The organism is Frankia torreyi (assembly GCF_000948395.1).
GTDB lineage: Bacteria > Actinomycetota > Actinomycetes > Frankiales > Frankiaceae > Frankia > Frankia torreyi.
The window spans coordinates 1-57,671 of the sequence record NZ_JYFN01000004.1 but is presented as its reverse complement, the minus strand read 5'-3'; the positions used below and the strand labels follow the sequence as shown (position 1 = coordinate 57,671).

General features: G+C 73.3%; 45 protein-coding genes, 4 tRNA genes and 5 pseudogenes (1 of these 54 running past the window's edge). 20 read left to right on the top strand and 34 right to left on the bottom strand.

The features are described 5' to 3' along the window. The 16 genes and pseudogenes from secF to pgsA all read right to left on the bottom strand — a co-directional run. Positions 1–33, bottom strand: part of the annotated coding region (secF, locus tag FF36_RS37015; protein WP_242422274.1) for a protein translocase subunit SecF (this coding region is incomplete at its 3' end). Its footprint begins 642 nt before the window's first position; 33 of its 675 annotated nt are in view. Positions 34–36: 3 nt separating this feature from the next. Next, positions 37–1,056: pseudogene (gene secD, locus FF36_RS37010) on the bottom strand (protein translocase subunit SecD); the annotation flags it as partial. Position 1,057: 1 nt separating this feature from the next. After that, positions 1,058–1,977, bottom strand: a pseudogene (locus tag FF36_RS37005) (protein translocase subunit SecD); the annotation flags it as partial. Positions 1,978–2,124: 147 nt separating this feature from the next. Continuing rightward, positions 2,125–2,628 carry a preprotein translocase subunit YajC gene (yajC, locus tag FF36_RS03790; RefSeq protein ID WP_044883566.1) on the bottom strand — a complete coding sequence of 168 codons (504 nt, stop codon included), beginning with the start codon at positions 2,626–2,628 and terminating at the stop codon, positions 2,125–2,127. 138 nt (positions 2,629–2,766) lie between these two features. Further along, positions 2,767–3,921, bottom strand: coding sequence for a Holliday junction branch migration DNA helicase RuvB (gene ruvB, locus FF36_RS03785; RefSeq protein ID WP_044883565.1), 1,155 nt, complete (start codon positions 3,919–3,921; stop codon positions 2,767–2,769). Between the two features lie 52 nt (positions 3,922–3,973). Next, positions 3,974–4,521, bottom strand: a pseudogene (gene ruvA, locus FF36_RS03780) (Holliday junction branch migration protein RuvA); the annotation flags it as partial. Position 4,522: 1 nt separating this feature from the next. Beyond that, positions 4,523–4,672: OB-fold domain-containing protein (locus tag FF36_RS37000; RefSeq protein ID WP_277912822.1), on the bottom strand; the 150-nt coding region annotated here is incomplete at its 3' end. Beyond that, positions 4,669–5,205 (bottom strand): crossover junction endodeoxyribonuclease RuvC, encoded by a 537-nt coding sequence (gene ruvC / locus FF36_RS03775; RefSeq protein WP_044883564.1) that lies wholly within the window; start codon positions 5,203–5,205, stop codon positions 4,669–4,671. The genes ruvC and FF36_RS37000, both read right to left, overlap by 4 nt. Positions 5,206–5,330: 125 nt before the next feature. After that, the gene (locus tag FF36_RS03770) at positions 5,331–6,086 is read right to left on the bottom strand and encodes a YebC/PmpR family DNA-binding transcriptional regulator (protein WP_044883563.1); all 756 of its coding nucleotides are present in this window, start codon (positions 6,084–6,086) and stop codon (positions 5,331–5,333) included. Between the two features lie 22 nt (positions 6,087–6,108). Further along, positions 6,109–6,708, bottom strand: coding sequence for a pyridoxal 5'-phosphate synthase glutaminase subunit PdxT (gene pdxT / locus FF36_RS03765; RefSeq protein ID WP_044883562.1), 600 nt, complete (start codon positions 6,706–6,708; stop codon positions 6,109–6,111). Next, positions 6,705–7,637, bottom strand: a complete 933-nt coding sequence (gene pdxS, locus FF36_RS03760; RefSeq protein ID WP_044883671.1) for a pyridoxal 5'-phosphate synthase lyase subunit PdxS — start codon at positions 7,635–7,637, stop codon at positions 6,705–6,707. The genes pdxT and pdxS overlap by 4 nt, the downstream gene beginning before the upstream one ends. Positions 7,638–7,789: 152 nt before the next feature. Further along, positions 7,790–8,437, bottom strand: coding sequence for a hypothetical protein (locus FF36_RS03755; protein ID WP_044883561.1), 648 nt, complete (start codon positions 8,435–8,437; stop codon positions 7,790–7,792). A 75-nt stretch (positions 8,438–8,512) separates the two neighbouring features. After that, complete coding sequence (locus tag FF36_RS03750; RefSeq protein ID WP_044883560.1) at positions 8,513–9,640, bottom strand: glycosyltransferase family 4 protein; 1,128 nt, start codon at positions 9,638–9,640, stop codon at positions 8,513–8,515. A 28-nt stretch (positions 9,641–9,668) separates the two neighbouring features. Next, a pseudogene (locus FF36_RS03745) lies at positions 9,669–10,424 on the bottom strand (phosphatidylinositol mannoside acyltransferase); the annotation flags it as partial. 1 nt (position 10,425) lies between these two features. Next, positions 10,426–10,526, bottom strand: a pseudogene (locus FF36_RS36995) (phosphatidylinositol mannoside acyltransferase); the annotation flags it as partial. Positions 10,527–10,638: 112 nt separating this feature from the next. Beyond that, positions 10,639–11,280: phosphatidylinositol phosphate synthase (pgsA, locus tag FF36_RS03740; RefSeq protein WP_242422272.1), on the bottom strand; the 642-nt coding region annotated here is incomplete at its 3' end. 168 nt (positions 11,281–11,448) lie between these two features. Here pgsA and FF36_RS03735 point away from each other — a divergent pair. Further along, positions 11,449–13,662: an elongation factor G-like protein EF-G2 gene (locus FF36_RS03735; RefSeq protein ID WP_044883557.1), complete on the top strand. Its 2,214-nt coding sequence runs from the start codon at positions 11,449–11,451 to the stop codon at positions 13,660–13,662. Between the two features lie 16 nt (positions 13,663–13,678). Here FF36_RS03735 and FF36_RS03730 read toward each other — a convergent pair whose 3' ends face one another. Further along, positions 13,679–14,242, bottom strand: coding sequence for an HIT family protein (locus tag FF36_RS03730; RefSeq protein WP_044883556.1), 564 nt, complete (start codon positions 14,240–14,242; stop codon positions 13,679–13,681). Positions 14,243–15,876: 1,634 nt separating this feature from the next. Continuing rightward, positions 15,877–15,948, bottom strand: a tRNA-Val gene (locus tag FF36_RS03725). Positions 15,949–16,384: 436 nt separating this feature from the next. Between FF36_RS03725 and FF36_RS03720 the strand changes: the two genes are divergently transcribed. After that, positions 16,385–16,816, top strand: a complete 432-nt coding sequence (locus tag FF36_RS03720) for an SsgA family sporulation/cell division regulator (RefSeq protein WP_009739629.1) — start codon at positions 16,385–16,387, stop codon at positions 16,814–16,816. 211 nt (positions 16,817–17,027) lie between these two features. Here the strand turns inward: FF36_RS03720 and FF36_RS03715 are convergent, their stop codons facing one another. Then, on the bottom strand, positions 17,028–18,128 hold the full coding sequence (locus FF36_RS03715; RefSeq protein WP_044883555.1) for a chorismate-binding protein: 1,101 nt from the start codon (positions 18,126–18,128) through the stop codon (positions 17,028–17,030). Between the two features lie 409 nt (positions 18,129–18,537). On the opposite strand from FF36_RS03715, the gene FF36_RS03710 reads away from it, so the two are divergent. From FF36_RS03710 to FF36_RS03700, 3 genes are all read left to right on the top strand, one after another. After that, positions 18,538–18,610, top strand: a tRNA-Gly gene (locus tag FF36_RS03710). Between the two features lie 42 nt (positions 18,611–18,652). Continuing rightward, positions 18,653–18,724: transfer RNA gene (locus tag FF36_RS03705), tRNA-Cys, on the top strand. A gap of 13 nt (positions 18,725–18,737) precedes the next feature. Then, positions 18,738–18,809 (top strand) — tRNA-Val (locus FF36_RS03700). A gap of 162 nt (positions 18,810–18,971) precedes the next feature. On the opposite strand, the gene FF36_RS03695 is transcribed toward FF36_RS03700, so the two are convergent. Together FF36_RS03695 and FF36_RS03690 are read right to left on the bottom strand one after the other, a co-directional pair. Then, on the bottom strand, positions 18,972–19,838 hold the full coding sequence (locus tag FF36_RS03695) for an N-acetylmuramoyl-L-alanine amidase (protein ID WP_044883554.1): 867 nt from the start codon (positions 19,836–19,838) through the stop codon (positions 18,972–18,974). A gap of 121 nt (positions 19,839–19,959) precedes the next feature. Continuing rightward, positions 19,960–20,769, bottom strand: coding sequence for a DUF3097 domain-containing protein (locus FF36_RS03690; RefSeq protein WP_044883553.1), 810 nt, complete (start codon positions 20,767–20,769; stop codon positions 19,960–19,962). A gap of 113 nt (positions 20,770–20,882) precedes the next feature. Here FF36_RS03690 and FF36_RS03685 point away from each other — a divergent pair, with 113 nt between their 5' ends. Beyond that, positions 20,883–21,470: an isochorismatase family protein gene (locus tag FF36_RS03685; protein WP_044883552.1), complete on the top strand. Its 588-nt coding sequence runs from the start codon at positions 20,883–20,885 to the stop codon at positions 21,468–21,470. Positions 21,471–21,653: 183 nt separating this feature from the next. Here the strand turns inward: FF36_RS03685 and FF36_RS03680 are convergent, their stop codons facing one another. From FF36_RS03680 to FF36_RS03665, 4 genes are all read right to left on the bottom strand, one after another. Continuing rightward, the gene (locus FF36_RS03680; RefSeq protein WP_044883551.1) at positions 21,654–21,947 is read right to left on the bottom strand and encodes a DUF4193 family protein; all 294 of its coding nucleotides are present in this window, start codon (positions 21,945–21,947) and stop codon (positions 21,654–21,656) included. Between the two features lie 214 nt (positions 21,948–22,161). Further along, positions 22,162–22,695 carry a DUF3145 domain-containing protein gene (locus tag FF36_RS03675; RefSeq protein ID WP_044883550.1) on the bottom strand — a complete coding sequence of 178 codons (534 nt, stop codon included), beginning with the start codon at positions 22,693–22,695 and terminating at the stop codon, positions 22,162–22,164. A gap of 200 nt (positions 22,696–22,895) precedes the next feature. Next, positions 22,896–23,846, bottom strand: coding sequence for an SPFH domain-containing protein (locus FF36_RS03670; protein WP_044883549.1), 951 nt, complete (start codon positions 23,844–23,846; stop codon positions 22,896–22,898). A 73-nt stretch (positions 23,847–23,919) separates the two neighbouring features. Further along, positions 23,920–24,354, bottom strand: a complete 435-nt coding sequence (locus tag FF36_RS03665; RefSeq protein WP_044883548.1) for an NfeD family protein — start codon at positions 24,352–24,354, stop codon at positions 23,920–23,922. Between the two features lie 125 nt (positions 24,355–24,479). Here FF36_RS03665 and glgX point away from each other — a divergent pair, with 125 nt between their 5' ends. The 3 genes from glgX to treZ all read left to right on the top strand — a co-directional run bounded on the left by glgX (position 24,480) and on the right by treZ (position 31,209). Continuing rightward, positions 24,480–26,699 carry a glycogen debranching protein GlgX gene (gene glgX / locus FF36_RS03660; RefSeq protein ID WP_044883547.1) on the top strand — a complete coding sequence of 740 codons (2,220 nt, stop codon included), beginning with the start codon at positions 24,480–24,482 and terminating at the stop codon, positions 26,697–26,699. 40 nt (positions 26,700–26,739) lie between these two features. After that, on the top strand, positions 26,740–29,187 hold the full coding sequence (gene treY, locus FF36_RS03655) for a malto-oligosyltrehalose synthase (RefSeq protein ID WP_044883670.1): 2,448 nt from the start codon (positions 26,740–26,742) through the stop codon (positions 29,185–29,187). 258 nt (positions 29,188–29,445) lie between these two features. After that, positions 29,446–31,209 (top strand): malto-oligosyltrehalose trehalohydrolase, encoded by a 1,764-nt coding sequence (gene treZ / locus FF36_RS03650; RefSeq protein ID WP_044883546.1) that lies wholly within the window; start codon positions 29,446–29,448, stop codon positions 31,207–31,209. A 334-nt stretch (positions 31,210–31,543) separates the two neighbouring features. Here the strand turns inward: treZ and zapE are convergent, their stop codons facing one another. Continuing rightward, positions 31,544–32,635 (bottom strand): cell division protein ZapE, encoded by a 1,092-nt coding sequence (gene zapE, locus FF36_RS03645; protein ID WP_044883669.1) that lies wholly within the window; start codon positions 32,633–32,635, stop codon positions 31,544–31,546. A gap of 259 nt (positions 32,636–32,894) precedes the next feature. Between zapE and FF36_RS03640 the strand changes: the two genes are divergently transcribed. The 3 genes from FF36_RS03640 (at position 32,895) to FF36_RS03630 (ending at position 36,648) form a co-directional block, all read left to right on the top strand. Further along, complete coding sequence (locus FF36_RS03640; RefSeq protein ID WP_044883545.1) at positions 32,895–33,740, top strand: pyrimidine reductase family protein; 846 nt, start codon at positions 32,895–32,897, stop codon at positions 33,738–33,740. Between the two features lie 186 nt (positions 33,741–33,926). Then, the gene (locus tag FF36_RS03635; protein WP_044883544.1) at positions 33,927–34,196 is read left to right on the top strand and encodes a hypothetical protein; all 270 of its coding nucleotides are present in this window, start codon (positions 33,927–33,929) and stop codon (positions 34,194–34,196) included. Between the two features lie 4 nt (positions 34,197–34,200). Then, on the top strand, positions 34,201–36,648 hold the full coding sequence (locus FF36_RS03630; protein WP_052680932.1) for a hypothetical protein: 2,448 nt from the start codon (positions 34,201–34,203) through the stop codon (positions 36,646–36,648). Positions 36,649–36,702: 54 nt separating this feature from the next. Here the strand turns inward: FF36_RS03630 and FF36_RS03625 are convergent, their stop codons facing one another. The 3 genes from FF36_RS03625 to FF36_RS03615 form a co-directional block, all read right to left on the bottom strand. Continuing rightward, complete coding sequence (locus FF36_RS03625) at positions 36,703–37,947, bottom strand: sulfate adenylyltransferase subunit 1 (protein WP_044883543.1); 1,245 nt, start codon at positions 37,945–37,947, stop codon at positions 36,703–36,705. Beyond that, positions 37,947–38,861: a sulfate adenylyltransferase subunit CysD gene (cysD, locus tag FF36_RS03620; RefSeq protein ID WP_011603273.1), complete on the bottom strand. Its 915-nt coding sequence runs from the start codon at positions 38,859–38,861 to the stop codon at positions 37,947–37,949. Before cysD ends, FF36_RS03625 begins: the two co-directional genes overlap by 1 nt. Positions 38,862–39,061: 200 nt before the next feature. Next, positions 39,062–39,877, bottom strand: a complete 816-nt coding sequence (locus tag FF36_RS03615; protein WP_044883542.1) for a 3'(2'),5'-bisphosphate nucleotidase CysQ — start codon at positions 39,875–39,877, stop codon at positions 39,062–39,064. 35 nt (positions 39,878–39,912) lie between these two features. Here FF36_RS03615 and cysC point away from each other — a divergent pair, with 35 nt between their 5' ends. Beyond that, positions 39,913–41,781: an adenylyl-sulfate kinase gene (gene cysC / locus FF36_RS03610; protein ID WP_044883541.1), complete on the top strand. Its 1,869-nt coding sequence runs from the start codon at positions 39,913–39,915 to the stop codon at positions 41,779–41,781. Between the two features lie 32 nt (positions 41,782–41,813). Here the strand turns inward: cysC and FF36_RS03605 are convergent, their stop codons facing one another. From FF36_RS03605 to hemE, 4 genes are all read right to left on the bottom strand, one after another. Next, positions 41,814–43,475: a sugar transferase gene (locus tag FF36_RS03605; RefSeq protein WP_199865325.1), complete on the bottom strand. Its 1,662-nt coding sequence runs from the start codon at positions 43,473–43,475 to the stop codon at positions 41,814–41,816. A 1,167-nt stretch (positions 43,476–44,642) separates the two neighbouring features. Next, positions 44,643–45,338, bottom strand: a complete 696-nt coding sequence (hemQ, locus tag FF36_RS03600) for a hydrogen peroxide-dependent heme synthase (protein WP_044883666.1) — start codon at positions 45,336–45,338, stop codon at positions 44,643–44,645. 53 nt (positions 45,339–45,391) lie between these two features. Further along, a complete protein-coding gene (gene hemG, locus FF36_RS03595) occupies positions 45,392–46,843 on the bottom strand; it encodes a protoporphyrinogen oxidase (RefSeq protein ID WP_044883665.1) in 1,452 nt (483 codons plus the stop codon). Between the two features lie 163 nt (positions 46,844–47,006). Further along, entirely contained in the window at positions 47,007–48,248 is a 1,242-nt protein-coding gene (gene hemE / locus FF36_RS03590) for a uroporphyrinogen decarboxylase (RefSeq protein ID WP_044883540.1), read from the bottom strand. A gap of 432 nt (positions 48,249–48,680) precedes the next feature. Here hemE and FF36_RS03585 point away from each other — a divergent pair, with 432 nt between their 5' ends. The 6 genes from FF36_RS03585 to FF36_RS03560 all read left to right on the top strand — a co-directional run bounded on the left by FF36_RS03585 (position 48,681) and on the right by FF36_RS03560 (position 56,076). After that, complete coding sequence (locus tag FF36_RS03585; protein WP_044883539.1) at positions 48,681–49,067, top strand: DUF3817 domain-containing protein; 387 nt, start codon at positions 48,681–48,683, stop codon at positions 49,065–49,067. A 363-nt stretch (positions 49,068–49,430) separates the two neighbouring features. Further along, positions 49,431–49,721, top strand: coding sequence for a hypothetical protein (locus FF36_RS03580; RefSeq protein WP_044883538.1), 291 nt, complete (start codon positions 49,431–49,433; stop codon positions 49,719–49,721). A gap of 242 nt (positions 49,722–49,963) precedes the next feature. After that, on the top strand, positions 49,964–50,623 hold the full coding sequence (locus tag FF36_RS03575; protein ID WP_044883537.1) for a DUF3000 domain-containing protein: 660 nt from the start codon (positions 49,964–49,966) through the stop codon (positions 50,621–50,623). A 229-nt stretch (positions 50,624–50,852) separates the two neighbouring features. Further along, positions 50,853–52,436: a ribonuclease D gene (locus tag FF36_RS03570; RefSeq protein WP_044883536.1), complete on the top strand. Its 1,584-nt coding sequence runs from the start codon at positions 50,853–50,855 to the stop codon at positions 52,434–52,436. Positions 52,437–52,628: 192 nt separating this feature from the next. After that, complete coding sequence (locus FF36_RS03565) at positions 52,629–53,849, top strand: thiolase family protein (protein WP_044883535.1); 1,221 nt, start codon at positions 52,629–52,631, stop codon at positions 53,847–53,849. A 40-nt stretch (positions 53,850–53,889) separates the two neighbouring features. Next, on the top strand, positions 53,890–56,076 hold the full coding sequence (locus tag FF36_RS03560; protein WP_044883534.1) for a 3-hydroxyacyl-CoA dehydrogenase NAD-binding domain-containing protein: 2,187 nt from the start codon (positions 53,890–53,892) through the stop codon (positions 56,074–56,076). A gap of 9 nt (positions 56,077–56,085) precedes the next feature. On the opposite strand, the gene FF36_RS03555 is transcribed toward FF36_RS03560, so the two are convergent. Further along, positions 56,086–57,339: a type II toxin-antitoxin system HipA family toxin gene (locus tag FF36_RS03555; RefSeq protein ID WP_044883664.1), complete on the bottom strand. Its 1,254-nt coding sequence runs from the start codon at positions 57,337–57,339 to the stop codon at positions 56,086–56,088. 112 nt (positions 57,340–57,451) lie between these two features. On the opposite strand from FF36_RS03555, the gene FF36_RS03550 reads away from it, so the two are divergent. Continuing rightward, a partial coding sequence (locus FF36_RS03550; protein WP_199865322.1) for a transposase occupies positions 57,452–57,671 on the top strand: 220 nt, incomplete at its 3' end.

Sequence of the window (57,671 nt, the reverse complement as noted above, 5' to 3'; positions counted from 1 at the left end):
GTCGCTGCGGTAGATCCGCCCGAGCAGTGCCATCTGTCAGCTCTCCCGCTTCTGCCCGGCCGGCGCCGGCCGCTTGGCCAGCCGCGGCCTGCTGGGGGCCGCGGCCGGTGGCCCGGCCGCGGCCCGGCCACCGATCGTCTTCGGACTCAGACCGGAGAACCGGCTGACGGAGAACAGTCTGCGCCGCACCAGCAGGGCCACCATCGGGCGGGTGAAGATGAACATGATCAGCACGTCGCTCAACGTCGACAACCCGAGGGTGAACGCGAACCCGCGCACCGAGCCGATCGAGAGGATGTAAAGCACGGCGGCGGCGAGGAACGAGACCGTGTCCGCCGAGAGCATCGTGCGCCGCGCGGCCGGCCAGGCCCGGTCGGCGGAGGCACGCACCGTCCGACCGGCCTGCACCTCGTCCTTGATCCGTTCGAAGTAGACGACGAACGAGTCCGCGGTGACGCCGATCGACACGATCAGACCGGCGATGCCGGCGAGGGTCAGCGTGAAGCCGATCGCGGCGCCCAGCAGCACCACTGAGGCATAGATGATCGCCCCGCTGACCGCCAGCGAAGCGACCACCACGATGCCCAACGCCCGGTAGTACAGGAACGAGTAGGCGACGACCAGCACCAGCCCGATGGCCCCGGCGAGCAGCCCGCCGTGCAGCGAGTCGCGGCCCAGGGTCGGCGAGATCGACTCGGCCTGGGAACGCTCGAACGCCAGCGGCAGTGCGCCGTAACGCAGAACGTTGGCGAGGTCCTCCGCCTCGGACTGGCCGAAGGACCCGGAGATCTGCGCGGTCCCGGCGATGCGCTCGTTGGTCTGCGGCGCCGACTGCACCACGCCGTCGAGCACGATCGCGACCTGCTTGCCGATCGTGTTCTCGGTGAGCTTGGTGAACTTGTTCTGGCCGGAGCCGGTGAAGTCGACGTTGACCACCCACTGGCCGGTGGTGACGCCGGTGGTGCCGCCGCCGCCCTGCAGGCCGGCGGAGGCCGTCTTCACATCGGTGCCGACGACGGAGGCCGGCTTGAGCAGGTACTTGGTCGCCCCGTCCCGNTCGCAGGCGGCGGTCCAGTCCTGGGGCCGGTCGGTGCTGACCGCCGCCTTGCGCACGTCGGTGACCGCACAGGTCAGCGCGTCGTACTGGGCGACCGCGGCGGCGGGCGGCGTGTCCGCGGAGGAGGCGGCGCCCGCCGCGGGCGCCGTCGGCGCCGGCGCCGGGGACGCCGACGCGGCCGGAGCCGCGGAGGCCGCCGTGGCGGGAGAGGCCGAGACTGCGGGGGCCGCCGAGGCGGCGGTGAGGGCACCGGCGGCGGTGACCGCCTTACCCGTGCTCGCGGCAAGCGCCACCGGCTGCGCGACCAGCCCGGAGCCGTCCCCGAGCGCCACCGGCTTCGCAGCCGGCCGCGAGCCGTCGCCGAGGGCGGCCGGCCGGTTCGAAGCCGACGGGGTCGGCGCCGCAGAGGGGGCCGCCGACGGCGCCGCGGACGGCACGCTCCCGGCCGCCGGTGACGGCGTCGCGCCGGGCGCGGGGGTCGGCGCGGCCGTGCTGCCGGGGGCGGGCGAGGGGACCGTCTTCGCCGGGGTCGCCGCGGCGGCCTCGTAGACCTCGCGGAAGCGCAGCTCCGCGGTCTGCCCCACCAGGTCGACCACGTCGCCGCGGCCCCGGCCGGGAACCGAGATCTCGATCTGGTTGCCGGTGCGGTGGACCTCGGACTCGGCGACACCCAGCCCGTCGACGCGCTGACGGATGATGTCCACCGCCTGGTCGACCGCGCCGGAGTCGACGGCGCTGCCGGTGGTTGCCCGAGGTGTGAGGATCACGCTCGTGCCGCCCTGCAGGTCCAGCCCCAGCCGTGGGGTCCAGTTCCCGGTGGCGGCCATCAGGCTGTAGAGGACGACGAGCAGACCGCCGAGTACCCCCAGCCGGGTCCAGACGGAGCTTCCCGTGGATGCCCGTGCCGAGCCGCGTGCCACGTGCGAGTCCCTTCCTCACGCGCCGGATACCGGCGCTCGTTCGTCTCGCCGTTGCCCGGACCGGCGGTGCCCAACGTACCCGAACGAATGTCACCGAGGGTACGTTCCGAACCCCCGCTGGTAACGCTCCGGCGGTCCGTCGACCTGCTACAGCTCCTTGCGTGGCGGACGGGACACGCTGCCCTCGCCGTCGGAACCGTCGGTCGCGGACGGCCCCCCGGCGCCCTCCTCGCCGACGGCGGTGCCCGCGCCGGGCGGAGGCGTCTCGCCGACCGAGGTCGCGGGATCGGCCGGACCGTCGTGCGCGTCGCCGTCCGCCGACCCGTCGTCGTGCGCCTCGTCGGTGTCCGGCGAGCTGATCACCCGGGCGATGGCGCTGCGGGTGAACCGGCAGACCACGTCGGGGGCGATCTCGAGCAGGACGTCGCCGTCCTCCAGCTCCACGACGGTCGCGTAGAGTCCGGCGGTGGTGATCACGAGGGTGCCGGGCAGAATCTGGGACACCTGCTGCTGCTGAGCCTTGGCGCGGCGACGCTGCATCGAGAAGATGTAGACGACCGCCAGGACGAGAAGAAGCGGAATCAGGAAACCGCCGATGGAACTGCCGCCGTTACCGTCGGCTGCCGTCGCCGCCGTCACAAGTCCGCGCACGTCCTGCCCTCCTGATGTGTTGCGGCGATCGTACGTATCGAGCGGATGCCGCCGGTGGGCAGGGCCGTGGTGTCCGCTTTATACCGGCGCCGTGGCGTCGCGCGGTGGGCGGCGGTGGGCCGCCCGGTGGGCCGCCGCTCAGCTGCCGTCGGGGAGCATGCCGCCGTCGGGAAGCATGCCGCCGTCGGGAAGCGCGCCGCTCTCGGTGAGCAGTCCGTCGCCGGAGAGCAGTCCACCCTCGGCGAGCAGGCCGGTGTCCGGGAAGAGCGGGGCCTGGCTGCGGCCGAGCGGCTCGGCGATCGGTTCGAGCCCGAGGTGCTCGAAGGCGGCGGGGGTGGCGACCCGACCGCGGGAGGTGCGGATCAGCAGGCCGGCCCGCAGCAGGAACGGCTCGGCCACGTCCTCAACCGTCTCCGGCTCCTCCCCCACCGAGACGGCCAGCGTGGTGAGCCCGACCGGGCCGCCGCCGAAGCGACCGACGAGTGCCTCCAGCACGGCTCGGTCGAGGCGGTCGAGCCCCAGCCCGTCGACGTCGTAGATCCGCAGCGCGGCTCGGGCGACGTCCCGGGTGACCACGCCGTCGGCGCGCACCTCGGCGTAGTCGCGCACCCGGCGCAGCAGCCGGTTGGCGATGCGCGGGGTGCCTCGGGAGCGCCCGGCGACCTCGGCCGCGCCATCCTCGGTGAGGCTGACGCCGAGCAGGCCCGCCGAGCGGGTCAGCACCCGGGCGAGCTCGTCGGGGGCGTAGAAGTCCAGGTGGGCGGTGAACCCGAAGCGGTCGCGCAGCGGCCCCGTCAGCAACCCCGACCGGGTCGTGGCGCCCACCAGCGTGAACGGGGCGACGTCGAGGGGGATGGCGGTCGCGCCGGGCCCCTTGCCGAGGATCACGTCGACCCGGAAGTCCTCCATCGCGGCGTAGAGAAGCTCCTCGGCGGGACGCGCGATCCGGTGGATCTCGTCGAGAAACAGCACCTCCCCGGGGGACAGCGCGGTGAGGATCGCGACGAGGTCGCCGGCCCGTTCGATCGCCGGGCCGCTGGTCATCCGCAGCGGCACCGCCAGCTCCTCCGCAATGATCATCGCGAGGCTGGTCTTGCCCAGGCCCGGCGGGCCGGACAGCAGGACGTGGTCCGGCGGACGCCCGCGGGCCTGCGCCCCTTCCAGCATGATCGAGAGCTGCTCCCGGACCTTGCGCTGGCCGACGAACTCGGTGAGCGTGCGGGGGCGCAGCCCGGCCTCGAACGCCTGCTCCTCGGCGCTGGCGGCGGCCGAGACGAGCCCGTCGGCGCTCATGCGCCGCCCCCGTGCGTGCCGCCGGCAGCCAGCCCAGCCTCCGCCGGCGCGGTCATCGGCGCAGCACTGCCAGGCTCGCCCGCAGCAGCGTCGCCGCGTCGGGCGCGCCCTCGGCCGGCGCGGTGCCGCCTGATCGGTCCGGGCCGTCGAGGTCGTCCGGGGGCGCGGCCAGCACGGCCAGCGCGCGGGACACCGCGTCGTCGGCCTCTCGCGCCGAATAGCCCAGCCCGGTCAGCGCCTCACGCACGGTGTCCGCGACCTCGCCGGCACTGCCGACCCCGCCTGCCCCGACCCCGCCGGAGCCCCGGTCGGCGGCCGCCGACCGGGGCCCGGGCACCGCGGCCCCGCGCGGCGGGCCGAGTCGGTCGCGCAGGTCCAGGACGATCCGCTGGGCGCCCTTGCGCCCGATCCCGGGCACCTTGGTGAGCGCCGCGAGATCCTCCTCGGCGACCGCCCGGCGGACCGCGTCCGGATCGTGCACGCCGAGGACGGCCTGGGCGAGCTTCGGCCCCACCCCGGCGGCGGACTGCAGGATCTCGAAGACGTCGCGGGCGTCGGCGTCGGTGAACCCGTAGAGGGTCAGCTCCGTCTCACGCACGANGAGGGTGGTGGCGAGGCTGGCCGGCTCGCCGACGCGCAGCCGGGCCAGCGTCGCGGGGGTGCACTGGACGAGCAGGCCGACGCCGCCCACCTCGACGACGGCGGACAGCGGCCCGAGCGCCCGGACGGTGCCGGCCAACGAGGCGATCACGACGCTCCCGCCGGGCGGCGGGCGGGCGCAACGGGAGCCGCCGCGCGCAGCCGAGCCAGCGCCGGGCCCCGCCACAGGTGACACAGCGCCAGCGCCAACGCGTCGGCGGCGTCGGCCGGCCGCGGCACCTCGGTCAGCCCCAGCAACCGGGTGACCATGAACCCGACCTGGGCCTTGTCGGCCCGCCCACTGCCGGTGACCGCGGCCTTGACCTCGCTGGGCGTGTAGAGGCCTACCGGCAGGTCACGCCGCGCGGCGAGCATGATCGCTACCGCACCGGCCTGGGCCGTGCCCATGACCGTGCGCACGTTGGCCTGGCTGAAGACCTTCTCGACCGCGACCGCGTCGGGACGGGTGCGGTCCAGCCAGGCGTCGATGCCGTCGGCGACGGCCCGCAGCCGGTCGGCCACCTCGGCACCGGCCGGCGTGCGCACCACCCCCACCTCGACCAGGCGGGCGCGGGAACCCAAGGCGCCGTCGACGACCCCCAGGCCGCACCGGGTCAGCCCCGGATCGACGCCCAGTACCCGCATCCACCCTCCCGACCACTCGCCCACAGGAACGCTCGCCCGCAAGAACACTCGTTCGATGGTAGATCGGTCGGCGCAACCGGACATCCACGACACGCCCAACAGATCCCGGGCGCGGTGGCGTGCGGCTAGCTGCTGACGAGCTCCATGACGTCGTCGGAGATGTCGCCGTTGAACCACACGTTCTGGACGTCGTCGAGGTCCTCGACCGCCTCGACGAGCTTGAGCACCTTGGCCGCGAGCTCGGCGTCCAGCGGCACGCTCACGCTCGGCAGCCAGGAGATGTCCGCCGAGGTGATCTCCAGGCCGGCGTCGGTGGCCGCCACCCGCACCGCATGCAGGTCGGTCGCCTCGGAGATGACCTCGAAGACGTCGCCGAGGTCGTTGACCTCCTCGGCGCCCACGTCGAGCACGGCGAGCAGCACGTCGTCCTCGGTGAGCCCGGCGGTCTTCGTCACCAGCACGACGCCCTTGCGGTTGAACAGATACGACACCGAGCCGGGATCGGCCACCGTGCCGCCGTTGCGGGTGATCGCCACCCGGACGTCGGAGGCGGCGCGGTTGCGGTTGTCGGTCAGGCACTCGACGAGGATCGCGACGCCGTTCGGCCCGTACGCCTCGTAGGTGATGTTCTCGTAGTTCACCCCGCCGGCGAGCTCGCCGGAGCCCCGCTTGACCGCCCGCTCGATGTTGTCGTTCGGGACGGACTGCGATTTGGCCTTGGCGATGGCGTCGGCCAGCGTGGGGTTTCCCGCCGGGTCGCCGCCGCCCGTCTTGGCCGCGACCTCCACCGTCTTGACCAGCTTGGCGAACAGCTTGCCCCGCCGGGCGTCGATGACCGCCTTCTTGTGCTTTGTGGTCGCCCACTTGGAGTGACCGCTCATGTCCTGCCCCTCTTACTCGCGATCACCGACCGGATCCGGAAGATCGCACAATGTCGACGAATAGCCGGTGCATCCTGGAGTCACCGGTCAGCTCCGGATGGAACGCGGTGGCCAGCAGCGGGCCCTGACGGACCGCCACCGGCGCCTCGGCGACACGAGCCAGGACCTCGACCGTATCGCCCGCCTTTTCTACCCATGGTGCCCGGATGAAGACCGCGTGCACAGGCGGTCCCTCCACGCCGTCGACGTCGAGGTCGACCTCGAACGAGTCGACCTGCCGGCCGAAGGCGTTACGCCGGACGACCATGTCCAACCCGCCGATCAGCGGCTGGTCCGGCCGGCCGTCCACGACGTCCCGCGCAAGCAGGATCATGCCAGCACACGAGCCGAACACGGGCAGGCCCGCCACGACCGCGGCCCGCAACGGCTCCAGCAGCTCGAACACCCGCAGCAGCCGGCCGATCGTCGTGGACTCGCCGCCGGGCAGGACCAGACCGTCCACCGCGGCGAGTTCCGCCGCGCGGCGGACCTCCACCGGCCGCGCACCGACGGCGCTGAGCGCCCGAGCGTGTTCGCGCACGTCCCCCTGCAGCGCGAGGATGCCGATCCGCGGGCCGCTCACCAGCCACGGTCGGCGTAGCGGGCCGCCGACGGGAGCTCGGCGACGTTGATGCCGACCATCGCCTCGCCCAGGCCCCGCGACACCTTCACCAGCACGTCGGGGTCGTTGAACATCGTGGTGGCCTCGACGATCGCGCGGGCGCGCCGCGCCGGATCGCCGGACTTGAAGATCCCGGAGCCGACGAACACCCCGTCCGCGCCGAGCTGCATCATCAGCGCCGCGTCCGCCGGGGTGGCGATGCCGCCGGCGGTGAACAGCACGACCGGCAGCCGGCCGAGCCGGGCCACCTCGGCGACCAGCTCGACGGGGGCACGCAGCTCCTTGGCCGCGGCGTAGAGCTCCTCCGCAGGCAGCGCGGCGAGCCGGCCGATCTCGGCGCGGATGGTGCGCATGTGCACCACCGCGTTGGACACCTCGCCGGTGCCCGCCTCGCCCTTGGAGCGGATCATCGCCGCCCCCTCGGCGAGGCGGCGCAGCGCCTCGCCGAGGTTGGTCGCCCCGCAGACGAACGGCACCGTGAACGACCACTTGTCGATGTGGTGGTGCGGGTCGGCCGGGGTGAGCACCTCGGACTCGTCGACGTAGTCCACCCCGAGCGCCTGGAGCACCTGGGCCTCGACGAAGTGCCCGATCCGCGCCTTGGCCATCACCGGGATGGACACTGCCTCGATGATCTCCGAGATCATGTCCGGATCGCTCATCCGGGCGACGCCGCCCTGGGCGCGGATGTCGGCGGGCACCCGCTCCAGGGCCATCACCGCCACAGCGCCGGCGTCCTCGGCGATACGCGCCTGCTCGGCCGTGACCACATCCATGATCACACCGCCCTTGAGCATCTCCGCCATGCCGCGCTTGACGCGGGCGGTGCCGGCGTGCCGGGCGGAGTCGGTCGCCAGGCCGGTGGTGGCGGCAGTCTGGCCCTGGGACATGATGTGCCGTCTCTTTTCGCTCCAGTCGGGCGCCACGGCCGGCCGGCTCCGCCATGTCAGGAACACCTGCATGTCGGATACCCAGCCAGGTGAATCCCGTGCGGGTGGGTCGGTTCCCCATCGTACGGCGCAGCCCGCGCCGACCGGGCGGCTCAGGAGGCCAGGCCCGGCCGGTCGCCGTGCCCGAGCGACCCGTCGCGCCCCGGCCGGTCCTCGCGGGCGGGGTTGTCGCGGCCGGAGATGTCGGCGCCGTAAGCCGAACCCTCGACGAGGCGCGGCCAGGGTTCCTCGCGGACCGGCAGGGCATCGTCGATCTCGAAGTAGCCGGGCGGCGAGCGGCGGCCGGACAGGTGGAGCACCCGGACCACCCGGCGGCCCGCGAGCGCGCGTTGGTCCCGGACAGCGTCGTTGTGGAACTGGCGGGCCAGCGCCACCCGGGCCGCCCCGGAGTCGACCGCGTGCAGCTCGATGGGAAAACGTTGCCCGGCCGCCGCGACCTCCGCGGAGCGCAGCGCCCGGCTCAGCGCGTTCTCGGCCAGCTCGACCGCGGCGTCCAGGGGCGCGCCGGCGAGCAGGGCCGGGTAGGACACACGCGCGCGGGCAGCGCTGGCCGCCAGCTCGTCGAGACCGCAGCGCTCGGCGAGCTGCGCCGCGGCGTCGGCGCGGGCGACGAGCTGGGTGACCAGACCGCCGCCGGCGTCCGACACCCGAGCGGCGAGCCGGTCGAGCCGGCGGGCCAGCCAGGTCAGATAGGTCGCAATCGCCACCACCAGGGCAACCACCACCACGAGGACGGTCATCTCGCGCAGCGTAGCCAACGGGCGGATGTGACCTGGCGCCGGTACCGGCCACCGGACTCGCCGCCGCCCGCCCGGCTAGGTCGACGCGAGCGACACCCGCCGGTCCCCGGAGATCATCTCGTAGACGCCGACGATGCGCTCGGCGATGGTCCGCCAGTCGTACGTCTCGACGACCTCCCGGCCCCGCCGTACCAGCCCCGCGGCCCCGGCGGGATCGGTCAGCACGTCGGCGAGGGTGGCGGCGAGCTGCGCGGGATCGCCGACGTCGAACAGCCGCCCGGCGCGGCCGTCGTCGAGCACCCGGCGGAACGCGTCGATGTCGCTGGCCACCACGGCGGTCCCGGCCGCCATCGCCTCCAGCAGCACGATCCCGAAGCTCTCCTGGCCGGTGTTCGGGGCGCAGTACACCTGGCCAGAGGCGAACACCCGCGGCTTGTCGGCATCGGAGACGAGGCCCAGCAGGTCGACCCGGGACCGCAGCTCCGGTTCCAGGCGTGCACGCACCGCCGCGGCGTCCCCGGGCCCGGCGACGAGCAGGCGCGCGTCGTCGATGCGGGCGGCGAGCGCCGGCATCGCGGCCAGCAGCACGTCGAGGCCCTTGCGCGGCTCGTCGATGCGGCCGAGGAAGGCGACGGTGGGCCGCCCGTCGTCGTAGCCGGGCAGCGGCTGGGCGTCGACGAAGTGCTGCACCGCGACCCCGTTGGGAATCAGGATGGCGTCGGCGCCGAGATGCTCCACGAGCGTGCGCCGCGCCGCCTCGGACACGGCGATGCGGGCGCGCAGCTTCTCGAAGGACGGCTGCAGCGCGCCCTGTGCGGCGGTCAGGAACCGCGAGCGGGGATTGGCGGTGTGGAAGGTCGCCACGATCGGCCCGTCGGCGAGCATGCAGGCCAGCAGGCTGACGCTCGGCGCGCTGGGCTCGTGCACGTGCAGGACGTCGAAGTCGCGCTCGCGCAGCCAGCGGCGGACCCGAGCGGCGGAGACCGGGCCCATCAGCAGCCGGGCGACCGAGCCGTTGTAGGGCACCGGCAGCGCCCGGCCGGCGTCGACGGCATAGGACGGCAGGGTCTGCTCGTCGTCGACCGGGGTGATGACCGATACCTCGTGTCCCGCCGCGAGCAGGGCCTCGGCGAGGTCCCGCACGTGGACCTGGACCCCGCCGGGGACGTCCCAGGTGTAGGGGCAGGCCAGGCCGATCTTCACAGCGCCGCCGCGGCGCGACCGGGCGGGCTCACGCCTCGTCGCGCCAGACGCGCTGGAGCATGTGCCAGTCGGCGGGATGGGCGGCGATGCCGGCGGCGAAGGCGTCGGCGAGGTCCTGGGTCATCGTCGCGACGTCGCTGCGCGCCACCGCGGGGTGGATCCGCGCGCTCCAGCCGTCCCGGTCGAACCAGAGCGTGACCGGCAGCAGCGTTGCCCCGGTGGCCAGCGCGAGCGCGGCGGGTCCGCCGGGCATCGTCGCCGCGGCGCCGAAGAACCGCACGGGGATGCCCGCGCGGGACAGGTCGCGGTCGGCGAGCAGGCACAGCATCCCCCCGGCCCGCAGCCGGTCGGCCAGCAGGCCGAACGGCGGGCTCTCGCCGCCCGTCAGCGGGATGACCTCCATCCCGAGCTCGGAGCGGAACGCGACGAACCGCTCGAACAGCGACTCGGGCCGCAGCCGCTCGGCGACCGTCGTGAACGGGACTCCCGTCGCCGCGAGCCAGGCGCCGGCCTGCTCCCAGTTACCCATATGCGGCAGCGCCAGGATCGTGCCGGCGCCGCGGGCATGCGAGTCACGCAGGAAGTGCTCGTCGAGGACCCGCATCCGGCCGACGATCCGCTCGGTGCCGAGCTCGCGCAGGCGGAAGACCTCGAGCCAGTAACGCGCGTAGGAGCGCATCGCCACCCGGGTGAGTCGGTCCAGGTCGGTGCCGGCCGGCGCCACCCGGCTCAGGTTGGCCCGCAGCCGGCGCACTCCGCGCCCGCCACGCCGGTAGGCCGCGTCNGCGCCCAGCCGGAACGCCGCGGCGGCCACCGGTTCCGGCAGCAGCCGCACGCCGCGCCAGCCCAGTGCGTAGCCGAGGTCGGTGAGCCGCCCCTCGGTCACGACCGCCCCTCGGTCACGACCGCCCCTCGGTCACGACCGCCCCTCGGTCACGGCCGGCCCTCGGTCACGGCCGCCGCGCGGGACCGGCCGGCGCGGCCCCGGAGGGGAGGGNGGGGGCCGCGGTCGACGCGGACGGCGCCGGCGGGTCACCCGCGCGGTACCACTGCCGGTACACGTGCACCACGCGCTGCACGACGGTGAGCGAGGTCGCGCCGACGAGGAACCACAGGGCGGCGGGCAGCAGGTAGGGCACACCGAGGCCGTACAGGCCGGCGGCGACCAGCAGGATCAGCAGCCGTTCGCCGCGCTCGGCGAAGCCGACGTTGCAGGTGAAGCCGAGCCCCTCCGCGCGCGCCTTGACGTAGGAGGTGATCGAGCCCGCCACCAGGCAGACCAGCGCGGCCACGACGAGCGGCAGCGAGTCGCCGTCACCGGCGTACCAGACGACCAGCGAGCCGAAGATCGCGCTGTCGCCGACGCGGTCGGAGGTGGAGTCGAGGAAGGCCCCCCACTTGGAGGAGATACCGCGGGCTCGGGCGATCACCCCGTCGATCAGGTCCGAGAAGACGAAAAGGGTGATCACGATCGTGCCGAGGAAGAACACCCCCCGGGTGAAGAACCCCAGCGCGGCGCCCGCCACCCCGATGGTGCCGATGATCGTCACGACGTCGGGCGACACCGACGACCGGGCGGCCCACTGGCTCACCGGGTCGAGCACCTTCTGGATCTGCGGTCGTGCCTTGCTAGCGAGCATGTCCGTCCCGTCGTCCCGCGTGCACCCGGCTTCGGGCGGTCTTCACAGTACCGCCGCCACGATCCGTGCATTCCCGACCACGCCCCCCCCTCGGGCTTGTGCCCCACGTCACCTGGGAGGACTCTGCCGTTACGGACAGGATCCCACCTGCCGATCAAGGAGGCGAGGATGTCAACAGCCTCGTGCGATGTACGCAACGTCGTTCTGGTGGGGCATACCGGCGCGGGCAAGACGGCCCTGGTGGACCGGCTGCTCGCCACCGCCGGGCCGCCCGAGCGCCAGAACGGCGACTATCAGCTCGCCCACACCAGCTACGTCGGGCACGCCGACCCCGATCACCGGCCCTCCCGGTCGGTCAGTCTCTCCCTGTGCTCGGTCAGCCACCGCGGGCTCACCATCAACCTGCTCGACACCCCGGGGTACCCCGACTTCGTCGGCGAGCTGCGCGCGGGCCTGCGCGCCGCCGACGCCGCCCTGTTCGTCGTCAGCGCCGTCGACGGGGTGGACGGCGCGACCGGGCTGCTGTGGACCGAGTGCGCCGAGGTCGGCATGCCGCGCGCCATCGCGATCACCCACCTGGACCAGGCCCGGGCCGACTTCACCGCGGCGGTCGAGGAGTGCCAGCGCGCCTTCGGCACCGGTGTGCTGCCGGCCTGGCTGCCCAGCCGCGCGGCGGGCGGCGGCGTACGCATGACGGGGCTGCTGACCGGCCGGATCGTCGAGTACGGCCGCGGCGGGCGACGCACGTCCGCGGCCGAGTCGGGCCGGTCCGACGTGCGCCACGCCGCCGCCCGGGCGGCCCTCGTCGAGGGAATCATCGCCGAGAGCGAGGACGAGACGCTGCTCGACCGCTACCTGTCCGGCGCCGACCCCGATCCGAACCTGCTGCTGGCCGACCTGGAGAAGGCGGTCGCCCGCGGAACGTTCTTCCCGGTGCTGCCGATCGGCCTGCTCGCCGAGCAGGGCACGGACCACGAACGAGACAGCAACCGGCGGGACAGCAACCAACGGGACAGGGACGAACGGGGCCCGGCGCGAGCCGGCGGGTTCGGCTCGGCGGAGCTGCTCGACCTGTTCGTCCAGGGCTTCCCCGCGCCGGCGGAGCATCCCCTCCCGGCGCTGACCCGGCCCGACGGCACGGCCTGCGACCCGGGCACCGGCGATCCCGCCGGGCCGCTGGTCGCCGAGGTCGTCAAGACGACCACTGATCCGTACGTGGGCCGGATGTCCGTCGTGCGGGTCTTCAGCGGGACGCTGCGCCCGGACGATCCCGTCCACGTCAGTGGGCACGGCCGGGCGGCGGCCGGCCATGCCGACCACGACGACGACGAGCGGGTCGGCGCGCTGTCCCGGCCCTACGGCTCGGTGCTGCACAGCGTGCCGGACTGCCCGGCGGGCGGCATCTGCGTGGTGACGAAGCTCGCCACCGCCGAGACCGGCGACACCCTGTCGAGCCTCGACGATCCGCGCCACCTGCCCGCCTGGACGATGCCCGAGCCGCTGCTGCCGATCGCGATCAGGGCCCGCGGCCGTGCCGACGAGGACCGGCTGGCCACGGCGCTGTCCCGGCTGGCAATCGAGGATCCGACCCTGCGGGTGGTCCAGGATCCGGAGACCGCGCAGCTCGTCCTGTGGAGCATGGGCGAGGCCCACGCGGAGTCCGTACTGGAGCGCCTCGCCCAGCGCTACGGCGCCACCGTCGACCGGGTGCCGACCGTCATTCCGCTGCGGGAGACGCTGCGGGCACCGGCGCGGGGACTGGGCCGCCAGGTCAAACAGTCCGGAGGGCATGGCCAGTACGCCGTCTGCCAGATCGAGGTCGAGCCGCTCCCGCCGGGCAGCGGCTTCGAGTTCGTCGACGAGGTCGTCGGCGGTGCCATCCCGCGCTCGTTCATCCCTTCGGTCGAGAAGGGGGTCCGGGCGCAGATGGCCCAGGGAGTGCGGGCCGGTCATCCGCTGACCGACCTGCGGGTGCGCCTGGTCGACGGCAAGTCGCACAGCGTCGACTCCTCGGACATGGCCTTCCAGATCGCCGGCGGGCTGGCGCTGCGCGACGCCGTTCGCAGCGGCGGAGTCGTCGTGCTGGAGCCGGTGCTGGCCGTCGATGTGTCGGTGCCCGACGAGTTCGTCGGGACGGTGGTCAGCGACCTGTCGACCCGGCGGGGACGGGTTGTCGGCATGGATCCGGTGCCGCCGGCGCCGGGCAGCGCGAGCTCGTTCGCCGCGACGCGCACCATCGTGCACGCCGAGGTGCCGGAGAGCGAGATGTCCCGGTACGCGGTAGAACTGCGCTCGCTGAGCCACGGAACGGGGAGCTTCCATCGCCAACCGCACGGCTACGAGCCGATGCCACCGCGGCTCGCCGACTCGCTGCTCGGCTGATGCGGCCTACCGCGACCTACTCGGCCGCGGCCGCCCAGGCGTCGGCGAGCATCTCCCGGGTCTGCCCGAGCAGGGCGGGCAGCACCCGGGTCGCCCCCACCACCGGCATGAAGTTCGTGTCGCCGCCCCACCGGGGCACCACGTGCTGGTGCACGTGGGAGGCGATTCCGGCGCCGGCGACGTGCCCAAGGTTCATGCCCGTGTTGAAACCGTGGGCTCCGCTGGCGGTGCGCAGCGCGCGCAGGGCCCGCTGCACGAAAAATGCCATCTCGATGATTTCTTCGGATTCCATGTCGGCATAGTCGGCCACATGTCGGTAAGGCACGACGAGCAGATGCCCGGCATTGTAGGGATAGAGGTTGAGGACGGCGTAGACGGTATTCCCGCGGGCGACGACGAGCCCGTCCTCGTCCGCCATGCCGACGATGGAGCAGAAGGGGCATTCATCGTCGCGACCGCGCCCCTCACCCTTGATGTAGGCCATCCGGTGGGGCGTGTAAAGCCGCTGGAAGGCGTCCGGGCCGCCGACCCCGGCCTGCTCCTCCAGCGGAACCCCGCCAGGCGAGACCTCGGCGGTCACCGGGTGGTCACCGCGAGCTCGTCGTCCCGGCCTGGCCGGGGGAGCCCGCAGGTAGGAGCGGCCGGATGGGGCGTGGCCGACCAGGCCCGCCCCCCAGCGCCAACCCCGCCACCTGCATCGGGCGATCCCCCTCGAAGGGTGGCCATCATCCTGCCAATTTATCAGGACGTCGACCGATGAGGGGGCTCCCACAGGGGCGATGACGCCCGCGCGCAGATGCGTACCCGCAGATGAAGAGGGAGACTGACGGCGTGGGGGGGTCGCCGCCAGTCTCCCTCGAGTGGCGTATTCGGTTTTGAACCACGGCGTCCCGACTGCCGCGGCGGCGCACCCGAAGGGAACTACGGCCCGGGAGGGATCTCCCGACGCACCCCCGCGAGACACCGCACCGACAAAAGGGACCCGCTACGCCCTGCCTGATCAGCTTAGCGGGTGTTAAGCCGATCTGTACAGGGCGGGTCTCATGCCGACCGGAAATAACCGGGCGAACATCCCCGGCGCCGGACCTGAACCCGTGGGCACATCAACGATCTCACCGAAGGGGCGGGACGCACAACGATGCCGATCCACGATGGGCCAACGGCTACGTCATCGGCCACCGCAATCGGCTCGCCCCACCCCGTCACCGCCGACTCCGGCGGACGGCGGCCCCCGGGCACCTCTGCCGATCGACCGACGAGGCGCACCGTCCACCCCGGACCACCCGGGGTAGCCCACCCAGGTGAAATCGGTCGTCCGAGCCCGGACGGCTTTTCGCAATCTGGGCCACTCTTCTCGGCCGACGGAACCGAAAAGGCGGCCGCCGGTCGGTCGGCCAGACCGTCGGACCGCAGCGGTTCACCCTCGGCGATGCTCACCCTTCGTCACCGCCCGCCGGGAGACGCTCGGCGCGGTGCGGGCGCCCCGTCCGCGGGCCCGACGTCGAGCACCCCCACCGGTATGGCACCAAAGTGGGGTCGCACAGAGATTATTCCGGTCCGGCCGGCGCCCGATACAGACGCCCGGATCGCGACAAAAGCGGCATTTTCCCAGGTGGGAGGCGTGCTATCGACCAGAGAGGCGATCTTCATCTGGTCGCCCGCCGCCGGCCCGCCCCCAGCGAACTCGTCGGCGCAACGGTGCCTAGCAGCCCTGGGAACCGACACCAAAGGGGAAACCGCTGCGGATCACCGACGACCAGGACTCAAAGGCGCGAGCATGAGCACGACCCACCCGCACCGGACGCTTCCCGCGCCCCCGGCCCGTCTCCACTCAGCCCCCCGGGAGCAACCCCCGGCCCACGGCGCCGAACCCGCCGCCTCAACCCCCGGTCCGAACCGTGCCCACCGGTCGCCGCCAGGCGCCCCGAGACCATCCAGCGAGCACTCGCGCCCACCGGGCCCCGCCACCACCTGCCATAACGAGTCAAGGCGGCTGCGAGATCGACCCCAGCCCCAGCCGCCCCCACCATCAACCGGCGCAAAGACCCAACCACCAAGGGATCCCATGCGCTCAAACCAAGCCCACCCACCCCATCCACCCCAACCCCCGACCACGCGAAACGCGGGGGGTCCGGGGGGTCGCCCCCCGGGCAGACATCACGCGAGACCCCGGCAAGCCCCCAAAGGGGGCGCAGCATGACAAGCCAGATCGCGTGGGCGTACGTGGTTTCGAACCACGGACCTCTGCCGTGTGAAGGCAGCGCTCTACCACTGAGCTATACGCCCTTGCGGGTGGTAGGACCACCTTACACGGCACCGATCCGGGCCGACGCAGGGGGTCCCGGCGGACGGATACACCGATGTCCGCCGTCCCGCCCGGTGGGCGGACTGAGTCAGGTTCGCCGCGACTAGCCAAGGTTGAGAACCACCCGGACGGGGAAGGCTCAAAGTGGAACGGCCTTGGCAGGTTGGCCTGACGCTCGGGGGGACGTTCGGACGCTACGGATGGTAACCATCCGCCCGCCTGCGGTGGGGGTACATCTCGCGGCCGTCCGATCTACGATCTACCCGGGAAAGGTTCACCCTTCCGGGCCGGGCAACTCGCCCGAACTGCCGTAACGGATGTTGTCTTGGCATAATCTTGTTTCCAACGGGACTCGGAGAGGGAACTATCCCGTTACACGGGTGCTCGCCCGCACCACGCACCATGAGAGGCCGCCCGATGACTATTCGTCACGATTCGATCACCGCCGAACTCGCCCTTCGTCTCGTCGTGCCCGGCGGCGCTCCTGTGCCGGTTGCCGCGACGGTCCGGTACGAGCCGGCCGACCCCTACGCGATCAGCATCGGCTTCCGGACGGGAGCGGACGAGGTCGTGGAGTGGACCTTCGCACGCCAGCTACTGAGCGACGGCGTGCGTCGTCCCGCCGGGGACGGCGATGTGCAGGTGTGGCCGGCCGCCCAGTCCGGTGGGCGGATCGTCTGCCTGTCCCTGTCCAGTCCGTCGGGGCACGCGCTGTTCGAGATGCCGCGCTCCGAGGTGCTGGCCTTCCTGCGGCGGACGTACTCCGCCGTGCCCCTCGGTGGCGAGAGCGACATCATCGACCTTGATGCGGAGCTCGCGTTGCTGATCTGGGGCGGTCCCGAGCGGTGATCTCACCGGGGTCGGGATCGCTGCCCGACCCCGGCTAGCCGGTGCGGGCACTGTTCAACAGGGGGACCGCTTCCCCATCGCCTCCTGCATCCGAGGCAGTTGTCATCCCATGCATGCCAAGCATCCACCTGCCTGACGAGCACCCACCCGCCTGGTCGGACCCAGTCCGGCCAGGCGGGTTGTCGTCTGTGCGCGGTGCGGACCGCTCGACTCAGCCGCTCGCCAGGCCCACCAGTCGGTGGGCCTTGAGCTCGGTCTCGCGCCACTCCCCCTGCGGGTCGCTGCCCCAGGTCACGGCGGCGCCGGTGCCGAACCACAGCCGGTCCGCGCCGAACCAGAAGGTGCGGATGCCGACCGACAGCCATCCCCGGCCGCTGTCGGCATCCACCCAGCCGATGCCGCCGCAGTAGGGACCGCGCGGCCCCGGCTCCAGCTCACGAATGATCCGCAGCGCGCTCGACTTGGGCGCGCCGGAGACCGAGCCGGGCGGGCAGGCGGCTTCCAGCAGCTCCGGCCAGCCCACCCCAGGCCGCAGCCGGGCGCGCACCGTCGAGACGAGGTGAACCAGGCCGGGATGATGTTCGACGGCGCACAGGGCCGGCACGGTGACGCTGCCGGGCCGAGCCACCCGCCCAAGATCGTTGCGTACCAGGTCGACGATCATGATGTTCTCGGCGACGTCCTTGTCCCGCAGGTCGGGCACGGTCCGGCCGGTGCCCTTGATGGGGCCGGAATGGATGACGTCGCCGTCCCGGGCGAGGAACAGCTCCGGCGAGGCCCCCGCGATCCGCAGCCCGGCCTCGGGAACGTCCAGCGTGAGTGCGTACGGCGCCGGGTTGCCGGCGGCGAGGACCGCGGCGAGCGCGGCGGGGTCGGGTTCGACCGGCTCGCCGCCGGGGCCGGCCGGGGGCAGCGGCGCGGACAGCAGCCGGCAGAGGTTGACCTCGTAGACGTCACCGGCGGCGATGCGCTCCCGGATGGTGGTCGCGCCGGCCACGTAGGCGGTGCGGTCGAGGCTGGTGCTCCAGGACCGCGGGTCCGGGCCGTGCCAGGGGCCGCGGCGCAGCGCTGCGGCACCGGCGGCGGGCGCCGGACGCACGTCGGCGAACCGGACGCACCGCAGCACCCCCTCGAAATCGACGACCACGGCCCAGAAGCCGCCGCGCTCCAGCACCGCGGGATCGTCGCTGATCTCCACCACGCCCGTGGCGAGCCGGTCGCCCGCGAGCAGGTAGGACGGGGGCCTGGACCGCGGGACCGCCACGGACCCGCGGACGATCGACTCCGGAGCGCCCACGTTCGTCCGGCTCATTCCGATCACGTTACCGCCCTTCCCCGACCGGCACCGCCCTTCCCGGACCGGCACCCCCCCTTCCCGGACCGAGATCGCCTTCCCGGACCGGCACCGCCTCTCCCCATCGACACCGCCTCTCCCGCTCGGACCCGCCCGGCCGCAGATCCCCTGCCCCGCAGGCACTCGTCCACGCCCGCGCGGCGCGCCGCGACGGCTACCGCGGGCGAGCGAGCGCCCAGCGGGCCGCGGGTGGGGGCCGAACCCGAGCATCGACCGGGGCGGTGGACGTGCCGTGGGCGAAACCCGATGTTCACGTGGGACGCCTTGACCCAACGCAACATCTCCGCGACGTCTGGCGGGCCATTCGACGCGAGGGCCGTTCGTCCGCTAGAGTGCTACCTGCACCGCCAAGAACGCCCGGTGCAGCGCGGACGTGGCTCAGTTGGTAGAGCATCACCTTGCCAAGGTGAGGGTCGCGGGTTCGAATCCCGTCGTCCGCTCGGGAACAGAGGGGCTTGAGGTCCGTACCAGCGGCCTCCCGCGGCGGAGTGGCCGAGTGGTTTAGGCAAGGGCCTGCAAAGCCCTGTACGCGGGTTCGATTCCCGCCTCCGCCTCTGGATCCATCGCGGGCGATTAGCTCAGTGGGAGAGCGCTACCTTGACACGGTAGAGGTCACTGGTTCAATCCCAGTATCGCCCACCCCGCAGAACGGCGTTTTATCTGTTTCGGCCGGCCACTCCTCGGAGTGGCCGTTTTCATGTTCCCGACGCGATCGCGCGGCCGGCTCCGAAATCATTGCCCCCCACGCGGATCCGCTGCGGCACAGGCCACCCCGCTACGGCACGACCGCGACCAGCCGGGTCAGCGGGTCGGCGCCGCCGACGGTGAATCCGCTTCCAGGAGGAATGCAGTCACACCGTCGGCGAGGCCGCTCGCCGCCCGGGCCCGCCAGGCCGGATCGACGATTTCCGCGGCGTCAGTCCGGTTGCGCATGTTCCCGCATTCGAGGAACACCTTCGGGACGCGGGAGAGGTTCAGCCCCCCAAGGTCGGACCGGATCGTCATCCCCTCCTTGCCGAGGTAGTCGGCCAGCGGCTGGCCGGTGGCGCGGCCGAACGCCGACCGCAGGGTCCCGGCGAGCCGGCTGGAGGGGGCGAGGATCGCCGCGTTGGCCCGGTCGGGGCTCAGCGCGGGCGCGATCACATGGAAGCCGCGCCCCTCGGCGGGCCCGCCGTCAGCGTGGATGGAGACGACCGCGGCCGCGCCGGCGCTGTTGCCGATCTTCGCCCGCTCGTCGATGCACGGGCCCACCCCGCCGTCGTCCGGCCGGGTCAGCACGACCCGCGCGCCGCGGGAGCGCAGGATCGCGGCGGCTCGCTGGGCGAGATCGAACGTGAAGGCGTGCTCCGGGTAGCCGCCGTCGGTCTGCGCACCGACGGTGTCGCACTCCTTGTCGAAGCCCCCGGCGGGCACCGGTCGGTTGATGGCCGCGCTCGCCCGGCTGTTCCCGCCGTTGTGCCCCGGGTCGAGTACGACGGTGCGGCCGGCGAGCGCCGATGGGCCGTCGGCGACGGGCGAGACGGCGGGCGAGACGGCGGGTCTGGGGACCGGGGCACCGTGCTGGTCCGAGCCGGTCAGCGCGAACCGCAGGCCGAACCCGGCCACCAGGGCGACGGCGACCACGCCGACGATCTGGGCGAGCATCGACGGCCTGACCCACACCGGCATCGTGTCTCCCACCTACGGAGGAGTCGAGCTGCCCCGTCTGCACTCACCGTATGCGAATGCCCGAAACCCGCCCGAACGGGGCGGCGGTACGGGGGCGGTACGGCGGCGGTACGGGGTGTCGTCAGGCCGCGACGAAGTCGATCAACCGCTCCACGGCGCCCAGCAGGCCCACCTCGAGGTCGGTGTAGCTGTCGACCGAGGCAAGCACCCGGCGCCACAGGTCGCCGGGTTCGGCGACGCCCAGCGCCCGGCACACCCCCTCCTTCCACGGCTCACCGCGGGGCACCCTCGGCCAGGCCGGGATGCCGATCGACGCCGGCTTCACCGCCTGCCAGATGTCGATGTAGGGATGCCCGGTGATCAGCACGTGCTCGCCGGCGACGGCGGCCGCGATGCGGCTCTCCTTCGAGCCGGCGACGAGATGGTCGACGAGGACGCCCAACCGCCGGCCGGGCCCCGGCCGGAACGCCTCGACCACGCCCGGCAGCTCATCGACCCCGTCGAGGCTCTCCACCACCACGCCCTCGATGCGCAGGTCGTCGCCCCACACCCGCTCGACGAGGGCAGCATCGTGCACGCCCTCGACGTAGATGCGGCTGGCACGGGCGACGCGGGCCCGGTGACCGGCGACGGCAAGCGAGCCGGACGCGGTGCGCGCCGGGGCGGCGGGCATCGCCCGGCGGGGCCGCACGAGCGTGACCCGGCGCCCCTCCAGCAGGAACGCCCCGGGTTCGAGCGGGAAGACCCGGCGGGCGCCGTGCCGGTCCTCCAGCGTGACCCCGCCGTGCTCGGTGCCGACCACGGCGCCGCAGAAGCCGGTCGCGACCTCCTCGACCACCAGATCGGCTTCGAGCTCCACCTCCGGCGGCGGAGCCGGGCGGGTCCGGGCGGCGGGCGCCAGGACGTCCCGGCCATAATCGCGGCTGCGCATCCCTCGAACCTAGGCCGCCAGAACGCCATGATCAGGGATATCGACGCGGGCGTGTCGGGATGCGACAGTGGGGACATATCGCACCGGTACATGGAGCAACGGGAGGCCCGGCGATGACCGCACGCTACGGACCGGGAATCGCCCTGTTGGTCGTGGACGTCCAGAACGACTTCGCCGACCCGGCGGGCAGCCTCTACGTGGCCGGCGGCGAGGAGATCGTCGAGGGGGTGAACGCCGAGGTGGCGGCTGCGGTGGCCGCCGGATCCCCGGTGTTCTACAGCCAGGACTGGCATCCCGCGCGCACCCCGCACTTCGTCACCGACGGCGGGGTCTGGCCGCCGCACTGCGTGGCGGGAACCGCCGGCGCGAGCTTCCATCCCGATCTGGTCGTGTCGGGCGAGGTGATCCGCAAGGGGGTGGACGGGGCCGACGGCTACTCCGCCTTCTCCGTGCGCGACCCGGCCTCGGGGCACCGGTCGGCGACGGTACTCGGGGAACGGCTTGCTCGACTCGGGGTGTCGACGCTCGTCGTCGTCGGCCTGGCCGGCGACCACTGCGTCCGGGAGAGCGCGCTGGACGCGCGGCTGCTGGGTCTGACGGTGACGCTGCCGCTGGCCCGAACCAGATTCGTCAACCTGCATCCGGGCGACGAGGAGCGGGCCGTGGAGGCGATGCGGGACGCGGGCGTGCTGGTCGGCTGAGGCAGCCTCGTCACCAGCCCGGTCGGGAGCGTGGCTGATCGGTCAGTGCCTGGCCGGCCAGGTTGACGTGGTCGACGTGGCAGGTAGGTCTAGGCGTGCGGTCAGCGGGCGACACCGCCACGGCCGTGGCGTGTCGTGAGCCCACGCCAGAGGCCATGCGGTGGAACATCCGAACGCGGTTCCTCAGACCGCGCAGTCCCGGCAGATCATCCGGCGCTCGTCCACGAGCTGGCTACGGTGATGGACGAGGTAGCACTGCGTGCAGGTGAACTCGTCAGCCTGCCGCGGAAGCACCCGGACGTTCAGTTCCTCTCCGGCCAGGTCAGCACCCGGCAGGCCGAGCTCGGTCTCGAACGGGTCGACATCGTCACCGAGATCAGCCGCCGCATCCGCCCGCCGTGCCTTGAGGGCCTCGAGGCTCTGCTCGGAGGCGTCCTCTATGTCAGCCGTACGAGGTGTGTCGTAATCGGTGGCCACTGAATAACTCCCAGAATGGTTGTGCGTGGTCGTGCGCAAGCCACAACGCACGACCGCCGGGGTATGTGCCCGTCAGACCCGCGCTACCCTGGTGTGGGCTTCACCACACCCTCGCAACCATCTCCGCGCCGATGCGTCGCAGGGCTCGGACCATCCGCGCCGCGCGCCCGACCCGGTGCAGGACCGGACGCCTGCGGGCCGGTCTGCGCGGGTCTCAGCCAGTGCGCCGCAGCCAGGTGACCGGCGCCCCGTGCGCGCCCCGGCGCAGCGGCTCGAGGACGTCGTCCCACGCCGTCCCGAGCAGGCGGTGCAGGCCGCGGGCGAGGGTCTCGCGAGCCTCGCCCCGTTCCAGCAACGCCCGCAGGGCGGCTTCGCCGACCACCACGTCACCGTTGGCGGCGATCGCGGCCCGGTGCAGGCCGAGATCGGGGGTATAGGAATAGCGCTCGGCATCACACCCGGGCGAGGGCCCCTCGACGGTCTCGAAGGTGATGTGACCGAGCCGGCGCAGGGCCCCGGCAACCCGGCCCGCCGTGCCCGGGGACGCGCGCCACTCCAGCCCGGCGAACAGGAATCCGGGCATGCCGGGCTGCGCCGTCCAGGTCAGCGACACCGGCGACGACAACACGCCGGACGCGCCGAACTCCAGATGCGGGCACAGGGCTGGCGGACAGGCGAGCACCGCCAGCTTGCCCGGCACGGCGAAGGACGACGAGCCGGATGACAGCTCACGAGCTGTCGAGGACATTGCGACCACGCGGGACCTCCGTCGACGAGGGACGCCTTCCCCTGCGCCTGTCGACCCGCCCCCGTATGGCTTGCTGAAATCGTCCCATGGTCCGGCTCGGCGGACTAGCCCCACCCCCCTCCGGAAGTATGACTAATTGGGCGGAACGCCGGTTCGGGGCAACCACCATCCCCGCCTCGTGGATGGTTCATCCGGGCGGGTCAATCCGACGCGGGATACGGCCGCTGCGGCGCGGCCCCGTTGGGCCCGCCGCGGGCGGGCGCGCCGTCCTGGGCGGTGGCCGACCCGCCGGCGCCCAGCAGACCGCCGAGGCCGCCGAGCGCGCCGGTCAGCTCGCTCGGCACGATCCACAGCTTGCTCGCCTGGCCCTGGGCGATCTGCGGCAGCGTCTGCAGATACTGGTAGGCCAGCAGCTTCTGGTCGGCGTCGCCCTCGTGAATCGCCCGGAACACCGTGCCGATGGCCTTCGCCTCGCCCTCGGCGGTGAGGATCTGCGCCTCGCGCTCGCCCTCGGCCCGTAGGATCGCCGCCTGCTTCTCCCCCTCGGCCCGCAGGATCTCGCTCTGCTTCACGCCCTCGGCGGTCAGGATCGCCGCGCGGCGATCCCGCTCGGCCCGCATCTGCTTCTCCATCGAGTCCTGGATGGAACGCGGCGGGTCGATGGCCTTGAGCTCCACCCGGTTGACCCGGATGCCCCACTTGCCGGTGGCCTCGTCGAGCACGCCGCGTAGCTGACCGTTGATCTGGTCGCGAGAGGTGAGGGTGGCCTCCAGGTTCATCCCGCCGATGACGTTGCGAAGCGTGGTGACGGTGAGCTGCTCGATGGCGCGGATGACGTTGGCGATCTCGTAGGTGGCCGCCCGCGGATCGGTGACCTGGAAGTAGATCACCGTGTCGATCCCGACGACGAGGTTGTCCTCGGTGATCACCGGCTGCGGCGGGAAGCTGACCACCTGCTCACGCAGGTCGATGCGGTCGCGCACCCGGTCGACGAAGGGGACCACGATCGCGAGGCCCGGGGTGAGGGTGCGGTGGTACCGGCCGAGGCGTTCCACCACCATCGCCCGCGCCTGCGGCACGATCCGCACCGCCCGCGCCAGAAAGATCAGCACTACCGCCGCGACCACCACGGCGACGATGACACCTGCCATGACGTACCCCTCCCAGTCGGACCCGCGGGCCTTTCCGTGACCCCGCCGACGCCGGGAACGCCGGGCCGTGGGGTCAGATCTCGAATCGGTGCACGATGGCTGTCGCTCCGTCGATGCGCAGGACGTGCGCCTGGCTGCCGACCTCCAGCACGGTCGTGGTCGGGTACGACCGGGCCGACCAGACCTCCCCCTTGATCTTCACCCGGCCGCCCTCGCCACTGACCTGTTCCAGCACCAGCGCCCGCTCCCCCACGAGCGCCTCCGCGCCGGTGCGCAGTTCGGGAGCGCGTTGCAGGTGCCGGCGGGCCACCGGGCGCAGCCCGAGGCCGAAGCCACCGGCCGCCACGACGAACCCGACGATCTGCCAGGCCGCATCGACGCCCAGCAGCGCGACGGCGGCGCCCACCAGGGCCGCCAGCGAGAACATCACCAGCGTCAGGTCCAGCGTGAACAGCTCGCCGACGAGCAGGGCGCCGGCGACGACGACCCAGATCGCCCAGTCGGCCATGTCTCCATGCTAGGCCCGGCCGTCAGCAGCCGATCAATGAAACCTCAATGATCGGCGAAGCTCTGACCTCACATTTCGCGCGCCCCCGGATCAGAGCATCCGTCCTGGCCGTAGGCTTCGTTCGTATGTCGCAGGTATGGCCGGGCAGCCCTTATCCCCTGGGCGCCACATATGACGGGTCGGGGACGAATTTCGCGCTCTTCTCGGAGATCGCCGACCGGGTCCAGCTCTGCCTGTTCGACGACACGGGCAAGGAGGAGCAGGTCGATCTCAAGGAGGTCGACGCCTTCGTCTGGCACGCGTACCTGCCCACGGTCGGGCCGGGGCAGCGCTACGGCTACCGGGTCCACGGCCCCTACGACCCCGCCCACGGCACCCGGTGCAACCCGCACAAGCTGCTGCTCGACCCGTACGCGAAGGCCGTCGACGGCGAGGTCGCCTGGGACCAGGCGGTGTTCCCGTACACCTTCGGCGACCCGGACAGCGTCAACGACGCCGACTCCGGCCCGCACATGATGAAGTCGGTCGTGATCAGCCCGTTCTTCGACTGGAACGGCGACCGTCCGCCGCGCACGCCCTACAACGAGTCGGTGTTCTACGAGGCGCACGTCCGCGGGCTGACCAAGAACCATCCCGGGCTGCCCGAGGAGTACCGCGGCACCTACGCCGGCGTCGCCCACCCGCTGATGATCGACCACTACCGCAAGCTCGGCGTCACCGCGATCGAGCTGCTGCCCGTGCACCAGTTCGTCCACGACGAGCACCTGGTCAGCAAGAACCTGCGCAACTACTGGGGCTACAACTCGATCGCGTTCCTCGCCCCGCACAACGGCTACTCCGCCTCCGGCGGCCACGGCCGGCAGGTGCAGGAGTTCAAGGGCATGGTCAAGAACCTGCACGAGGCCGGGATCGAGGTGATCCTCGACGTCGTCTACAACCACACCGCCGAGGGCAACCACATGGGGCCGATGCTGTGCTTCCGCGGCATCGACAACGCCGCCTACTACCGCCTCGTGGACGACGACCCCCGCTACTACATGGACTACACGGGCACCGGCAACAGCCTGCGGGTGCGCCACCCCCACGTCCTGCAGTTGATCATGGACTCGCTGCGGTACTGGGTGACCGACATGCACGTCGACGGCTTCCGCTTCGACCTGGCCGCGACGCTGGCGCGGGAGTTCTACGACGTCGACCGGCTGTCGTCGTTCTTCGATCTGGTCCAGCAGGACCCGGTCGTCTCCCAGGTCAAGCTGATCGCCGAGCCGTGGGACCTCGGCGAGGGCGGCTACCAGGTCGGGAACTTCCCCCCGCTGTGGACGGAGTGGAACGGCAAGTACCGCGACACCGTCCGTGACTTCTGGCGTGGCCAGGACCACGGCATCGCCGAGTTCGCCTCCCGGCTCACCGGGTCCAGCGACCTGTACGAGAACAGCGGGCGGCGCCCCTGGGCGTCGATCAACTTCATCACCGCCCACGACGGGTTCACGCTGCGCGACCTCGTCTCGTACAACGAGAAGCACAACGAGGCCAACGGCGAGGACAACCGGGACGGATCCGACGACAACCGATCCTGGAACTGCGGAGTCGAGGGGCCGAGCGACGACCCGGACGTATTGTCCCTGCGAACCGCGCAAACCCGTAACCTGCTCACGACGCTACTGCTGTCCCAGGGGGTGCCGATGCTGGTCGCCGGAGACGAGATGGGGCGCACCCAACACGGCAACAACAACGCCTACTGCCAGGACAACCCGATCTCCTGGCTGGACTGGGCGGATGCCGAGCGCAACGCGGACCTGGTCGAGTTCGTCGGCCTGCTGTCCAGGCTCCGCAAGGACCACCCGATCTTCCGCCGCCGCCGGTTCTTCCAGGGGATCTCCCTGCGCGGGCAGGGCGCCGCGGCCCGCGGCGCCGCGGGCGACGACCCGGCCGCGGGCGACGACCCGGCCAAGAAGGACATCGTCTGGCTGCGGCCGGACGGATCCGAGATGTCCGACACCGACTGGGAGTCCGGCACGGCCCGTTCCCTGGGCGTCTACCTCAACGGGGAGGGCATCCCGGACCCGGACGCGCTCGGCCAGCCGATCACTGACAACTCCTTCCTGCTCTACTTCAACGCCCACTTCGAGCCGGTCGCCTTCCGGGTGCCGGCGCCGAGCTTCGGCGCGACCTGGGAGACGGTCATCGACACCCGCAAGTCCACCGCGGAGATCGACGCCACCCTGGAGGTCATCCCCCTGGCCCACACCGCCCTGGACCCCACCGACGTGGGCAAGGTGGTCAAGGCCGGTGACCCGATCGAGATCGACGCCCGTTCGACGGTCGTGCTGCGCCGTGTCGACTGAGCCGACCGCCCCGCCGCCGGGCGGCTCCAGAGGCGAGCGAGTGGTCCCGACCTCGACCTACCGGCTCCAGCTCAACCTGGACTTCTCCCTCACCGACGCGGCCGTGGTCGTCCCCTACCTGGCCGCGCTCGGCGTGTCGCACCTGTACCTGTCGCCGGTGCTGGAGGCCGCCCCCGGCTCGACGCACGGCTACGACGTCGTCGAGCACGGCCAGATCAACCCCGAGCTCGGCGGGACGGGCGGCCTGCGCCGGCTGGCCGCCGCGTGCCGCAAGGCCGGCCTCGGGATCGTCGTCGACGTCGTCCCGAACCACATGTCCGTCACCCCGGAGGCGGCGAACGCGGCCTGGTGGTCGGTGCTGCGGGAGGGCCCCGAATCCCCCTACGCCACCTGGTTCGACATCGACTGGGCCGCCCCCGACAATCCGGGCCGGGTGCTGGTCCCGATCCTCGGCGCCGGCCTCGCGGACTGCCTGGCCGCCGGGGAGATCTCCGTCGAGCAGGACACCGAGGGCGCGTGGGTCGTCGTCTACTACGACCACGTGCTGCCGACCGCGCCCGGCACCGCCGACCCCGACGACGTCGCCGCGACCCTGGACGCCCAGTACTACCGGCTGTGCTGGTGGCGGGTCGCCGCGAGCGAACTGAACTACCGCCGCTTCTTCGACATCACCACCCTCGCCGGGCTGCGCCAGGAGGAACCCGACGTCTTCGCCGCCACCCATCGGCTGCTCATCGAGCAGGTCCGGGCGGGCACGTTCGAGGGGCTGCGGATCGACCACCCGGACGGCCTGGCCGACCCGGAGGGCTACCTGCGGCGGCTGGCCGACGCCTCCGGCGGGGTGTGGACCGTCGTCGAGAAGATCCTGGAGCACGACGAGGATCTGCCGGACACCTGGGCCTGCGACGGCACCACCGGCTACGAGGGGATCGCCCGGCTGACCCGGCTGTTCCTCGATCCCGTCGCCGGGCATCCCCTCGCCGTGCTCTACCAGGAGATCACCCGCGCCGATCCCGACTACGAGGCCGAGGCCCGGGCCGCGAAGCTCGACGTGCTCGCCGGCGTGCTGCAGCCCGAGGTCGACCGGCTGACCGCGCTCGCCCTCGGCGAGGCCCGGGAGGCCCGCGCGGACCTCACCCGCACCGGGCTGCGCGAGGCGCTGTGCGAGGTGCTGGCCGCCTTCGACGTCTACCGGGCCTACATCCGTCCGGACGGCACCCCGAGCCTGGAGGCGCGCGGCCACGTGGTGCGGGCCTGCGAGCAGGCCCGGTCCTACCTGCCCGGCCGCTCCACCGAGGTCGACCTGATCGAAGACCTGGCCCTGAGCGGTCCGCCCGAGTTCGTCATGCGCTTCCAGCAGACCTGCGGCCCGGTGATGGCCAAGGGCATCGAGGACACCGCGTTCTACCGCTACTCCCGGCTCATCGCTCTCAACGAGGTCGGCGGCGACCCGGCGCGGTTCCCGGCGTTCACCACCGGGCATCCGCGCAGCGCCGTCACCGAGTTCCACGAGGCGAACCTGACCGTGCAGCGCAGCTGGCCGCTGACGATGACCACCCTGTCCACGCACGACACGAAGCGCTCCGAGGACGTCCGCGCCCGCCTCGCCGTCCTCTCGGAGGACCCCCGCGGCTGGGCGGAGGTGGCCGGCCGCCTGGTCCGCCTCGGCGAGCGCCACCGCGACACCGAGCAGGGCTGGCCGGACCGGTCCACCGCCTACTTCCTGCTGCAGACCCTCGTCGGCGCCTGGCCGTTGTCCACCGAGCGGGCGACCCAGTACATGCTCAAGGCCGTCCGCGAGGCGAAGGTCTACACGAGCTGGACCGACCAGGACCCCGCCTACGAGGCGGCGCTGACGAACTACATCGAGTCGGTGCTGGAGGACGAGGAGTTCCTCGCCGTGCTCACCGGCTACGTCGGCACCCTCGTCGAGCTCGGCCGGCAGAACTCGCTGGCCCAGAAGCTGCTCCAGCTCACCGTCCCCGGCGTCCCGGACGTGTACCAGGGCCAGGAGCTGTGGGATCTGTCCCTGGTCGATCCGGACAACCGCCGCCCGGTGAACTACGGCGACCGGACGAAGCTGCTCGCCGAGCTCGGCGCCGAGCCGGGCGCGGACACCGGCGCGCCGCGGCGCCCGCCGCTGCTCGACGACTCCGGCGCCGCGAAGCTGCTCGTCGTCGCCCGGACGCTACGGACCCGCCGCGAGCACCCCGAGTGGTTCGGCGACCGGGCCACCTACCGGCCGCTGTGGGCGTCCGGCTCGGCCGCGGAGAACGTGGTCGCCTTCGCCCGCTCCGAGTCGGTGGTCACCGTCGTGCCCCGCCTGGTCCTCGGCCTGCGCCGCGGCGGCGGCTGGCGCGACACGACCATCCCCCTGCCCGAGGGCCGCTGGACCGACGTGTTGACCGGCCGCAAGCACGACGGCGGCACCGCCTACGTCCTGCGCCTGCTGCGCGACTTCCCCGTCAGCCTCCTCGTCCGCTCCTGACCCGGACGCCCGCTCCTGACCCGGCGCGAACGGGCCCCTCCTCCGGATCGACCTTCGCCACCGTCGAGCGTCCGCACGGGGCGGGGCGGCGCGCGCCCCTGGACGCTGATCACGGATCTCACCTGGCGTGTCCGCTGCCATGAGACCGGTCACAGGGGGCCGTCCCGCCCGGTGAAACCGGGTCCTGCGGGCACCTTCGGTGGGGGCCGTTGTCACGGACACGGCATGTCGGCCGGCGGCGGAAGGTAGACAGGAGCTATGAGCACCTTCCGGCTGTGGGCCCCGGACGCGAAGACGGTCAGCCTGGTCGTGGCGGGTTCCGCCGGCGACGCCACCCATGAGATGTCCGCCGGGCGGCGGGGCTGGTGGTGGGTGAACGTCCCCTCCGCGAAGCACGGCACGGACTACGCGTTCGTACTCGACGGGGGCACCGAGGAGCTGCCCGATCCCCGCTCGGTCTGGCAGCCGGCGGGAGTGCACGGCCGGTCCCGGCTGGTCGACCACGCGACGTTCCACTGGTCGGACGCGAGCTGGCGGGGCATCGCGCTGGCCGGCAGCGTGCTCTACGAGCTGCACGTCGGGACGTTCACCCCGGAGGGCACCTTCGACGCCGCGATCGGCAGGCTCGACCACCTCGCCGAGCTCGGCATCGACGCCGTCGAGCTGCTGCCGGTCAACGCCTTCCCGGGGCACCACGGCTGGGGCTACGACGGGGTCGGCCTGTTCGCCGTGCACGAGCCCTACGGCGGCCCGGAGGGCCTGAAGCGGTTCGTCGACGCGGCGCACGCCCGCGGCATCGGCGTGATCATGGACGTCGTCTACAACCACCTCGGCCCGGACGGGAACTACCTGGGGCAGTTCGGGCCCTACTTCACCGACCGGTACATCACCCCGTGGGGGCCGGCGGTCAACCTCGACGCGCCCGGGTCGGACGAGGTCCGCGCCTTCATCCTCGACAGCGCGCTGTCCTGGCTGCGGGACTTCCACTGCGACGGGCTGCGCCTGGACGCCGTGCACGCCTTCCAGGACAGCCGGGCGCTGCACCTGCTCGAGGAGATCGCCGAGTCGGTGCACCGGCTCGGGGCGCAGATGCGCCGGCCGCTGTTCGTCGTCGCCGAGTCCGACCTCAACGACCCCAAACTGGTGGTGGCGCCCGAGGCCGGCGGATACGGCCTGGACGGCCAGTGGTGCGACGACGCCCACCACGCGCTGTGGGCGACGCTGTCCGGCGAACGGCAGGGCTACTACGTCGACTTCGGGTCGATCTCGACGCTCGCCCACGCGCTGACGCAGGGTTTCGTGCACGAGGGCGGCTACTCGACGTTCCGCGGCCGTTCCCACGGCCGGCCGATGCCGCCGACGACGCCGGCCTACCGGTTCGTCACCTTCCTGCAGAACCACGACCAGATCGGCAACCGAGCGGTGGGGGACCGGTCGTCGGCGCAGCTCAGCGACGGGCTGCTGCGGATCGGCGCGGCCCTGCTGCTCACCTCGGCGCTGACCCCGATGCTGTTCATGGGCGAGGAATGGGGGGCGCACACCCCCTGGCAGTACTTCACCGACCACCTCGCCCCCGGACTCGGCGACGCGGTGCGGGAGGGGCGGCGCGCCGAGTTCGCCGAGCACGGCTGGGGACCCGACGACGTCCCCGACCCGCAGGATCCGGCGACGTTCGAACGGTCGAAGCTGGACTGGTCCGAGCCGACCCGCCCGGGCCACGGCAGCCTGCTGGACTGGCACCGCCGGCTCATCGGGCTGCGCCGCAAGCTGCCGGCGCTGACGGATCCGGCCTGGGCGTCGGTCGAGTGCACCTTCGACGAGGAGGCCCGCTGGCTGGTGGTGCGGCGCGGGGACGTGGCGATCGTCGTCAACCTGGCGTCGCAGCGGCAGACGGTGCCGCTCGACGGCGTCCCGTTCGACGCGCCGGCGGCCTCGGCCCCCGGCTTCACCTACATGCCCGGCCGGGTCGAGCTCGACGGCGAGTCCGTCGTCATCACCCGCCTGCTGCCACCCGCCGGCTGAACGGCGCCGCCGTCCGCCCGCCGGTCATCGCCTGCCTGCCGGTCATCGCCTGCCTGCCGGTCATCGTCGGAGGCGGTCGCGGGACAGCAGGAAATACAGCCCGCCGAGCACTGCCAGCCCCACCAACAACACCATGACGAGCAGCACGACGTAGGTTCCCATGCGTCCATCGTCGCAGGGTCCACCGACGAGCGCGGCGGTCCGGTCCCCGATGTCCGTCCGCCCCGGCGGGCAGCCGGCTCAGGCCGAAGCTGCGGGTGGATCCGACCAGTCAGTCCAGGGGAGCGCACCGGACGCGCCGGACGCGGGCGTGCGGTCGGTGCGCCCGGTGCGCTCAGGCGGCGGCGATGAGGCGGGCGCCGTCGCGGGCGAGCGCGGCAAGGCGCGACACCGCCCGCTGGTACTTCTTGCGATGCGGCCCGGCGAGCAGCTCCGCGCCGAACAGCTCCTCCAGTCCGACGCCCGAGGCGACGACCGGAATCGACCGGTCGTAGAGCCGATCGGCGAGCACCACGACCCGCAGCGCCACGGCCTGGTCGGCGACCGGCGCCACGCCGTGCAACGCGACCAGCCGCACCCCGTCGACGAGCGCCCCGTAGCGGGACGGGTGCAGCCCGGCGAGATGCGCGCACAGCGCCGCGAACCCGTCCTCGCTGGCCCCCTCGTGGGCGGCGGCGAGCGCCGCGACCTCGCCGTCGGCGCAGGGCGGGGGCGGGGGCGGCAGTCCTCGGTGCCGATAATCGGTGCCGTCGACGCGCAGGACGTCGAAGCGGGCGGCCAGGCCCTGGATCTCGCGCAGGAAGTCGGCCGCGGCGAACCGGCCGGCGCCGAGATCCTCCGGCTGGGTGTTGCTCGTCGCGGCCAGCGCGACGCCGGCGTCGGCGAGGCGGGTCAGCAGGGTCGACACGAGCACCGTGTCGCCCGGATCGTCGAGTTCGAACTCGTCGATGGCGAGCAGCCGCATCCCGCCGAGGGCGCGCACGGTCGCCGCGAAGCCGAGCGCTCCCACCAGCGAGGTGAGTTCGACGAACGTGCCGTAGGCCTTCGGGCCCGCCACCGCGTGCCACAGCGAGGCGAGCAGGTGCGTCTTGCCGACGCCGAACCCGCCGTCGAGGTACACCCCCGGCCGGGCCACTCCCGCCCCGCGGGCCGCACCACCCGACCGGGCTCCACGGGCGCCGCGGCCGAACAGCCCCGACCAGCCGCTCCGGGCCCCGCCGACGGAGCCGCCACCCCCACCGGGGGCCGCGTTCACCCGGCCGGCGAACACGGACAGGGCGGTGACCGCGGCGCTTTGGCTCGGTTCCGCGGGGTCGGGCAGGTAGCCGGCAAAGCGGACGGCGTCGAAGCGCGGCGGTGGGACGAGCGCGGCGACCAGATCGTCGGGTCGCGGCTGCGGCTGGCGGTCGACGAGGCGCTGCACCACCACGCCAGCCTACGGAGCAGGTCGGGGCGGGCCGCCCGCCGTGCGCAGCCGGGACCGAACTCACAGTGCCCGGCCGGTCGAGACAGTGCGCACGGGGGTCGCACAGCCGCCCGTCGGGGCTATGCGCACGGGTCGCAGAGCCGCCGTGCGCACGGGTCGCAGAGCCGCCGGTCGGGGCAGTGCGAACAGGCTGGATGGCCGTATGTCGCGGGACGGGACGAGCCGGGTGACCCCTCGCCGACCGGCTACAGTCGGCTCGGTGCGACGCATCCTCCCGGTTCCCGGCCCCGCCGACAGCCCAGGCACGCCCGCGCCGGTCGCGGCGCCGACGACGCCGGAGGCCGCCGGCGCCGGAGCGGACGATCCCGCCGCCGCCGCCGGCGACGAGGTCGTGGCGAAGGCGGCCGAGGTCGATCTCGACGAGGCCTACGCCTATCCGCCCGCAGCCGGGCAGACCAGCTACGTCCGGGCGAACTTCGTCAGCTCCGTCGACGGCGCCGCGGAGGTGGGTGGGCGGTCCGGCCCGCTGGGCGGCGAGGCGGACAGGCAGGTCTTCCGGCTGCTGCGCTGGCTCAGCGACGTGGTGCTCGTCGGCGCCGGCACCGCACGCCACGAGAACTACGGGCCGGTGATCGTCCCGCCCGAACGGCGGGACCGGCGGCAGGCCGTGGGGCTCGCCGCCGTCCCCCCGATCGCCGTGGTCACCGCGACCGCGGGCCTCGATCCCGGCGCCCGGCTGTTCGACGCCGAGGTCCGGCCCATCATCCTCACCTGCGACGCTGCTCCCCCGGCCAAGCGGCAGGCGCTCGCGGCGGTCGCCGAGGTCGTCCTCTGCGGCGACACGACCGTCGACCCGGCGGCGGCCCTCGCAGCCCTGGCCGAACGGGGGATGACCCGGGTGCTCACGGAGGGCGGGCCGCTGCTGCACGCCCAGCTTGCCGGCGCCGGTCTGCTCGACGAGCTGTGCCTGACCGTGGCGCCGATGCTCGCCGGCCCCGGCCGCATGGGCATCGTGGAGGGCCCGCCATGGCCCGAGCCGGCCACGATGCGGCTGGTCCAGGTGCTCGCCGAGGACGGCAATCTCTTCCTGCGCTACCAGCGCTGAGGCCGCCCCGCGCCGGGCCCGTCCGCGCCCGGTCGAGATAGCGGGGTCGGGGTGGCACCCGCTTTATCCACAGGTCGGCGGTTCCCACAGCCGTCATCCACAGGATCCAAGGACGATCAGCGCGACCCGTCGGCGAGTTGTTAGCGTCGCCGCACCGAACCTGACCCCGACGGCGGTGGTGTGCGGATGACGATCTTCGATGGAGCCCGGACGACGGCGGCCGGTGCGGTGGCGCGCACCCGGCGGGACATCATGACCGCCCTGGACCGGGTCGCGGCCGCCGGTGCCGGCGCGTGGGACGGCCGGGCGGCGCAGCAGTGGGCCGGCCGGGTTCGGCATCTCACCGCCGAGGCGACCGCTCTGCTCGACCGCTGCCTGCTGGTCTGCGAGCAGGCCAGCTCGGGCCCGGCCGGGCCGTCGACGGCGCCCGGCGCCCCGCCACGGGCGATCGGCTGACGCCGTGCCGAGCTTCGGTGATCCCGTTCACCTCGCCGCGGGCCATTCCTCCGGGCACGGTACGGGCGGCAACCGGGTGGCCTTCGATCCCGCCCGGCTGCACACACTCGCGGCCGCGGTACGGTCCGCCGGCGAAGCCCTGCACACCGGCGCGCGGATCGTCGCCCACGCCCTGGCGCAGGTCGGCGGCCCGGCTGGCTGGGCGGCACGGCTGGCCCGGCTCGGCGACGAGCTCGACGCCGACGCCGCGATGCTGCGCCGCCGGCTCGCGCTGGCCGAGGGCGCCGACGACGCGGGGCGGTCGCTCCTGCCCTCGGCGGCCATCATCGCGCCGGCCGTGCAGCACTCCCGGTCGCTCCTGGACAACCACCCCGGCCTCGCCACCCAACCCGGTCCTGCCGCCCAACCCGTCATAGCCACGGGATCCCTCCACGGGGCCGTCATCCGTCCCGATTCCGACGCCGACGCCGACGCCGATGCCGACGATGGAGCCCGTCCCAGCGATGGGGCTGGTCCCGGGGCGGACACCGCTGCCGGTTTCGGAGCCGTCCCCGTCGCAGGCGGTGGACCGGCGGCACGCGCCGCGGGTCGGACCGCGGCCCGCTCGCTGCTGTCCGGCGGCAGCCCGGCGGGAGCGGACGACGCGGCCGGCCGTCCCGCCGGGTCGGCGGGACGTCCGGCCCGCGCCAACGGTGCCGGCGCCGGGCGGCGGCTGGGATCACCGGGCGGCCACGCGCCGGGAGGCGGCGACGCACCCGCGGCCAGCCTGCGGGAGGCGGTGAGCGCGCTGCGCACGCGAGGCCGCGACCCCGACTTCGTCGCCGGCTTCTACGACGCGCTCGGGCCGGCCGGGCTCGCGCGCCTGCTCGCCGGGGTGGCGGGACGCTCCCGCGGGCCGATGGTCAACCGGCCGGCACCACCGTCCGGGGTGAACCGGCGCGACGCCGAGGAGATTCTCGGCCGAACCTTCGCCGCCTACAGCCGCGGCCGGACGCTCGACGACTCCTGGCTGGGCCGGTTCAACACCCGGGGACGTCACGACCGTGCCGAGACCGTGCTGCTGACACCGCTGCTGACGGCCGGCCGCATCGACGGCGCGCTGCTCGACCGGCTGGGCCGGCTGGCCTTCGGCCCGGGGTCCGGGCCGGCGGTTCGGCGGGCGCCGGCGGACGGTCAGGTGGCGGGTGTGCTGCGCAACGCGACGGCGGACCGAGGCTACCGGGTCGCGTTGCTGGCGGCGATCGCCGGTGAACCGGGGCTGGCGGCCCGGTTCGCCACCCGGTACGTCAAGGCGGTTCTGGCTGGCGCCGCGGTCGCGGACCTGGATCTGCCGGTGGCGGTCGGTCTCGACGACGCGACCGCGCGAGCGTGGTCCGGGCTGCTCGCCGCGGCCGGCGGCCCGGCGGCGCGGCGGGCGGATCCGCGCGGCTCGGCGGACTTCGTCGCCCGCCTCGCCGGGGCCGTGCACGCCGCCGACGGCCCGGCCCTGCCGCCGCACCTGCGCGCTGCCTTCGTCCCCGCGCTGCACACCTACCTGGAGGAGATGTACGACGCGGTGACGGCGGTCGTCCCCGGGCCGGTCTCCCCGGCGACGACGGCATCCGCCGCCCGGCAGGTCCCGGTCGCGGCGTGGCGGGCGCTGCTGCGGGAAAGCCTGCGCGGCGGTGCGCTCGCCGGGATGCTCGGGCGGGACGCCGCGGCCTACGCGATCGGTGTCGACGAGCGGGTGGCGGGGCGCACGCGGGGCTGGAACGCCGGGGCCGGCGGCTACCCGTCGAGCCCGCGGGCACTGGGCTACCTGCGGGGTGCCCGGGCGCAGGCGTTCTTCACCGACGCCCTCGGCGACGCCGCCGACGCGGTGCTGCGCGAACACGCCGACGCCGGGTCCGCCCATCGCCGGCGGCAGGCGGTGATCCTCGACCTGCTCGGCACGGTGGTCACGTCGATCGACCCGACGGATCCGGTCGCCACGTTCACCCATCTCGGCGTCGGGATCACGGTGGACATGGTCGAGGCCCTCGTCCGGCAGCGCTACCGCGATGTGTCCACCACCCGGCCGGCGTGGATCCTCGCCCGGCTGCGGGAGGCCTCTCGGCTCGGCTCGGGGTGGGCCGCGGCCTACGAGGCGAGCGCCCGCCAGCTCTGGGCGCGCCGTGGCGAGGATCCGCTGCGGCCGATCACGGTGACCGACAGCGACGGGCGGCGGCGGGTGTACACCGGAGATCCGCGTGTCGACGGCTACATCACCGGTCCGACGACGGATTTCCTCGACGCCACCGGCGATCCCCGACCGAGCGCGGCGATGACGCCGGCGCAACGGGGCGCCTACCTCGCCTGGCTGGAAAGTCCGGCGCTGGTCGCCAACAACGACCGGCTGCCCGTCCTGGCCGGGGCGGCCGCGCTCGGCGAGACGCGGGTCCCGCCGGACGAGGCGCTGCGGCCGAGCGGATGACGATCCGAACTGCCCCATGCGCCCCGCCGGGTCGCTGCGGCGGGCCGGGTACCGCTAGAGGATCATTCCGGCACCAAGGGTGGTTCCGGTCGCCTCGTCGATGAGCAGCACGCTGCCCGTGTTGCGGTTGCGGCGGTACGGGTCGTAGCACAGCGGCGTGGTTGTCCGCAGCGCGATCCGGCCGATGTCGTTGAGGCCCAGCGTCTCGACGCTCTCGTCACGGTGCAGCGTGTCGATGTCGACGCGGTAGCAGACGTCGGTGACCATCGCCCGCACCGATCGGGTGGTGTGCTTGATCCCGACCCGGGCCCGGCGGCGCAGCGGCGCATCGACCATCCAGGACACCATCAGGTTGAGGTCCTGCCCGACCGTCGGCTGGTTGTTCGGCCGGGCGATCAGGTCCCCGCGGGAGACGTCGAGGTCGTCCTCCAGCCGGACGATGACCGACATCGGGGGAAACGCCTCCTCGACCGGCCCGTCGTAGGTGTCGATCCCGGCGACCCGCGAGGTCAGCCCGGACGGCAGCACGATGACGTCGTCGCCGGGCTTGAGCACGCCGCCGGCGACCTGCCCGGCGTAGCCGCGGTAGTCGTGCAGCTCCTCGCTGCGCGGCCGGACCACCCACTGCACCGGGAACCGCACGTCGATCAGGTTGCGGTCGGAGGCGATGTGCAGCTCCTCCAGGTGGTGCAGCAGCGAGCTGCCGTCGTACCAGGGCGTGCTCGGCGAACGGGACACCACGTTGTCACCGGTCAGTGCGGACACCGGGATCGTGGCGACGTCGACGATCTCCAGCTTCGCCGCGAAGCGCCGGAAATCCTCCTTGATCTGCTCGAAGACCTCCCGGTCGAAGTCGACGAGGTCCATCTTGTTCACGCAGAGCACAAGATGGGGCACCCGCAGCAGGGAGGCCAGGAACGCGTGCCGGCAGGTCTGTTCGACGATGCCCTTGCGTGCGTCCACGAGCAGCAACGCGAGGTCGGCGGTCGAGGCACCGGTGACCATGTTGCGGGTGTACTGCACGTGCCCCGGGGTGTCCGCGAGGATGAACGATCGCCGTGGGGTGGCGAAGTAGCGGTAGGCGACGTCGATGGTGATGCCCTGCTCCCGCTCGGCCCGCAGGCCGTCGGTGAGCAGCGCGAGGTCGACGTAGCCGTCGCCGCGCTCCCGGCTGGTCCGCTCGACGGCGGCGAGCTGGTCGGTGAACAGCGACTTCGTGTCGTAGAGGAGCCGGCCGATCAACGTCGACTTCCCGTCGTCGACCGACCCCGCGGTCGCGACGCGCAGCAGCTCGGCCATCAGAAGTACCCCTCCCGCTTCCGGTCCTCCATCGCCGCTTCGCTGACCCGGTCGTCGGCCCGGGTCGCACCCCGCTCGGTGATCCGCGTCGCCGCGACCTCGGCGATGACCTCGTCGACGGTCGCCGCGGTCGACTCGACCGCGCCGGTGCAGGTGATGTCACCAACCGTGCGGTAGCGGACCTGGCGGGGAACCACGGCCTCACCGGCGCGCGGCTGGGTCAGTGGGGTGACCGCGAGCAGCATGCCGTCACGCTCGAAGGTCTCGCGGCTGTGCGCATAGTAGATCGAGGGGATCTCCAGGCGCTCCTGGGCGATGTAGCGCCAGATGTCCAGCTCGGTCCAGTTCGACAGCGGGAAGACCCGGATGTGCTCGCCGGGGCGATGCCGGCCGTTGTACAGCGACCACAGCTCGGGGCGCTGGTTCTTGGGATCCCACTGGCCGAACTCGTCCCGGAAGGAGTACACCCGCTCCTTGGCGCGGGCCTTCTCCTCGTCGCGGCGGGCGCCACCGAACACCGCGTCGAACCGGTTGTCGGTGATCGAGTCGAGCAGCACCGGCGTCTGGAGCTGGTTGCGGGAGGCCCCGGGCCGGGTGTCCTCGGTGAGCTCACCGGCGTCGATCGCCGCCTGCACGGAGCCGACCACGAGGCGGGCGCCGAGCTCGGCCGCGCGGCGGTCCCGGAACTCCAGGACCTCGTCGAAGTTGTGGCCGGTGTCGATGTGCAACAGCGGGAAGGGCAGCTTCGCGGGCCAGAACGCCTTCTCGGCCACCCGCAGCATGACGATCGAGTCCTTCCCGCCGCTGAACAGCAGCGCGGGACGTTCGAACTCGGCCGCCACCTCACGGAAGATGTGGATGGCCTCGGCCTCGAGCATCTGCAGGTGGGTGAGCTCGTAACCCGTGACAGGCACGCGAAAACCCCTCGTCTCGCCGATGTATCAGTCCAAAGTAGCCGACCCGCCCTCCCACCGGCGGTTTCGTCGACGTTAACCGGCTCACCCGCGACCCAATTCCCCCATCGCGACACACGTGTCGCACGATGGGCACCCGACGGTCGCGGTCTGCGTCCGGCCACGCCGCCCGCAACGTCGGGCGGCCACCGGGCGTGGTCCTACCGCTGCGGATCTGCCGCCTGAATCGCCGCGAGCACCGCCGGGGCCAGGGTCGCCTCGCAGATGACCAGGTCGGGCAGCAACAGGTCGGGCTGGTTGTACCGCAGCGGGGTGCCGTCGAGGCGGCTGGTATGCAGACCCGCCGCCCGCGCGACCGCCACCGGGGCCGCCGAATCCCACTCGTACTGCCCGCCGGCGTGCAGGTAGATCTCCGCCTGGCCGCGGATGACCGCGGCGGCCTTCGCCCCGGCCGACCCCATCGGGACGATGCTGGCGCCCAGAGCTTCGGCGACCTCCCCGACGATACGGGGCGCCCTGGTGCGGCTGGCGACGATCCGCGGCGGGCGCGCCGCGGCGGGCCGGGCCGCGGCCGGGGGATCGCCGCCGGCCGACAGCGTCACGTTCAGCGCCGGCAGGGCGACCGCGCCGGCGATGAGCTCGCCGGCGCGCCACAACGCGACGTGCACCGCCCAGTCCGACCGGCCGGGTTCGGCGAACTCGCGGGTGCCGTCGAGCGGGTCGACGATCCAGACCCGCTCGGCGGACAGCCGGGCCGGGTCGTCGACGCCCTCCTCGGACAGCACCGCGTCCTGCGGACGGTGGCGGGTCAGCGCCCGGGTCAGCAGCTGATGGGAACGCGCGTCGCCGGCGTCGCGCAGGGTGGCGGGCTCCGCGAACCCGACCTCCTCCCGGATTCTGAGCAGCAGTTTGCCGGCATCCGTGGCCAGTCGCCGGGCCAGGACGTCGTCGTCGAGTTCGTCTGTCGCGATGTCGACGGGGACGGTGGCCGGCCGGCGGGTGTCGTCGGTGTTCATCGGGACGGAGTCTGTCACCCGTTACGGTCGCGGGTGTGAGTGCCACCTCTCATCCGGATCCCGATCCCGACCGCCTCCCGAAGCCGGGCGCCGTGGGCGCCGCCGGCCCGGCCCACGGGCCCGCCGCCGACGATCCCCTGCTGTCCCTGGTGACCTCGGACCGCGCCGCGGAGCTGACGACGGCCTCGCTCGGCTGGCCGTCGCTTACCCTGACGCCGCTGCAGCTCGCCGAGCTGGAGCTGCTGCTCGTCGGCGCCTTCGGCCCGAACCCCGGCTACCCGGCGGAGGACGAGCTGGCCGGCGTGCCGGTGCCGATCCTCGCCGTCTCGGCCGCCGACGCCGAGCCGCTGGCGGCGGGGGCCACCGTCGCCCTGCGCGACCCGGAGGGGGTGATGATCGCCGCCCTGCACCTGCGCACGCTGCTCCCGGCCCCGGCCGGGTCCACCGTGCGCCTGGTCGGCACGCTGGACGGGGTGCGCCTGCCGCACCACCCGGACCACCCCGCGCTGCGGCTGACCCCGGACCAGCTCCGCGCCGAGCTGCGCGCCCGCGGTTGGACCGGTCCGCAGGTGGGAGCCGGGGCGGCGTGGGCGGTCTGGGCCGACGGCCTGCTGCACACCGCGGACGTGGGGCGCATCCGGGCCCTGACCCGGCAGGGCAAGCGGTGCGTGGTGCTCGCCCCGGTGGGCGGCGCCGACCCGGCGGACGCCGGGCATCATCTGCGGGTCCGCTGCCTGCAGGCCGCGCTGGACGCCGTGGACGCGCCGCTGCGCCCGAGCGAGGCGACCCTGGCCTCCGAGGCGGTGGCCTCCGACGCCATCGCGGCGGGCGCCGCGGGCCGCCGGCACGAGCCGGCGCCCGACCCCTACCGCCGCCCGGGCGCCGACGACCACCGGCCGCGCCACCGCAGCCTGCTGGTCCTCGTCCCGGCCGTCCCCTCGTCGCTGCTGGCCACCCCCCGGGAGCCCGGGATGAGCGCGACGGTCCTGCCACCCGCCGGCGGCGCGCGCCATCCGCTGGCCCCCGGCCCGGCCGGCTTCGAACCGGCGGGCTTCGAACCGGCGGCCCTGTCCCCCGCCGGCCTGTCACCGGCGGGCATTCCGCTCGAGCCGGACAGCGGCGCCGCGGGCGGGGCGTCGCCGACGAACGGGGACGCCGAGGGGCTGGCCCGGCTCACCGCCCAGCGCGCGCACATGGCCAGCAGCTACGGCCTGTCCGGCAGCCTGATCGGCCCGGCCATCGGCGCGCCCGGCCGCCAGGAGCTGGCCTCACTGCTCGACGCCGGGGGGCCGATCCCCGCCGAGCTGACCCCGCCCGCGGTGGCCGCGGAACTCGCCCGGGCGATCCCCCCGCGGTCCCAGCGCGGGCTGACCATCTTCTTCACGGGGCTGTCCGGTTCCGGCAAGTCGACCCTGGCCGGGCTGCTGGTCTGCCGGCTGCTCGAGCAGGGCGGACGGCGGATCACCCTGCTCGACGGGGACGTCGTGCGTACCCACCTGTCCCAGGGCCTGGGCTTCTCCCGCGCCGACCGGGACACCAACGTGCGCCGCATCGGGTTCGTCGCCGCGCAGGTGGCCGGGGCGGGCGGCACCGCGGTCTGTGCGCCGATCGCCCCCTACGCGGAGGTTCGCACGCAGGTCCGCGAGATGGTCCACGCGGCCGGCGGCGGCTTCGTCCTGATCCACGTCTCGACGCCGCTCGAGGTCTGCGAGGCGCGCGACCGCAAGGGCCTGTATGCCAAGGCCCGGGCCGGCGTCATCCCCGCGTTCACCGGAGTGTCGGACCCGTACGAGGAACCGGCCGATGCCGACGTCACGGTGAACACCGCGCAGTTGTCGGGAGACGAGGCCGTCGACCGCATCCTCGATCATCTGCGCGTCGCCGGCTGGCTCGCCCCCGCGTAGCCGGTCAGGCCGGGTAGCCGGTCAGGCCGGGGTCAGTAGGCGCCTTCGCGACGCAGGACGGCGAAGACGGTCCGCCAGAGAATAACGAAGTCCATCGCCAGCGACCAGTTCTCCACGTAGCGCAGGTCGAGGCGGACCGACTCGTCCCACTCCAGGTCCGAGCGCCCACTGATCTGCCACAGGCCGGTCAGGCCGGGCTTCACCATCAGCCGGCGGTGCACGTCGTCCTCGTAGCGGGCGACCTCCGAGGGCAGCGGCGGGCGCGGCCCGACCAGCGACATGCTGCCGTTGAGCACGTTGATCAACTGTGGCAGCTCGTCGAGCGACCACTTGCGCAGGAACTTCCCGACCCGCGTGACCCGCGGGTCGTCGCGCATCTTGAACAGCAGGCCCTCGGCCCGCTCGTTGCGCGACTCCAGCTCGGCCTTGCGCGCCTCCGCGTCCACGTACATGGACCGGAACTTGAACATCGTGAAGTGCTCGCCGCCCCGGCCGACCCGGGTCTGCTTGAACAGCGCCGGGCCGCGGCTGGTCAGTCGGACCGCGATCCCGAGGCCGAGCAGGACCGGCAGGAACAGCAGGATCACCGTGCCCGCGACGCAGCGGTCGAACACGCCCTTCATGACCCGGCGGGTCCCGCTGAGCTCCGGCTCCTCGATGTGCAGCAGGGGCAGCCCGGCCACCGGGCGGATCGAGATCCGCGGGCCGGTCACGTCGGTCAGCGCCGAGGAGACCAGCACGTCGACGTCGCTGCCCTCGAGCGTCCACAGCACCCGGCGCAAGGTCTCGCCGTCCATCTGTGGGCAGATCGCGACGGTGGTGGCATGGGTGGCGGTGATGGCGGTGTGCAAAGTCTCCGAGGTGCCCACGATCGGCACCCCGAGCAGGTCGAACCCGCTGCGCTCCGGCCGGTCGTGGCTGTGTCGGCCCGGCGAGCGGTCGAGCACGACGCCGACCACGGACCAGCCGGAGGTCGGGTCGCGCTGGGCGAGGCGGACCAGGGTGGCGGCGGACTCGCCGGCCCCGACCACGAGGACCCGGTGCAGGCAGCGCCCGGCGCGGCGCATCCGGTGCAGGATGCCGCGCCCGATGACCCGGCCGGCCACCGACAGCAGGGTCGCCGCGGGGAACGCGATGAGGACGTAGCTGCGGGCGATCTCGGCCTTGGTCGCATACGAGATGATGGCGAGCGCGGCCGTGAACCTGGCCGCGGCGTTGACCACCCGGCGGAACTCCTCCGACCCGCCGCCGAGGAACCGGGTCTCGTAGGCCCGGTTCAGCGACATGGCGAGCACCCACGCCAGCGGCAGCAGCACCGTCATCAGGATGTACGGCTTGATCGACACCGGCTTGGTCTCGAAGTCGACGAGGTCGCCGAACCGCACGAAGAACGCCAGCCCGGCGGCGACCACGCAGGCCGCCGCGTCGAACAGGATCAGCAGCCGCACGTAGCGGCGCTCCCAGCTGACCTGCGCCCGGTAGGCCACGTTCTCGAGCGCCGCGACCGAGTGTGCGCGAGCGACGCTGTGGCGGCCACCGGTCCCGGTCCAGCCGGGCTGCCCGCCCGGGGTCGGTCCGGAGGGGCTCGACGGTCCGGCGGCCCCGGGCCGGGTCTGCGGCGGGTAGGGCGCCGCGCCGGGCCGGGATCGCGAGACGAAGTTCGACCCGGCGGAGGCGCGGGCGTCCCCCGACATCGTCTCCGTCACGCGTGCCCCTCCCCAGGAGCGTGACCCGCGGGACGACGCCGCCCAGCCGGTCCGCCACAAGGACGTGGTCCGCGGGAGCGCCACGCCGTCGCCTCTATCGCGACAATTGACCGAAATATACGGATCGCCCGAATTGTACGAGTCGTCCGTCCGGGTCGGATGGTGGCGGTCATGAAGATGCCCCGCACTGCGCCGATCGTCGACCGTTCCGTGGTCGCCACAGCGCGTCGGATCTCGGGTGTGGTTCGGGTCGACCCCATCCTGTCGCGGTTCGCGGTATGCCTCGCTTGGACGGCCGAGAGCTCAACCATCGGTGATGCATCGACCGGACCTCCAGCGATCTTCCCCCGCCACTGACTGTGGGCCACCACGGACGGCGGGCCGGCTGTTCGCGCACTGCCCGGCGTTGCGCCGGGGTGCACACCGGAACGAACCGGACCGTCGGCCACCGACACGGCCGGCACTCCTGGTCACGAGCAACGTTACCGGCTCTCCTCAGCCGATCTGCCAGGGGCCCGCGGAGCAGGTGCGGGGCGGGGCCGTGACCGCCGACCGTTGCGGCGGCGTCATCCGTCCGTTTGTGGCGACTCAAGGTAGCAGAGATGACGTCGATCGCCGGTAACCCGCCGTAGCGAAATTCCCGCGTTCAATGGTGGATACCGATATTCCGGACAGCACGCGCCGGCCGCACGCTGCGTATACAGGAAGCGGCTAGACTGCTACTGTGCGTTATGGCTCTTCGGCTTCGGCCGGAGAGCCGTCGGCTGCCCGGCCCGTACGGGCGCCGTCGGGGTGGGAACTGTGCGATCCGGCTCGCGCCTGCGCGACGCTGGAGGGCACGGAAACGGGACGGCCGGCGCCTGCCGGACGGGTGGGGGCGCCCAGGCAGGCGCCGGCTGCGAGTGTCGGCCGGCTGGCGGCGCGCGCCGCGGGCCAGGTAGGCGGCAGGGCGCGCCGCGGGCCAGGTAGGCGGCAGGCCGCGCGACCGGGCTCAGCCACGGGGCCATGCGGCGCGACCAGCCGCGTGACCGTGCGGCGGGGCCATGCCGGCGGGGCCATGCGGCGCGGCTCTGTGCCGAGCCTCCGCACCGGGGGCCGTGCGGCGCGCGACCATGCAGCGGAGCCGTGCGAGCGACACAGCGCGCCCGCTACCGGTCAGGGCAGGGCGGCGACGATGTCAGCGAGGGACTTGCGGGCGCCGCTGTAGAACGGGGTCTCCAGCCGGGTGTGCCGGCGGGTGGCGCTTCCGCGCAGATGGCGGATGCAGTCGACGATGCGGTGCAGCTCGTCGGCCTCGAACGCGAGCAGCCACTCATAGTCGCCCAGGCCGAACGCGGCGACCGTGTTGGCCCGGACGTCCTCGAACTCGCGGCCCATGATCCCGTGCTCGGCGAGCAGCCCGCGCCGCTCGTAGTCCGGCAGCAGATACCACTCCAGGGACCGGTTGAACGGATAGACGCAGATGTACCCGCGCGGGTCCTCCCGGCGGACGAACGCCGGGATGTGGTTGCGGTTGAACTCCGCGGGGCGGTGCAGCCCCACCGCCGACCACACGGGCCGCAGGTGGCCGCCCAGCGCCGTCTGGCGGAACCGCTGGTAGGTCTCCTGCAGCAGGTCGGGATCCGGGCTGGTCCACCAGACCATCAGGTCCGCGTCGGCCCGGTAGCCCGAGATCTCGTACGTTCCGCGGGTGTAGACGTCCTTCGCCAGGGCCCCCTCGAGCAGGGCGTCGGCCTCGTCGATCAGAGGGGTCCGATCGGCGGGCAGCGGGCGGTCGGCGGCGAAGACCGACCACCCGGTGTAGAGGAGCTCGGCGTTGAGCTCCTGAACGGACTTCGTGGACTCCGGCATACCCGTCTCCTCCATCACCCCGCACCGACCGGACCGGTCGGCCGGGTCGTTCCTCAGACTCCCGGACCCAGCGGACCCACCGGACCCACCGGATCGGCCGGACCCACCGGATCGGCCGGACTGCCCTGGGCCGTCCGGGCGGCGCGCAGCACCGCGGCGGCGGCGGCCTCCCCGGAGCGGATGCAGGCCGGGATGCCGACGCCGTCGTAGCCGGCGCCGGCGAGCGCGAGGCCCGCGGGCAGCGCCCGGCGCACGCTGGCGATCCGGTTCAGATGGCCAGGGAGGTACTGCGGCAGCGCGCCGCCCCACCGGCTCACCCTGGTCGCGATGGGGCGCGCCGTCAGCCCCGTGATCTGGGCGATCTCCGCTGCGGCCACGCCGGCGAGCTCGGTGTCGCCGCGCTGCAGGTCGTGCTCGGCCCCGGCGCGGCCGATGCTGGCCCGGACCACCGTGAACCGGCCGGCGCGGACGTGCGGCCATTTCGTGGTCAGGAAGGTGGCCGCCTTCACCGACGTACCCGCCCGCGCCGGCACCAGGAAGCCACTGCCCGGCGGCGGGGTGATGTCCCGGTAGACCAGTGTGACCAGACCGACCGAGGCGTAGGGGACGCCGGCGAGCGGGGCCGCCGCGTGCGGGGCCAGCGGGCTCAGCAGCGTCCGCGCTGCCCCGGCGGGCACGGCGAGGATCACCGCGTCGGCCGTCAGCGGCTCGGGCGTCTCCCCACCGCCGACCCGGTCGCAGACGATCCGCCAGCCGCCGGCGGCGCGTTCCACGGCGCGCACCAGCACGCCGGTGCGCACGGTCGCGCCGGACCGTTCGGCCAGCCGCGTCGCGAACGACCCCAGGCCGCCGCGCAGGCTGGCGAACAGCGGCGTCGTCGACGCGGAGGCGGCCGGGGCGGTGCGGGCCCGCACCCGGTGGGCGCCGAGCAGCAGCGACCGGTCCTCGGTCAGGATCGGGACGAGCTGCGGCACGGTGGCCCGCAGCGACAGCGCGTCGGCCCGCCCGGCGTACACCCCGCCGAGCAGCGGGTCGACCAGCAGGTCGACGACCTCGCGCCCGACCCGGGCGCCGACGAAGCCACCCACGGTCGGGTCGTCGGGGAAGCGGGTGCGCGGCAGGGCCAGGTCGGCGGCGGCCCGCAGCAGCCCCCAGGGGGACAGCACCCCGGAGCGGACCAGGCCGAACGCGTCGGTCGGCACGCCGAGCATGGTGTTCGGCGGGATCGGCCGCAGCCGGCCCCGGATCCACAGCGACGCCGAGGTCGTCGCCGGATGCACGATGTCGTGGCCGAGGCCGATCTGCCTGGCCAGCCGCAGCCCGTCGGGGACGCGGGCGAGGAACGACTCGGCGCCCTCCTCGACGTCCATCCCCTCGATCGGGGTCGTGCGCAGCTTGCCGCCGACGCGCTCTCCCGCCTCCAGGACGGTCACCTCGGCGTGGCCGGACAGGGCATGGGCCGCGGCAAGCCCGGCGACTCCCCCACCGACGATGACAACCCGCACGTTCCTGCCGCCCTTCACGATGAGTGGTGCCGTCCAACCAGGATTCACCATCGCGTCGCGCCCGCCCGGAGGTGGGCCGCGCCCCGGCGGCGGATCACGCTGTGGTGGTGGACCGGGCCCCGATGGTGGTGGATCGGTAACCGGCCGTCGGTCGCCGGCCGGTTCACCCGGCGTGGACGAGGTCGACGATGTGCGCGAGCACTCCCGGATCGGTCTCCGGCAGGACGCCGTGGCCGAGGTTGAACACGTGCCCCTCCGCCTTGGCACCGCGGGCGAGGACGTCGCCGACCTTGGCGGCGAGCACGGGCTCGGGCGCGAACACCGCCGCCGGGTCGAGGTTGCCCTGCACGGCCCGGCCCGGCCCGATCCGGCGCGCAGCCTCGTCGAGGGGAACCCGCCAGTCGACCCCGACGACGTCGGCGCCCGCCTGGCCCATGGCGGTGAGCAGCTCGCCGGTGTTGACACCGAAGTGGATGCGCGGCACCTCCTCGGCGAAGGCGTCCAGCACCCGCGCGCTGTGCGGCGCGACGTAGCGCCGGTAGTCGTCCTCGCTGAGCGCACCGGCCCAGGAGTCGAACAGCTGCACCGCGTCGACGCCGGCGTCGACCTGGACCCGCAGGAAGGCCGTGGTGATGGTGGCCAGCCGGTCGAGCAGGTCGTGCCAGAGCTTTGGCTCCCCGTACATCATCGCCTTGGTGCGCAGGTGGTTGCGACTCGGGCCGCCCTCGACGAGGTAGCTGGCCAGAGTGAACGGCGCGCCCGCGAACCCGATCAGCGGGGTGCCGCCGAGCTCGCCGAGCAGGCTGCGGACCGCCTGCGTGACGTAGGGGACGTCGTCCGGTTCCAGCGCGCGCAGCGCCGCGAGCCCGGCGGCGTCGCGCACCGGCTCCGCGACGACCGGCCCCACCCCGGCGACGATGTCGATGTTCAGACCGATCGCCACCAGCGGCACGACGATGTCGGAGAAGAAGATCGCCGCATCCGGCCGGAAGCGGCGCACCGGCTGCAGGGTGATCTCGGTGATCATCGCGGGGTCGCGGCACGAGTCGAGCATCGGGACGTCGGCGCGCAGAGCCCGATACTCGGGCAGGACGCGACCGGCCTGGCGCATGAACCAGACGGGGGTGGTCTCGGGCTGGTCCCGCCGGCAGGCCCGCAGGAACGGGGCGGTGGTGGCGAGGCCGGGCCGGCGAGCGGCGGCGGAACGGGCGGCGGCGGCACCGGCACGGAAGGCGGCGTCGGCGGGCGGGAGGCCGGTCGACGCGGCGGGCCGGCCGGGACGATGGAGGGTGTCGCCGTCCCGCGAGGGCGCGACCCGCGCCGAGGCGACCGCGACGCCGCTCGGCGCGGTCTGGACGCTGGCCGACCCGGACCCGGGGCCGGCGTCGATGTGGACGACAGACATGCCTCGATCGTTGCATGCCCGCCGCACCTGTGCCGGTGCGACCGGGGTCACTCCGATCGGCACGGGCGGGTGATGACCGGCGTCGGCGTGGTCACGGTCCGGGCTGATCAGGTCCTCCGGCGTCAGCTATCTTCTACTTTCAGTAGAAGAAGTTGCTGGTCCAGCCGGTGCCCGCCGGTCCGGACCAGCCCGACCGGCCGGGCCGACCGGGCCGACCGCAGGCCGCTGGGATGTGACGAAATCCGCTGTCCGCCCAGGTGAGCGGCCGGCGTGTCCGGGCGGCACACCGGTCCGGCCGGGCGGTCCGGCCGGGCTGTACGAACCTCCGACCGCCACACGAACCTCCGACCGCCACACGAGCCTCCGACGGCCACCGCGAACCTCCGACGGCCACCACCGACGTCCGACAGCCACGACGATTGAGGACTTGAGATGATCGATCAGGCCCCGCACGGCGGATCCCGCGTCCTGACCGCGGCCCGCGCCGTCTCGTTCGCCGAGGCGACGTCGTTCCTCCTGCTGCTCATCGCCACGGGGATCAAGTACGGCGCCGACCATCCCCAGGGAGTGAAGATCCTCGGCCCGATCCACGGCACACTCTTCCTCGCCTACTGCGCGCTCATCGGCTACCTGGCCTTCGCCGGGCGCTGGCCCCGCCGGCGCACCGTGCTGGCCCTGATCGCCTCCGTGCTGCCGGTGGCCCCGTTCTTCGTGGAGCGGCACTGGTTGCGGGGCGACGCCGGCGCTCCGGGCCACGAGACCACGCCAGCCGGTCCGGGCACGCGGCCGGTCTCCCAGGCCGCCGCCCGCCGGAACTGACGCCCCGCTCAACGCCCCAGACTCACCTCGCGCGCACCCGCACCGCCGCGTGCACCCGCACCTCCGCGTGCACCCGCACCCCGCCGCACCTGCGCTCCGCACCCAAGCGGGGCGAGTCCCGCGACAGGGGATCTCCCACCCACACCGCATCGAGACGGGCGCACGCGACACGCCGGAGAGAATGCGCGGTCATCTGTCCGTCCCATGGCACCGTCAGTCCGGTCGGAATGAGGGCAGAGGGTGCGCGTCGTCCGCGTTCCCCCTCGGCCGGCAGTCGCGGGGGCGCAGGATCCGTGGTGCAGGCGCCCATCGCACCCGAGGGGACGCAACACGCAGCAGCCGTGCGCGGGGAGTGGTGTTCGAGTGGAACTGGTCCGGGTGGGCTCCGACGATCACATCGTTCTGACCTGCGCAGAATGCGGCGAGGAGCGGCCGTTCGAGCAGCCGCCGTGCGCCGACGGGCACGGGGCGGACTGTCCGGAGTGGGCCTGCACCGAGTGCGGTGCGGCGGTGCTCGTGGGGCCGGTCCAGCCCGGGGGGGAGGTCCCCCCGGTGGCCAGGTCGGCGGCGCACCCGCGAGCGGGCCGGGAGACCGGCGCCGGGGCGCGGGACCATCGCGGCCGCGAACGCGCCGCCGCCCGGATCCCGGCGTGAGCCTGCACAATCCCGCCGCGCGTCCCGATTACGGCGCCGCTGCGGGCCGTCCCCCCGGAAGCTACGGCGAGCCAGCCGCGACGGAGGCGGCCCCCGGGCCCCGGGAGGTTCCGGTCCTGCGGGACACGGCACACCGTTCCAGCCATCGCCTCATCGGCGCCCGTCCGCACGCAACGGGGTCGAAGCCATACGCTCCGGCGTCCACCCAGCGCGATCAAGGTCGACGCCCTAACGTTGCCGTCATGGGGGCGGCGCAGTCGTACGAGGCCAGCCCGCCGATCTTCCTCGCCAGCACCGACGCCCTGCGCGACGGAATGGCGCGGCTGCGCCCGGAGATCAGCATGCACGAGGTCGCGGCCCCGACCCGGCTCGCGCCCTACGCCTTCGCGCTCGCCGGCGGCCTGACCGGCGACGCCGCCGACCTCGCCGCCGGCCGACTGATCGTCCTGATGGATCCGGAAGGACAGCCGGCCTGGCAGGGCAGCGCCCGCATCGTCTGCTACGCCCGGGCGAGCGTCGACCCGGAGATCGCCACCGATCCCCTGCTGGCCGACGTGGCCTGGTCGTGGTTGCGAGAGTCTCTCGACGCGCACGGCGCGCAGGTCCGTGCGCTCGGCGGCGCGGTGACGACGACCTCGTCGCGGCGATTCGGTCTGCTGCGGGCGGAAGGGGACAGCTTCGATGTCGAACTGCGCTGCTCCTGGTCGCCCGACTGGGCCGAGACCGCGCTCGGTGCCGACATGGGCGCCGCGAGCCCGACCGGCCCGGAGCCGACGCGACCCGCCTGGAGTCCCGACGGGGCGGCGGCCCACGTGCTGGCCTTCGGTGACCTCCTGGCCGCCATGGCCGGCCTACCACCGGCACTGTCCGGCGTCGTGTCGCTGCCCCAGCGCCGGAGCTGAATCCGCCGGCCGCGGCCCCGCCGTGGGACCACATCCAGGGGATTTGCGGTACCCCGTTCGGATCGGGAGCCGGCCACCTTACCCGGCGATGGTGTCACGATGCGTATAATCAGCGTGATTCGCTGAACAGCGCGGCTGCCTCCGCGAGGATTCAGACGTACGATCGCCGATCGTGACGTCGACGGTTCCTGAACCAACACAGCAGGTCAGCGGGGGTGTAAGCGCAAAGGTGGAGGGAGAGCCCAGCACCAGCGCCCGTGAGCCCATCCCGCTGCTCGCTCCTGTGGACGGCGTCCCACCCGTCATCGTCGACGCCGCAGCGCTCACCGCCGCAGCCGAACGGCTCGCGGCCGGGACGGGCCCGGTCGCCTTCGATGCCGAGCGGGCGTCCGGGTACCGCTACAGCCAGCGCGCCTACCTGGTCCAGATCCGCCGCCGGGGGGCCGGTTCACTGCTGATCGACCCGGTCCCGCTGGGTGACCTCACCGTCATCCAGGAGGCGGTGGGCGACGCCGAATGGGTGTTGCACGCCGCCAGCCAGGATCTGCCCTGTCTGGCCGAGCTCGGGCTGCGGCCGGCCCTGCTGTTCGACACCGAGCTCGCCGGCCGGCTGCTGGGCTACGAGCGAGTCGGCCTCGGCATGATGGTCGAGCGGGTGCTCGGATACGGCTTGGAGAAGGGCCACTCGGCGGCGGACTGGTCGACCCGGCCGCTACCCGAGCCCTGGCTGCGCTACGCGGCGCTCGACGTCGAGCTGCTGGTCGAGCTGCGCGACGCGCTCGAGGCCGAACTCATCGAGCAGAACAAGATCGAGTTCGCCCGGCAGGAGTTCGCCGCGATCGTCGCGGCGCCGCCCCGGGAACCCCGCGCCGAACCGTGGCGGCGGACCAGCGGCATCCACCGGGCGCGGTCCCGCCGCCAGCTCGCGGCGGTGCGGGCCATGTGGACCGCCCGGGACCGGATGGCCCGGACCCGCGACGTCGCCCCCGGCCGGGTCCTGCCCGACAGCGCCATCATGGACGCGGTCCTCAACGCCCCCGCCGACACCGCGGCGCTGATCCGCCTGCCCATCTTCTCGGGTCCACGGATCCGGCGGACCGCGAGTACCTGGTTGGATGCGCTGCGCAGCGCCGCAGCGCTGCCCGACGACGAACTGCCGGCGCCGGCCGGCCCCAGCGGCGACGGCCTGCCCCCGCCGAACCGGTGGGCCGAGCGCGATCCGGTGGCCGCCGCCCGGCTGGCCCGGGTGCGGGCGAAGCTGTCCGCTCTCGCCGCCACGCACACCATGCCGGTGGAGAACCTGCTGGAACCCGCGCTGTCCCGACGGATCGCCTGGTCCCCGCCCGATCCGCTGACCGAGTCGGCGGTGGAGGAGACGCTGCGCGCCAGCGGCGCCCGCGCCTGGCAGCGGGAGCTGACCCGGGCGGCCCTGAGCTCCGCGCTCGTCGACCCGGAACCCGACCCCGCCGACGACGCCGACGACGCCGCCCCGCCCGCGCCCGAGCGCGCCGGCGGACGGCGGGCGGGCCGCGGCGGCGGGGCCGGCGGGGCGGATCGCACCCGCTCCCGCGGTGGGCGCGCCGGCGCCGGCCGGTCGGTGCGCGGGGCGGCCGGGCGGGCCACCGCCGGTTCTCCGGTCGGCGCGACGTCGTCGGACGGCGGTGGCGCCTCCTCGGTCGGCGCGGCTCCGGCCGGCGGCGGCTCCACCGACCCGGCCGCGTCGGGCGGCAGCGCGGCAAAGCCGTCCGCAGCGTCGGGCCCGGCCTCCGGCCCGACGAGTGGGGCCCCGACCGCCCCCGCCCACGACCGGTAACCAGCTCAGCGCGACACCAAGGGCAGACGGGACGAGTGTCCTACCGGCCGGTAACCGCTGCCGTAGGCTAGCCGGTGCCGGCGATGTCCGCGCCGGTGCTGACCGCCCGCGCGGTCCCGTCGGGTCGGCGCGGGCAGTCGGTGTCCCACGGCGAGGTGCCGGCGGCCGCGAGCCGCCGGTGGGGAGGCCACCGTGTTCGGTTCAGCCCGCGGTTCGGTCCGCGACGTGGTCTTCGTCGACGGCGTGCGCACGCCGTTCGGCAAGGCCAAGGGCGTGTACGCCGAGACCCGGGCCGACGACCTGATCGTCCGGGTGATCCGGGAGCTGCTGCGCCGCAACCCGTCCCTGCCGCCCGAGCGCATCGACGAGGTGGCGGTCGCGGCCACCACCCAGATCGGCGACCAGGGCCTGACGATCGGCCGGATCGCGGGCGTGCTGGCGGGACTGCCGGAATCGGTGCCCGGCTACGCCGTCGACCGGATGTGCGCCGGAGCCGTGACCGCGGTGACCACGACGGCGTCGTCGATCGCCGTGGGCGCCTACGACGTCGCCGTCGCCGGCGGGGTGGAGCACATGGGCCGCCATCCGATGGGCGAGGGCGCCGACCTCAACCCGCGGTTCGTCGCCGAGCGGCTGGTCGACCCGTCCGCGCTGGTCATGGGTTCGACGGCGGAGAACGTGCACGACCGGTTCCCGGCGATCACCCGGGAGCGGGCGGACGCCTACGCCCTGGCCTCCCAGGAGAAGGTCGCCAAGGCCTACGCGAACGGCCAGATCCAGCCCGACCTGGTCCCGATGGCCGCCCGCCACGCCGACAGCGGCTGGGAGCTGGTCACCGCCGACGAGCCGCCGCGCCCGACGACGACCCTCGACGGGCTGGCGGGACTGCGCACCCCGTTCCGGCCGCACGGCCGGGTCACGGCGGGCAACTCCGCCGGGATCAACGACGGCGCCACCGGGTGCCTGCTCGCGGCCGCGGAGGTGGCCGCCGAGCTGGGCCTGCCGGCGCGGATGACGCTGGTTGGCTACGGGTTCGCCGGGGTCGCGCCGCAGGTGATGGGCATCGGCCCCATCCCGTCGACGGAGAAGGCGCTCGCCCGCACCGGCCTGACGATCGACGACATCGGGTTGTTCGAGCTGAACGAGGCGTTCGCCGTGCAGGTCCTGGCCTTCCTCGACCATTTCGGCATCGCCGACGACGATCCCCGGGTCAACCAGTACGGCGGGGCGATCGCGCTGGGCCATCCGCTGGCCTCCAGCGGGGTGCGGCTGATGACCCAGCTCGCCCGGCAGTTCGCCGAACATCCCGAGGTGCGCTACGGCATGACGGCGATGTGCGTGGGCCTCGGCATGGGGGCCACCACGATCTGGGAGAACCCCCACCACAGCGCCGCGACCACGGCGACGAGCTGACCGGGCCCCGCGCGAGAACCCAGTCCCAGGAGAGGGCGGCATGACGATCGACGAGGTGACCCTGGACTACCCGGACGAGGTCGTCACGGCCGCGCACGTCCGGTACGTGACGCTGCCCGGGGTGGCCGGCCCGGTCGCCCTCGTCACCCTCGACAACGGCCACGATCACACCCGGCCGAGCACCTTCGGCCCGGCCGGGCTGCGCCGGCTGCTCGCCGCCGTCGACGAGATCGAGGCGCACGACCCCCCGGTCGCCGCGATCGCCGTGACCGGCAAGCCGTTCATCTTCAGCGTCGGGGCGGACCTGGGCTTCCGGTCGTCGATCACCGAGGCGGACCGGCTGCGCCCGTCGCTGGACGCGCTCGGCCGGCTCGGGCACGACGCCTTCGCCCGGCTCGGCTCCGGTCGCCTCGGCGGGCGCAACCTCGAGTCCGGGCGCAAGGTACCCACCTTCGCGCTGGTCAACGGGGCGGCGCTGGGCGGCGGCCTGGAGCTGGCGCTGCACTGCGACTACCGGGCGCTGTCCACCGGGATTCCCGCGCTCGCCTTCCCGGAGGTGTTCCTCGGCCTGGTGCCGGCCTGGGGCGGCACCCAGTTGCTGCCGAACCTGATCGGCGCCGACCGGGCGGTGTCCGTCATCGTCGACAACGCGCTCAGCCAGAACCGCACCCTGCGTGGGTCCACCGCGTTCGAGCTGGGCATCGGGGACGTGCTGCTGGCGCCGGCCGACTTCCTGGAGGAGGCGCTGGCCTGGGTGGGCCGGGTGCTGCGCGGGGAGATCGACCCGGTTGCCGAGCGTCGCCCGGTGCAGCGGGGCGACGCCTGGGCCGAGGCCGTCGCCCGCGGCCGGGCGCTCGCCGACGCCAGGCTGCACGGCGCCGCGCCGGCCGCCTACCGGGCCCTCGATCTGATCGCGCTCGCCGAGACCGCCGATCGCGACAGTGGCTTCGCCGCCGAGACGCAGGCGCTGGCCGATCTGTCGGTCAGCGGCGAACTCGCCGCCGGGCTGTATGCCTTCGACCTGGTCCAGAAGCGGGCGAAGCGGCCGGCCGGCGGCCCGGATCCGGCGCTGGCCCGCCCGGTCACCAAGGTCGGGGTCGTCGGTGCCGGGCTGATGGCCGCCCAGCTCGCGCTCGTGTTCGCGCACCGGCTGGAGGTGCCGGTGGTGCTCACCGACATCGACGCCGACCGCCTCGACGCCGGGGTCGCGAACGTCCACCGGGAGATCGACAACCTGCTGCTGCGCCACCGGATCTCCCCCGACCAGGCCAACCGCTACAAGGCGAACGTGACCGGCTCGCGCACCGTGGACGCCTTCGCCGATGCCGACCTGGTCATCGAGGCGGTCTTCGAGGACCTGGCGGTCAAGCAGGCGGTGTTCGCCGAGCTGGAGGCCGTCGTGGCGCCCACCACGGTGCTGCTGACGAACACCTCGGCGCTGTCGGTCACCGAGATGGCGGCGCGGCTGGAGCATCCCGAACGGGTCGCCGGCCTGCACTTCTTCAACCCGGTGTCCGTGCTGCCGCTCGTCGAGGTGGTCCGCGCCGCCCGCACCGACGACGCGACGGTCGCCACGACCCTGGCGGTCGCCCGGACCCTGAAGAAGGACGCCGTGCTCGTCGCGGACGCGCCGGCGTTCGTCGTGAACCGGCTGCTTACCCGCTTCCTCGGCGAGGTGCTCGGCGCCGCGGAGCAGGGCACGCCGATCGAACAGGTCGACCACGCCCTGGATCCCCTGGGGCTGCCGATGTCGCCGCTCGTCCTGCTGTCGCTGGTCGGCCCGGCGGTGGCGCTGCACGTCGCGCAGAACCTGCACGCCACCTTCCCGGACCGGTTCCGGGCGCCGACGAGCCTCGCCCGGCTGGTCGAGGCGGGCCGGGGCTCGGTCTACACCACCGGCCCGGACGGCGCCCAGATCGTCGACCCCGAGGCCGCCGCGGCGCTGCGTTCGGCCACAGGGGCGCCGCGTTCGGCCACGGGGGCGCAGCCGCCCACGGCCGCCGAGGTGCGCGAGGCCGCCCTGCGGGCGCTCGCCGAGGAGATCCACCTCATGCTCGCGGAGAAGGTCGTCGCCGAGGCCGCCGACATCGACCTGTGCATGATCCTCGGCGCCGGCTGGCCGTTCCACCTCGGCGGGATCACCCCCTACCTGGACCGCACCGGCATCAGCGAGGCCGTCACCGGCGAACGCTTCGCCCCACCCGGCATCGCCACCCCGCCCCGCTGACTCCAGCGGCTACCGCGCCGAGGTCAGCGCCGTTCGCATCCGGCTGATCCATTCCCCGATGTCAGCGCCGAGCCCGGTACTGCGGGCGAAGGCGCCCCGGTGGCGCTCCCACGCCGCCGGGAGCTTCTCGCATACCTCGGACGCGACTGCGCGCAGATCCGCCCCGGTCACCCCGAAACGGCGATCGAGCCGCGCTTCGAGCCGCGCGAAAGAGGAGAGTCGGACAGAGTCGAACCGCTTGCTGCCCCCAAGTTTGAGACCGAGATCGTCGAGGTGCCCGCCCTGCCTGCCATACACGACGGTCGAGACCAGATCGTAGGCCGGTGAGAGAGTCGGTCGGCGTTCGTCGAGGTAGATCAGCGACCAGTTTTTCAGGTGCGCGTCCCCGTTACCGATCAGCACGTTCAAGGCCAGCCGGCGACCAAATTCTTGCAGTGCCAGCAGATCGCGGCCGCGGTAGGCCAGCGCCGCCACCGTCTCGAACGTCCCCTCGTACTTCGCGTCCGGATACTTGTCTCGGACCTGGGCGAAGTCCTCAATGTGAATCGCTGTCCGATTCCCTTCGCCGCGCCGGTCGAAACGACGGACCGCGTACGCCCATTCCTCGGAGTTCAGCCACATCCGGGACGGCAGGCCTTGAAGCTCGTCCCGGTGGACGAGCCGGACCTCGGGTACGTCGAGCCCCACCTCGGCCGCGAGCGACATCATCACGAACTCGTTCAGCGGGACCTCGCCGAACCGCTGATCAGGAAACTTGACCAACCAGTCACCGTGCTCACCCAGGGCGGGAGCGGTAAGACGATCACCAGCGGCCAGCATCGAGAACTTCAGCGCAACCCCAGCCAGCGAGAATCGCCACGGCGACGCTGTGGCCTCGGAAGAGGCTCCGATCGATCTGTCCAGGCGCTCAGCAGGCCACTCCAAGGCCTCCGCGGCGACCGCCATCGGGAGAACCTGGACGGCGCCGGGGAGATCATGCCCGACCTGGGCGAGCAGTTCCATCTCCCGGTCGAGCGCGACATCCCGGTCCGCCGCGATCCACTCGCGTAGCGGCCCCTCAGGCAGCAGGTTCGAGAACCACCGTGGTAGGCGCAGTGCAGCCGAATACCGACCGCGAAGATCCTCCTCGAATCGCAGACCGAGGACGGGACGGGACTCGTCGTTCAGATACTCCTCGGTGAAGGTGAACATCGTGTGGTCCCCGCGCTGCCGCAGAACCCCGACGTGCCGTCCGTGGGGTGAGTCCCACCGCGTGGTGTAGATCGGGATCGGCTGGTTGATCGTCCGGGGTGGGGTGTGTCGCTCCGGGACAAAGACGGCCACCGCGTGTAGCTCTGTGTGAACCGACCAAAGTTCCACGGAGAGGACACACGCGATGGCCTTGGATGATTCTGCCCTATCCGGTCTGCTGGAGCTGCTGCGGCATACCGATGCTGGTCAGGTGATGCGGGAGCTGCTGCGGTTCGGTCTGCAGGCGCTCGTGGACGCGGAAGCCGACGCGCACGTCGGCGCGGCCCGTTACGAACGGTCGGCAGCCCGGACCACGCAGCGCAACGGCTCCCGGGAACGGACCGTGTCGACGACCGCCGGGGACC

What these genes read in the sequence shown, in the direction of transcription:
- FF36_RS03715 (WP_044883555.1), bottom strand. Translation starts at nt 18,128, where the DNA reads ATGAGCCGGACGAACGTGGGCGCTCCGGAGTCGATCGTCCGCGGGTCC.
- FF36_RS03605 (WP_199865325.1), bottom strand. Translation starts at nt 43,475, where the DNA reads ATGTCGGGGGACGCCCGCGCCTCCGCCGGGTCGAACTTCGTCTCGCGA.
- FF36_RS03720 (WP_009739629.1), top strand. Translation starts at nt 16,385, where the DNA reads ATGACTATTCGTCACGATTCGATCACCGCCGAACTCGCCCTTCGTCTC.
- pdxS (WP_044883671.1), bottom strand. Translation starts at nt 7,637, where the DNA reads ATGTCCCAGGGCCAGACTGCCGCCACCACCGGCCTGGCGACCGACTCC.
- FF36_RS03585 (WP_044883539.1), top strand. Translation starts at nt 48,681, where the DNA reads ATGATCGATCAGGCCCCGCACGGCGGATCCCGCGTCCTGACCGCGGCC.
- FF36_RS03625 (WP_044883543.1), bottom strand. Translation starts at nt 37,947, where the DNA reads ATGGCCGAGCTGCTGCGCGTCGCGACCGCGGGGTCGGTCGACGACGGG.
- FF36_RS03685 (WP_044883552.1), top strand. Translation starts at nt 20,883, where the DNA reads ATGACCGCACGCTACGGACCGGGAATCGCCCTGTTGGTCGTGGACGTC.
- FF36_RS03735 (WP_044883557.1), top strand. Translation starts at nt 11,449, where the DNA reads ATGTCAACAGCCTCGTGCGATGTACGCAACGTCGTTCTGGTGGGGCAT.
- hemE (WP_044883540.1), bottom strand. Translation starts at nt 48,248, where the DNA reads ATGTCTGTCGTCCACATCGACGCCGGCCCCGGGTCCGGGTCGGCCAGC.
- hemQ (WP_044883666.1), bottom strand. Translation starts at nt 45,338, where the DNA reads ATGCCGGAGTCCACGAAGTCCGTTCAGGAGCTCAACGCCGAGCTCCTC.
- FF36_RS03560 (WP_044883534.1), top strand. Translation starts at nt 53,890, where the DNA reads ATGACGATCGACGAGGTGACCCTGGACTACCCGGACGAGGTCGTCACG.
- FF36_RS03675 (WP_044883550.1), bottom strand. Translation starts at nt 22,695, where the DNA reads ATGTCCTCGACAGCTCGTGAGCTGTCATCCGGCTCGTCGTCCTTCGCC.
- FF36_RS03770 (WP_044883563.1), bottom strand. Translation starts at nt 6,086, where the DNA reads ATGAGCGGTCACTCCAAGTGGGCGACCACAAAGCACAAGAAGGCGGTC.
- FF36_RS03575 (WP_044883537.1), top strand. Translation starts at nt 49,964, where the DNA reads ATGGGGGCGGCGCAGTCGTACGAGGCCAGCCCGCCGATCTTCCTCGCC.
- ruvB (WP_044883565.1), bottom strand. Translation starts at nt 3,921, where the DNA reads ATGAGCGCCGACGGGCTCGTCTCGGCCGCCGCCAGCGCCGAGGAGCAG.
- FF36_RS03670 (WP_044883549.1), bottom strand. Translation starts at nt 23,846, where the DNA reads ATGGCAGGTGTCATCGTCGCCGTGGTGGTCGCGGCGGTAGTGCTGATC.
- FF36_RS03665 (WP_044883548.1), bottom strand. Translation starts at nt 24,354, where the DNA reads ATGGCCGACTGGGCGATCTGGGTCGTCGTCGCCGGCGCCCTGCTCGTC.
- FF36_RS03695 (WP_044883554.1), bottom strand. Translation starts at nt 19,838, where the DNA reads ATGCCGGTGTGGGTCAGGCCGTCGATGCTCGCCCAGATCGTCGGCGTG.
- FF36_RS03635 (WP_044883544.1), top strand. Translation starts at nt 33,927, where the DNA reads ATGACGATCTTCGATGGAGCCCGGACGACGGCGGCCGGTGCGGTGGCG.
- ruvC (WP_044883564.1), bottom strand. Translation starts at nt 5,205, where the DNA reads ATGCGGGTACTGGGCGTCGATCCGGGGCTGACCCGGTGCGGCCTGGGG.
- FF36_RS03615 (WP_044883542.1), bottom strand. Translation starts at nt 39,877, where the DNA reads ATGAACACCGACGACACCCGCCGGCCGGCCACCGTCCCCGTCGACATC.
- glgX (WP_044883547.1), top strand. Translation starts at nt 24,480, where the DNA reads ATGTCGCAGGTATGGCCGGGCAGCCCTTATCCCCTGGGCGCCACATAT.
- treZ (WP_044883546.1), top strand. Translation starts at nt 29,446, where the DNA reads ATGAGCACCTTCCGGCTGTGGGCCCCGGACGCGAAGACGGTCAGCCTG.
- FF36_RS03690 (WP_044883553.1), bottom strand. Translation starts at nt 20,769, where the DNA reads ATGCGCAGCCGCGATTATGGCCGGGACGTCCTGGCGCCCGCCGCCCGG.
- FF36_RS03755 (WP_044883561.1), bottom strand. Translation starts at nt 8,437, where the DNA reads ATGACCGTCCTCGTGGTGGTGGTTGCCCTGGTGGTGGCGATTGCGACC.